The sequence below is a fragment of the Thermodesulfobacteriota bacterium genome (assembly GCA_035325995.1).
In the GTDB taxonomy this organism is placed as follows: domain Bacteria; phylum Desulfobacterota_D; class UBA1144; order Nemesobacterales; family UBA2774; genus JADLGH01.
This window is the reverse complement of record DAOKYU010000005.1, coordinates 115344-170906: the sequence shown is the minus strand read 5'-3', so window position 1 is coordinate 170906 and position 55563 is coordinate 115344. Positions and strand designations below refer to the sequence as shown.

Here is a 55563-nt window from a genome sequence, read left to right as displayed (position 1 = left end):
CGACAGTCGATGCCTCGGAGTTCGTGCCACCATCGGACTACAAAAAGCAGAACATGGCCATTCAGTAAAAACCGGCCGCACCACACATGTTGGAGAAATGAAATGTCAGGTTCGTCTTCAGGCGCTTTACGGGTTTCGGTTTTCCTCGTGCTGTTAGGGCTGGTCTATCTTTACGCAGGGGCCGCCATGTCCGACAATACTCCATGCAAGCTCATGGATAAGGAGTGCTTTACCGAAAGCGGTTATCCGGCGTGCACGGACAAAAGGGCGATCCAGAAGTACTACGAGTTCGTCGAGGGCGGAAGCGACGCCCTCGCGCGGAGCATCATCGAAGGGGAGGGCTGCATACAGCTCACGGGGAACGAGAAGGTATACATGATGGACAAGAGCGGGGACTACGTGAAGTTCGCGTTCAGGGGCAGGGAAGGGCAGTACTGGGCCAGGGGCGAGGCGATATATGCGAAGTGACGGGGCGGAAACGCCCGCCGCGTCTCTTGCCGACGCCGGCCCCGGAGATGTTCTTTGAAGCTAAGGCTCAACAAGTACCTTTCGATGTGCGGGGTCGCGTCCCGGCGGAAGGCGGACGAGCTCATAGCGTCGGGCGGGGTGAAGGTTAACGGCGTCGTCGAGAAGGAGCTCGGCCGGACGATAGACCCCGAGAGGGACAGGGTCGAGGTAGGCGGACTCACCGTAACCCCGGAAACGCACAGGTACCTAGTCCTCAACAAGCCGAGGCTATACGTTACCGCCATAGGCGAGGGGCAGGACGATAAAAAGACCATAGACGAGCTGATAAGCGACGTGCCCGAGAGGGTCTATCCCGTGGGCAGGCTCGATTACGACGTCGAGGGGCTTATAATCCTTACGAACGACGGCGAGCTCGCGAACAGGATCCTCCACCCGAGGTACGAGCTTCTGAAGGTCTACAGGGCTGTCGTCCGCGGGGACGCCCCTGAAAGTGTCGCCCGGTCCATGATGCACGGAGCCGAGCTCGAAGACGGGCCCGCGAAGCCCGATTCCGTGAAGATTATCGAGAGAAAAAAGGGCTTTACCACGTTCGAGATTGCCTTTCACGAGGGCAGGAACCACCTCGTGAAAAGATTCTTCGAGGCCTTCGGCCACAGAATCTGGCGCTTGAAGCGTATAGCGGTCGGCCCCGTCGAGCTGGGGGGGCTTCAGCTGGGGAAGTGGAGGAACATGCGCGAGCGCGAGTTAAGGGCGCTCATGGAAGCTGCCGGCAGGAAGAAATGAGCCTCTTTTATCTTTCATCTATATTATGGTACATTCTCTGAAAGTGCGGACGCGCCTGTATCCGCCGGAACCCGATATGCCCATAGTCTGACTTGTAAACGACTCATCCATCCGAGAGGAAATCGAGAACACATGCTTATAACATTCGAAGGTATAGAAGGGAGCGGCAAGAGCACGCAGGCGGAGATGCTGAGGGACGCGCTCAAGGAAAAGGGGTACAAGGCCTCACTGACCCGCGAGCCCGGATGGGGGCAGCTCGGCCACCTGATACGCACGATTATTCTAGAGGACAGGGACCTCGAGCTCGACCCGCTCGCCGAGCTCTTCCTCTTTTGCGCCGACCGCGCCCAGCACGTAAAGGATTACATCGAGCCCAGGCTCAGGAACGGCGAGATAGTCATATGCGACAGGTTTTACGACTCGACGATAGTCTATCAGGGCTACGGCCGAAAGCTCGACATGAGGTTCGTCACGAAGACCGCGAAGGCCTCGGCCGGGGACACGACGCCCGACATGACGTTCCTCCTCAATCTGCCCGTGAGGGAGGGGCTTTCGAGGCTGAGGGGAAGGGGAGACACGACGAAGATGGACGAAGAGCCGGTCGAGTTTCACGAGCTCATAAGGCAGGGATACCTCCTCCTTTCGCGCCGCGACCCGGACAGGATTATCAAGATAAACGCCGCCCGGGACGCAGCGTCCATACACGAGGAAATAAAGTCTGCCGTCCTTCTCCGCTTAATCTCCTGACCGCTTTATGATATTTTCTTTTATCCGGCAGATTTCCCGGAAGCATTCTATTCATGACGACTAACATAGCAGGGCACGAATTCCAGAGAGAGATACTGCGGCGCGCGGCCGCCGAGAACGTGGTCTCGCACGCCTATCTGTTCTCGGGGCCGGACGGCGTCGGGAAGAAGCTCGTCGCGATCGAATTCGCCGGGATAGTCAACTGCACGTCCGGCGGAGCCGGCTCGGCCGAATGCGGCTGCGGCTCGTGCAGGAAGGTCGAAAAGGGCATACACCCGGACGTCGCCATGGTCGAGTTCGCGGGCGTAAGGAATATCAAAGTCGACCAGGTGCGGGACGAGATCGAGGAGAAGCTGTACTTAAAACCCTTCGAAGGGAGGTTCAAGGTCGTCATAGTGGACGAGGCCGAAAAGCTCAACAACAGCGCGCAGAACGCCTTCCTCAAGACCCTCGAAGAGCCGCCGCCCGCGTCGATCATCATTCTCGTCACGTCGCGGCCGGGAGCTCTCCTGCCGACGATACGCTCCCGGTGCCAGCCGCTTAACTTCGGCGCCCTGCCCGAGCGCTATATAGCGGGCGCGCTCGCGGAGAAGGCAGGGCTGACGCCGGACGAGGCCGGGCTCTACGCCCGCGTTTCCTCGGGCAGCCTCGGCGCGGCGCTCAGGCTGGACGCCGAAACGATGGAATGGAGGAGGGAGCTTCTCTCCGCCCTCGGCGGCATGAGCGCGGGCTCGGCCACGGGCATCACCTCGCTCGCCGAAGAGCTGTCCGAAAGCGCATCGGAAGACCCGGCGAAGCTCGACCTCGCTTTCAGGTTCGTCTCCCTCTGGCTCCGGGATATCGCGCTTCTTAAGATAGGCTACGACGATGTGTGTAACATCGACATGAAGGACGAGCTCGCTGCCCTCGCCGAGGGCATGGACGTGCCCTCGCTCATGGAGAAGCAGAGACAAGTGGAAAAAACTTGGTATGATATAGTCCGTGCGAACGCCAATACGAGGCTCGCGCTCGAAAACCTGTTTATAAAACTTGCGCGAAGACAGGGTGGAGGTCCCGCTCCTTCGGGGAATCCGGACCGGCGCCACGCGAACATCGGAGACAGAGCCTAGATGGCCAAAACCTTTTACGTCACGACGCCTATATATTACGTGAACGACGTGCCCCACATCGGCCACGCCTATACGACGATCGCGGCCGACGCCATTGCCCGGTGGAAGAGGCTCAAGGGCGAGGACGTCTTTTTCCTCACGGGGACGGACGAGCACGGGCAGAAGATAGAGAGGACGGCCGAGTCGCGCGGCGAGACGCCTATACAGCTCGCCGACCGCGTCGTAAAGAGATTCGAGAACCTGACCCCCGCGCTCGACATAACGAATAACGATTTCATACGGACGACCGAAAAGAGGCACGAAAAGGCTGTAGTCGAGATATTCGAGAGGATAGAGGCGGCCGGGGACATTTACCTCGGCGAGTACGAGGGATGGTACGACGTCCGGAACGAGGCGTACATAACCGATCTCCAGTACGAGGAGATAATGAGCCTCCCCGAGGACAAGAGGCCGCACGTCGAAAAGGTGAAGGAGGAGAGCTACTTCTTCAGGCTCTCGAAGTACGGGGGCGCGCTCCTCGATTATTACAAAAAGCACCCGGAGTTCGTCCAGCCGTCCTACCGCATGAACGAGGTCGCGAGGTTCGTCGAGGGCGGCCTGAAAGACCTCAGCATCAGCCGTACTACCTTCAATTGGGGGATACCCGTCCCCGGAAACCCGAGGCATGTCATATACGTGTGGTTCGACGCACTTACGAACTATCTTACGGCGGCGGGGTTCCCGGACGACCCGGAGAGGTTCGCCCGCATATGGCCGGCGGACGTGCACCTCGTCGGAAAGGACATACTCCGCTTCCACGCCGTATACTGGCCGGCGTTCCTGATGTCGGCCGGGCTCCCTCTCCCGAGAACCGTGTTCGCCCACGGGTGGTGGACCGTCGAGGGCGAGAAGATGTCGAAGTCCGTCGGAAACGTCGTCGACCCGTACCAGGTCGCCGAGGAATTCGGCTCGGACGTGTTCAGGTACTTTCTCCTCCGTGAAATCCCCTTCGGCCAGGACGGCGACTTTTCGAAGAGCGCCATAATATCGAGGGTGAACGGCGAGCTCGCGAACGGCCTCGGGAACCTCGTAAGCAGGACCCTCGGCATGATAGAGAGGTACAGGGGCGGAAGCGTCCCCGCCCCGGGGGAGCCGTCCCCGGCCGACGACGATATAAAGAAAGGGGCTATCGAGCTTTCGGAGCAGGTCGAAAGGGCCATGGACGAGATAGCGTTCCACAAGGCCCTTTCGGCCGTATGGGATTACATAGCCCTCGTCAACAGATACGTCGACGACGAGGCTCCGTGGACATTAGCCAAGGAAGGGAAGGGCGAAAGGCTCGACACGGTTCTCTGGACCGTGGCCCAGTCTATTGCGGTCGTCTCCATATTCGTCCATCCGTTCATGCCGCGGACGTCGGGCGAGATACTGAAGCGCCTGGGACTCGGCGGGATGAAGCCGAGCCTCGAAGCCGCCCGCTCGTGGGGCATGGTCGAGCCGGGACTAAAGGTGGAAAAAGGGGCAGGCCTCTTCCCGAGGTACGAAGAAAAGTCCTGACCTTCGCTCGCTTTTCGGTACGTGTGAATCCCGCTTTCTTTGCCGGGCGGATAAGCCCTTATGCAAGAATTTGCGCAATTCGGGCAAATTTTGCGTTTCGGGGCGGCGATTTCTGTCTCTTTTTCGAAAAAAAATCTATAATTAGAATCGGTTGCGTATATGATAGTGGTGGCATCATAATTGCCTTATTATTCAAAAGGTAGAGCTATGTCCTTATTACGGAATCAGCGCGGCTTCACGTTCACCGAAATAATAATCGCCATATCCATAATGGCGCTCGGTTTTCTGGCCATGGCGCAGATGCAGTACCTTTCCCTCAGGCAAAAGCAGAGGGCCGAGCAGGGGACCGTCGCTACCAACGTTATACAGTTCATAGCCGACCGCGACATGGAAGAGGTCAAGAGGGCTCATATTCTTAACTCCATAGCGTTCGTCGAGGCGCAGGCGGGGCGTCTGAACGCCGGGAGCTCGTCCGAGCCCCATCTCCAGTACTGCATGTCGGGTAATCCCGACAGAATGTGCGATATGTGTCCGTGCGACCCGCTCGCGGAAGTGACCCCCAACCCGGCCGCGCCTACCATAACCTCCTGTGCCGTCGTCGATCCGTACAGCTTCGATCCCGGCGAAGTGAGCTTCTCGCGGGAGGCTCCGATCTGCACCGCCGCCGCGGACAGCGAATCCATGATAGTTGTGAAGAGGGTGGGCTCCGTTACGGACAACACACGGCAGCCGCCGATTACGACGCTCACGGTGACCTACGCCGTCAAGACCAAAAGCCAGTTCGCCGACACGGGCTTTCAAAGCCTCTCCATAAAAGATACGCTCGCGACGCAAAACCTCGTTTTCAGCGCCCACAGGGAGGATTGGAGCCAGTTCATACCGGCCTGGAGCAACGTGAACGTCCCGCACGTTCCATGAGGAAACAAATATGACGACACCTCGAAAAAAGAGCAGCGATAGAGGCTTTACGATGATCGAGCTCATGATCTCGGTCTCTATCCTCGCTTTGATAATAACTGGCATGACTGTCGCACTTAACCAGCAGCAAAAGCAGTTCAGAGCGACCAAGGAGGCCGTCGACGTGGACCAGACGGCGAGATCGGCTCTGGATTTTCTGGCGTCGGAAATCAGGAACGCCGGGGCGAGGCAGGGAAAGACCTTCGCCATAAGATTTTTTAACGGCGGGAGCGGTGTAGACGATCCCTGCACCGAAAACACGTCGGATGCGGGCTCGGCGGATTCGCCCCCTGACTGCGTCACTATATACACGTGGGACATTACGCGCGGTCAGGACGGCGGCAATCTGCCTTCGGTGCCGGGGTTGATACAGGTCATGCAGAACGAACCGCTCGTTCTTCTTCTGCCGAGCGAGTGGTTTCCCGGCGGCGGGAGCACCCTCATAGGCGAGACCGAAGAGGATGCCGAGGTTCTTCTCGGATTCCGCTCGCGGACAGCGCTTTGCAGCCCCGACGACACCGTAAACTGCAATCTCGATCCTTCGAGATGCACCGAGTGCTCCGTTATAATGAGGGCCGAGGTGGACGGGGCCGCGAAGACGGCGACGATAGACTCCGTCGACAACATAATAACCCACAATCTTCCGGTACAGACGTTCAGCGGCATGTCTGATTTCGTAAACGGCATTACTGTAAACGGCATAAACTACGGTTTCCTTCAAACCTTCGCCTCCATGCCCTCGGAGGTTACACTCGTCGGCGAAAAAACCCTGAGCGTAGATCTGGAAAACAAGGCTCTTCTCCTGGAACAGAACGGCGGCGAGGCCCGGCCGATTGCCGGAGGCCCGGACGCCCCGGGCATAGCGGATTTTCAGCTCGTCTTCAATCTTCAGGACGCAAACGGCGGCATGACGAAAGTAGGAATGCCCCGTTCCGAGCTCGACGGAACGTTCTCCGATTTTGAGGATTCGACGCTTCTCGGAAGGGAGCAGGATATACGCTCCGTCGAGATTTACCTCGTCGTTAAATCGAAGGCGAAGCCGCGCACGATGCAGGGCGGGGAAGTCGAGCAAGCAATCCCCGCTATAGGCGACGTTTTGGAAAGGACCGTCGAATCCCCTTCGGGGGTTACCAACGAGCCCGAAGAGGGGTTCACGTACCGCATCCTCTCGACGACCATATACATGAGGAACCACGCCAGAGAGGAATTCGGATAAGGGGAAATCGAATGAGCCAGACGATAAGACCGGGAAAAAGAATTTTTTCACAGCAGAATGATATGCCTTCCATAAAAAACGAAGGAGGGATAGCGCTCATACTCGCGCTGATTATGCTGCTCGTTATGTCCGTGATAGCGACTACGGTTTCCTTCAACTCCAATAACGATTACCAGGCCATGTCGAACTACAAGCGCGGGCAGGAGGCCTTTCTCGCGGCCGAAAGATGCATACAGCTCGGGAGAAACAGGTTCGAGGTCGTGGGCATAGAGGTGCTTTACTTCCTTCTTCAGAACAAGGATACGGTCAGCCTCGGTGACGGGAGCGCCACCGATCTTCTTTACCTGAACGAGGAGATCGGGGACTGCGGAACGGAGGAAAATCCGCTCTCGTGCGCGAGGTGCCGGTCCGGTCCGCGCGTGCTCGACGGGAGCCAGGACAACGGACTGCTGATAGAAATCCCGCCGATCACTAAGACGATTCAAAGGCCGCTCAAGAATACGAGCATGTCCACGAGCGCTTCGGGCGGGGCGGGGCTCGTCCCCGTGACGTTCCTCGTCACCGGCAAGGACAAAATGGACAAGGACCCTGACGATGAGAACCTTTCCGTTAATACGGGGACGGAAGTTGCGGTCGGATTCGAGACATTCATACCGGGAAACGCAAACCAGATGTATTCGCAATGACGGCCCGAGGCCGATATGATCGACAGCCGCAAGGAGCACTGCTGATTATGCTGAAATGGATACGCAATATAAAACCCGCACTCATGATGCACAGGGTAAAGGCGCTCAGCCTCGTTTTACTCCTGCTCCTGGTTACCGGGGCGCGGGGTGAGCCGGTAAAGAAGAACGAGATCGAGGACCTCAACATCGTCATATCCCAGATAGTCGGCGGCGAGCCTAACGTGCTCGTAATAACGGACTACTCGGGCTCGATGCTGAGGGGCTGGGCCGGCACGCAGGCCGGGAACTGGGACGAGGATACGGACGGCGGAGTCATTGACGACTGCGAGGATATTTATTCGACCGGGAGCACCGAAGGCAGGAGGCTGGCCGCGCACTGCATGGAAAACGTGGCCGGTGTGTCGGTATGCGGCTCGCGGAACGCGGGCGGGAGCGGCATAGTTTCGAACCGTAATGAAATGCTCGACTTCGTGAGCTGTATACAGAGCCCCCCCGGGGGCGGGCCGGCGGGACTGACGAATACGCAGATAAGCACGGTTTACGATCAGCTCTGCGGAAATAACAACGGAAACCTTACGGAAACGATAAACGACTGCAGCGGGAACGAGTACGCCGAGGCCGCCGCCGCGATGGACGCGTGGGCCGGATTTACGCAGTGCGCTTCCGTGTATTGCAATGCGAGCGGCAGCGGTAACACCAGGGCGTGCGATACCTCGACTGAATACAACAACCTCAAAAACTGTATGCGGGCGGCACAGGCCATCACCAAAAACCAAACGCAGAACTGCGCCAATTCCGGCGAGGAAGATTGCGCCGGGGCGCCGCAGTTCGGAAGCAGCCGCGTGGACATGCTCCACAGTGTGCTGTTCGATTTTCTGGACGCCGACGGTTCGCTCGCGGACAAGATGTGCGACGACCCCTCGATGCTCTTCAACGGCGTCAGCGGCTCGATTACCTGCCGCGACTACATGTATACGCCCTTCAGGAACGTGAGGAGGATAGCACGGGAGGAGAGCACGGGCTCGCCGCGCCTCTTGCCTATAACCGACGGCCCCGACACGAAGCTCATAGACGAGCTTACCATAGAGGACGCCGAGGAGCTGGGGGTAAGGCTCCGCGCGCTTCAGTACTCGGGAGTCGGCAGGTGGAGCTCCTGCACATCGTCCGGCACCTTCAGGCTCTTGGACAAGCCGTTCTCCGAGCCGGGAAAAAATATAAGGGAGACGTGGGACTTTTTCAGAAAGGAGCGCGCGAACGGCGGCACTCCGCTCGCATGGGTGCTCGGATTCGACGACAACCGCGGGTCGAACACGTCGGGCGGCAACACGATAGTCAACGACGCGATCTTCGCGTTTAAAAACGAGCTTGAAACCGATCCGGCCATAAGCTGCAGACCGCAGTTCGTTATAGTGATCACGGACGGCGAGGACACATGCGCGGGGCAGTCGAACGGCCCGTCCGGGAGCGGGCAGACGTCCGGCAGCCTCACCACCAACGCGAACAGGAGAAGCTCTATACAGGCCGTCAGCAATCTTAGAACACATTATGCCAGAGATCCCATACGCGGGGAGCCGAAAGAGGTGCTCGTTTTCGTTATCGGGATAGGCATAAAGAACCCAGAGGCCAGGAGAACCCTGAACGCCATGGCCCTCGCCGGAGGCACGCATACACAGGGAATCATTCAGCACACCGGGCCTGACGGCAAGGAGATAGTCAGCTCGGTCAATATCAACAACCCGGACATATTCCCGCAGGGGGAGGATTTTCAGATATATAGAGACCTTGCGCAGGCGAAGTATATCGATACGAGTCCCAATTTCGCCCAGCTCCAGGGATGTAAGAACACGTCCAGCGAAAGAAGGGAAAACGGTCAGTGCTCGTTTCAGAACGTAAGCATTTTCAACAACGCCTTCTTCGATACGGGAGCGCCGTTCGATGCGACCAACAGGCTCGAAAATTTCGCTTTCTTCGTCGATAGCGCCGAGGAGCTGAGTAAGGCCCTTAAGGACATCGCCGGCACTATAAACGTGTACAGCACGTCGGGCGTTTCGCCGACGGCCCCGCAGTCCTCGACGGCCGTCGCGCTCAGGGACAGGATATTCATGTCGATCCTGACGCCGATAACCACCGAAAGGTTCTGGCAGGGACGCCTTGCTTTATATGGCTTCGTGGACGTTCCCGGGAATCCGGGCAGTAAAGAAGTTATCAGAAAGCCCCCGGCAGGGTCCGACCTGGAGAGCGAATCGGTCGTCAACGGCCTTGCCGTATTCGACGAGGACGGCACGCTGAACAATAACGCGAAGCAGTTTTTCTGGGAGGCCGGTAAAAAGCTCACCGAACGGAATATCGTCGATTCGCCCCGAAATCTACTGACAGTGAGGTCCCCCGATCTCATTCCGGAAGACGGCGTCGCCGACCCGCCTTTCGGCGGAAGCGATTATCTCATCACGCAGAACTCGATCCTCTACAAGGGGCCGCTGGTGCCTTTCGACGATCCGGACGACCCTCTCGACCCCGGTCAATTCGGTATCGGCGACGAGGACGTTACTGACCCTATACCCGAATACTGCGTACCGACCGGCGGGAGCTCGACGCAGTGCCAGGGCTCTACGGCAATATTCAACTGCTCGGACGTTACGACCGACGATTGCAGGACCTGCGTCAAGGAGTGCATGAGGGACAGGATTGTAAGCTTCCTCGTCGGTAATACCGATATCAGGACGGTATCGGATCCCATGGGCGAGCCTTCACTCGGCCCGTCGCCCTCCCAAACGGACGGCGCCGACCCGTTCACGTCAATGGGGTATAACTGCCCCGATCCGGAGGACAGAAACAACGACGGCAATTTAGGCGATCTGACCACGTGCTCGGTCCGTCTCGGAGACATATTCCATTCGAACCCCGTGGTCGTGGGCTCGCCGTCGCCGCTTTTCTTCGACGCGGGTTACCAGGAGTTCGCCGTCAAGTTCAGGGACCGCTCCGCAGTGGTGTACGTGGGGGCGAACGACGGATTTGTCCACGCCTTCCACGCCGGTGAGTTCAAGGACCCTAACGCAGAGGGCGCGGGACCGGACGAGAAGACAAACCCCTTCACCCTGAAGGAAGAGATATTCCCCTTCTTTGACGAGGGAACGGGATACGAGCTCTTCGGCGTCACCGTGCCGACGTTCCTCGCGGACTCCCTCGCGGCCCCGGCGAGCCATGCGAGCTCGCCCGCGGAGATGGTGTTCGGCTCCCCCTCTCCGCCCGATTACAGGACCGGGGATTTCAAAACGTTCGTCCTCGATAACTTCACTCAGAGGTCCTTCGCTGACGGGTCGCCGGTCATCGGGGACGTCTTCATAGACGGCTCTCCGAACGGCATATCCCTGACGGAAGATTCTCCCGAGGAGTGTGAAGAATCCGTCTCGACGGCCGACGGGGAGATAGACGTCTGCGGGAGGGAGTGGCATACCGTGCTCATTGCCGGCTCTCAAAACGGCGGCGGAGCCTACATTGCGCTCGACGTTACGAACCCGGCCTGCGGCGAGGACTGCGGCGGCACGGATTCTCTCGACGAGCACGTAAAGAGCGGCGGAGAGACGCTGGAGTATCCGAAGCACATGTGGACGCTCTTCGACCGCGACTTCGGCAACACGTGGTCTACTCCGTCGATGGGCAGGATAAGGCTCAAGGTTACGGACGACGAGGATTCGACATTGGTAGACAGGTGGGTGATGTTCGTCGGGGGAGGGCTCGATCCCATGGATACGGACCCGAGCGACGGCGTCGAATTCGGTAACGCTTTCGTCGTGGTCGATATAAGCACCGGAAAGGAGATATTCAAGTTCCATCCCACGAATCCGATCCCCTCGGGCGGCTCGGCGCTTTCCAACCTGGACGATATGGTCTGTGATGTTCCGAGCAGGGTCGCGTCGGTGGATATAAACTCGGACGGCTATACGGACCTCGCCTATTTCGGTGATACGTGCGGACGCATGTGGAGGTTCGACGTTTCGATGCCCGTAGAGGTGAACGGAAGCATAGCCGAAAGCGGCCCTTCGGGAAATATGTCCATAGTCGCCGAAGACTGGTCGGGGCAGATAGCCTTCTGTGCGAATACCGATGCCGAGTGCTTCGACGGGGGGAACAGTCCCGCCGTTCCGAGCCAGAATCTCGAACCGATTTATTTCGCGCCGACGATAGTCCTAGACGACCTCGGCAGGCGTCACGTGATATTCGTCACGGGCGACAGGAGAGACCCGAGCAGCGTCTTCAAGTACGGGAAGCTCTACAACTTCATAGACGATTACATCCCCGCGTTCCTGGCGGGGGGAACCGCGACGGGGGGACAGACCATAAAAACGGCGTCTTACTTCATCTCGGCGGGACAGGTGATAGAGCTGGGCGAGCAGTCCGGCGTGGACGGTCAGTTCGTATCGTCCTCGGGCAACAGCTTCCAATCGGACCAGGGCGAGTTTCTTGTCATCTTCCCGAGTAACCTCGGGGACGAAGAGTTTGGGGAGAAGGGCTTCGGCGTGCCGGTGGTCATAAACAGGGTGCTCATATTCACGACCTATGCCCCCGAGATAGAATCGGAAGACCCCTGCAGCGGCGGAACGGGATTCGGAAGAATATTCGCACTCGATTTCATCACGGGATCCGCCGCGCTCGCACGCATACCCGGCGTTAAGGAAAGTGATATACTGAAAGGGTCGAGCGCCCAGCAGAGCGTCGCCGCCGGGGTTACCGTGGCCGAGGGAATGCCCACGCCGGCCCAGTTGACGTTCGGGGCGAGGGGCTCGGTGCTGATGTCGGTCGCCTTTACCGGCGGCCCCGTCGCGGGAGGCTCGCAGTTTATCGTATGGGAGCTCCCGCCGCTGCCCACGCGAACGCAGACGCTTTTCTGGGAAGAGATTCTCTAGACAGGATACGGCATGAAGATATACGAGAGAGAGAACGGTTTCAGCATGGTCGAGATTCTGGTGGTTATGTCCGTGATGGTCATAGTCCTGGCCCTTGGCTCGTCGTTCCTTTCGGGGATGTCGGTTCTCAGGCGCTCGGTCGACGAGACCACGAATAACATCTCCTCGCTCCTTCAGATAGGGAAGCTGAGGTCGGCGAGGGACGGGGTGGAGTACAGGGTTGTTTTCGCCCGCTGCGGCAACGTAGACGATTCCGACGCCGATTGCCATGTCTGCGCTTCGCCGGCGAGCTACGAGGGATATCAGGCGGGGGATGATATGCTGACGGTAATGTTCGAAAGGGGGGACAGCAACCGCGGCTCGACGACATGGTGCATACAATCCTCCCACACACGAAAGTTCAGGAGCGACCTCGTATTCGCCGCCTCTGAAAACATGGGAGATGAGGAGAACCCCGTTAGCTTCACCTTCCTTCCGACCGGGATGAGGAGAGACTTTCTCGAAGATACCGAAGACGAGGTCGTAACCATAAGCCCGACGAACGACTCGCGGATCGATAAATGCGGTGTTATCACCGTCTCTCCCTCCGGAAACATAAGCGCAAACGAAGGCAAGTGGGTGGATTCCGTCTGTAATCCCATTAGAGAGTCCTCGCCCGCGCCTTCGCCCGCCCCCACGGGGTAGGGCACAGGGCCCGCCGTTTCCTCGTTTGCCCGTTTCATGTCGAATTACCGTACGCCTACTTGCTGATGACGTAGTAATAGTTGATAGGGTCGTGGGGAAGCTCCATGACGTTCACGCTGCCGAACCCCGCCTCTTTAAGCATCTCGCACGCAAGCTCTTTACCCCACATGGCTCCGAGCCCCTCTCCGCCCTGGGCGAGGGAAACCGTCATGCAGTGCATGCAGGAGACGGTGTAGAGGAAAGTCGCGAGGGGATTCTCCGAATTACGCTCGACGTGGCTCGAACCCTTTATATCCTGCATCAGGTAGTAGCCGTCGTCCTTGAGCGCCCTGTGTATGTGAGACAGGACGCTCGCGGGGTCGGCCTGGTCGTGGACTGCGTCGAAAGTCGTTATGAGGTCGAACCTCTTCACGTCGTCGAATTTGGTGACGTCCCTGGCTTCGTACGAAATGTTGGTGAGGCCGTATTCCCCGGCCCTGGCCCTGCCCCTTTCGACGGCGCTCGGGAGGAGGTCGTAACCGGTGAACCTGCTGTTGGGATATGTCCTGGCCATTTCGGCAAGGGCGTAGCCGCTTCCGCAACCCACGTCGAGCACCTCGATGCCCTGATCGAGCCTGTCCTTTATGCCGGGGATGAGCGGCAGGATGTGGTCGAGGAGCGGGATGATGACCGTCTGCATGCTCTCTTCGGCCATGACCTCGTTGAAGCGGGTGAATTCCTCGTAGTGTACGCCGCCGCCGTGCCGGAAGCATTCGATTATCCTGTCTTCGACGGGCCCGAGCACCCCGACCCACTGAGAGGCTACGGCGAGATTGTTCGGCGCGGCCTTTCTCGTGAGCCATGCAGCGTGCTCGGGGGGAAGGTAGTATGTTTTCCTTTCCGGATCGTATTCCACGAAGCCTCCGGTAACCATTGCGCCGAGCCATTCCTTCACGTAGCGCTCGTTAAGGCCCGCGTGTTCGGCTATGGCTTCGTGCCCCGAAGGCTCGATGCCGCTCATGCTGTCGAAGAGCCCCGTCCTGTGCCCTATCGATATCATGGCGGTCAGCGCGCCGTGATTCAGAATCTCCAGCATCTTTTCACAAAACGCCTCTGATTTTGCCTCGTCTATTATTGGCTGAATACTCATTTTCTCATCCCTCCTTATGGGAATTGTGTGCAGACCGGTCTGTCCGCTATTTTTGAAACTATGTGACCAGTTTTTCCACGGCCTTGACCGCGCGGTCTATGGGCCATGCGTCGTGATAGTTCTTGCTCGCGGTGAGCGCACCCTCGACAAGAAGGTGGTAGGCGTCAACCGTTTCATCGACATTTATCTTTTTGTATTTCGGAGACGAATTTTTGAGGTCTCGTATAATCTCCTTCAAAATGGAGCGAAACCTGTCGTCGTGCTGCCTTATTTCCTTACGCATCGGATGGGAGGGCTCGGTTATCTCGACGGCCATGTTGCCGAAGGCGCATCCCCTGAAATCAGTCTCGATCATGTGGTTTTTAAGGCCTTTTACGAGAGACATGTATTTTTCGTAAGGGTCTTCGATGCCGTCGACCATGGCCTTTACCGCCTGGGTATCCTGACGGTCGCGCTCTCTTAAGTATTCGACGCCGAGCTCTTCCTTGGATTTGAAGTGGCTGTAAAACGTAGCCTTGGCTACCCCGGATTCGGCGATTATCCGGTTTATCCCCGTCTGGTGATAGCCCTGCCTGAAAAAGAGGTTGCTCGCCGTTTGAATTATTTTCTCTCTGCTCGACAGCTCTCTAGTTTTTTTCATAGGGGGGAATTATAGAGTAGACAGACCGGTCTGTCAATAGAATTATTTTTGCCTGAAAAAATTCTGGGCCGTGCGAAGACGGGAACCGAACGGATAAGGTGCCAGGTACGTAAAGACCATTCGGCGTTGCCGGGAAAAAGTTAAGCTTCGTTCGGCAGCCCGAGGCTGCCGTTTCGAATAGGCGGGATACCGCGGCGCGCCGGATGAAAAGGATTCCGTTCATACAGCACCCGGGGTGGGATTATCCGGATATCCATGTAACATATAATTTCATCGGCAATAATAAACGTATAAACAGGAGAGTTTAATGGCGCTTACCCCTTCGAGCATGATGCCGCTCGGTACTAAAGCACCCGATTTCAGGCTGCCGTCCCCCGTGAGCGGGGGCGAGCTCGGCCTCGACGAGCTAAAGTCGGACAAGGCGACGGTGGTGATGTTCATCTGCAATCACTGCCCTTACGTTAAGCACGTTCAGAAAGAGCTCGTCGCCCTCGCGAACGACTATATACCGAATGGGATTTCCTTCGTCGCCATAAACTCGAACGACGTAGAGAAGTATCCCGACGATTCCCCCGAGAATATGAAGGCGGTGGCCGAAAGGCTCGGGTATCCCTTCCCGTACCTCTACGACGAGACGCAGGAGACGGCAAGGGCGTACGGCGCCGAGTGCACTCCGGACTTCTTCGTTTTCGACGCGGGGCTCGGGTGCGTATACAGGGGCCAGTTCGACGATTCGAGGCCCGGGAACGGGAGGCCTGTGACCGGAGCGGATTTGAGAAAGGCCCTCGACAGCATCCTTCGGGACGAGCCCGTGCCCGGAGAGCAGACGCCGAGCATAGGCTGCAATATAAAGTGGAAATAACTCTTTTGACCCCGGCATACGGCGTTTGTTTCCGGGGCAATCTGTAAGGGCTCGACCGTGTGCATATCGATCCCGAGCACCGCTTCAAAATTCCTTAACACGGCTATGGTATATATTTAGACGGTTGGTTAAAATATGGGAAGTTTCTGACCGGCCGCTTCATGTCGGCCTCGGATTGCTTGAAAACCACTTTAACCAGGGATCTGAAATGAAGAATCTCGCCAGGCAAATACTCGCCTACACTCTGTGGCCTATACTGCTCGGGGTGCCGATTTTCCTCGTGTACAAAGGCATCGGCAATGACAGGCCGACGCTTTATTTTAACATAGCTTATCTCGGCCTCGCCGCCACGCTGTTCGTTCTCGAAAGGCTGATGCCTTACAGGGAAGAATGGGTGAAGTCCGACGGGCAGGAATTCCCCGACTTCGCGCATACCGTTCTTACCAAGGGGCTTATACAGCTGGCGCTCTTTTTACTCCTGATAAGCGGCATCATACATACTATGGGCGACAGGGGGCCGAGCTCGTTCTGGCCCTCGGGGCTTCCTCTCGCGGCACAGGTGATTCTGGCGATGGTTATAAGCGAGTTCGGGCTTTACTGGGCGCACAGGCTGGAGCATACGTGGTCTTTCCTCTGGCGCTTCCATTCCATTCATCACAGCGTCGAGAAGCTCTGGTTCTTCAACACAGGGAGGTTCCATTTCGTCGATACGTTCAACAGCCTCTTGTTCAGTATCCCGCTTCTCTTCCTGCTCGGCGTGCCCGGCGACGTATTCATATACTTCAGCTCCATAACGGCGTTCATAGGGCTTCTCACACACTGTAACATCGACATGCACTGCGGGGTTCTGAACTACATATTCAACACCCCGAACGTACACAGGTGGCACCACTCGAAAAAGGTGGAGGAGGGGAACAATAACTACGGTGAGAATCTTCTTCTCTTCGATATGATATTCGGGACCTTTTATTTTCCGAGGGACCGCCACGTGGGGCCCCTCGGGATAAAAGAACATATGCCGAAAGCCTTCATAGGCCAGCTCGTCGCGCCCTTCCGCTGGCACAAGACGCAGAACAAGCAGGGCCGGTGAGCGCTTATTTCTTTCTATTGTAGACGATTTCCATCATGCGGGCTTCCTTGCCGTCCGGTCCCGCGGCGAACATTTCGAACGTGAACTGGTCGGGGCCGTTGACGGTCGTCACCGTGCGGTAGGGCTTATCCTTCTCGTCTTCCATCGGACACGAGAACGTACCCTTGTCCTCGAAGGTCTTGGTTGCGGCATCGTAAGTGCCCGTACCGGTCATTAGCCCGGTGCCCATGTTGTCCACCCAAACGCTCACGTATTCTTCGTTGGCGTTGTCGTAGCCCATGAGCCCGAGGCCCTCGAACTCCTGTCCCATGGCCATGCCCTTGGTGGTCTGCTGAATGTACCTTCCGCCGAGTATCCATTCGATTTTGCTCGTGCCGGTAGATTCCGAAGGCTCGGATTCCGGGGTCTCCCAGAATTTTACAGTATAGTCCCAGTCGCCGACGAGCTGGTCGAGAGGCTTGTGGTTCTCGCCCGGGGTGGCGTATTCCTGCCACTTCGCCATCATCTCTTCCTTCTTCCTGGCGGCCTCCTGGTCAACGGCCTTCCCGGCGTCTTCCACGGTCTTCCCCGCATCGTCCGCCGCTTCCTTGGTGCCCTGTACTGCGTTGTCTACCGCGCTGTCCACGGCGTCTTTAGCGGAGTCCAGCGGGGAATCCTGCGATACGGCAGGCAGGACAAAAAGCCCGAACGACAGAACGAGCGCCAATACCGGGAACAAAAAAGATTTCCTTAAAGTCAAATCCTTCATGATATAACCCCCCTGTAAGTGGTTTGTTTTTAAATACTAACTTATTTTGCGGATTCGGAGCACTATTTTTTAATGTTTTTCATAACGTATGATGACGGCCGCGCGGTGAAGTTGCGCATCCGTATGAAAAAACGTACGGCGGTCTTGAATAAAACGGGCGCTCGACTATTATCTTCCCGGTAGCGAGATCCGGTTTGGGGCGGATGTTTATATGCCGAGCTTTCCAAAACAACTTTCGATAATTCCGGTTCCGGGAATACCCGAGATAAAGCCCGGGGACGATCTAGTACGAATCCTCGCCGCCGCGGTCGGCGAGGCGGGGATCTCAATAGAGGAGGGCGACATAGTGGTCTTCGCACAAAAGATAGTGTCCAAGGCCGAAGGGCGTATAGTAGACCTTGAAGAGGTCGAGCCCTCGCCCTTCGCCGAATCTGTCGCCAGGACCCTCGGCAAGGACCCGCGTCTCGTCGAGGTGATATTCTCGGAGACGACGAAGGTCATAAGGATGGACCAGAGAAAGCCCGACAAGGGAAGGCTCATAGTGGAGACGAGGGGCGGGATCATATCCGCCAACGCCGGCGTCGATGCGTCGAACGTCTCGGGCGGAGACCGCGTGACGCTCCTGCCTCTGGATTCCGACGAGTCGGCGAGAAAGCTGGCCGAGGATATAAAACGTGCGTTCGGCGTCGATGCGGCGGTCATAATCACCGACACGGTGGGCAGACCCTGGCGCGACGGGCTCGTTGACATAGCCATAGGCTGCCACGGCATGAAGGCGATGAGGGACCTCAGGGGAGGGCTCGATGCGAAGGGGATGCCTCTCATAGCCACCGTCATGGCCGACGCCGACGAGCTCGCCTCGGCGGCGGGGCTCGTGATGGAGAAAGCGTCGTCCATCCCCGTCGTCATAATAAGGGGATACGAGTACGAAAAGGGCGGTACAGGGGCGCGGGAGATGATAAGGCCCCCCGAGGACGACCTTTTCAGGTGAGGCACTTGTCTCGGACTCCCTGAAACGAACGTGCACCTCATATGGTTTCGCAATCCGCGTGTACCCGCTTTCACGCCGGTGATATAATTAGCTCACAGATGGAGCTTTTTTCGAGACTGGCGGGCAGCGCCCTCTTCTCAGCCGTATTCATATTCCTCGTTTCGTTCGCGCTCTATTCGCCTTCGCTCAAGCACGACTTCGTGTGGGACGACGTCGAGGTGATAGCGAAGAGTAACGTCTCGTTCGATCCCTCGAACATAGCGGGCGTCGTCGTGCCGGGCGTCGAGAAGAATAAAAAGGAGCGTTACTACAGGCCCGTCGTTTACGCCTCGATGGTGCTCGACAACGATCTTTGGGGCGTCTCGCCGTTCGGCTTTCACCTGAGTAATTTGCTTGCGAACGCCGTTGCCGCGGTGCTCTTTTATTTCGCGGCGCTCCTCGTGCTGAGGGAGCTTTGGGGAGGAGGCGGAGGGGCGGCATTTTTGTCGGCGCTCTTATTCGCGCTTTATCCGATGCACGTGGAGTCGGTGTCGTGGATAGCCGGAAGGACGGACGTCCTCTGCGCCGTCTTTTTCTTCCTCGCCTTTATCGCACACATTCTCTCTTACAGAAACCTTCTCTTTCTGATAGCAGCCGCGCTCTCGTTCTCGCTCGCCCTCATGTCGAAGGAGGTGGCCGCCGCGTTCCCGTTCCTCGCATTGGGATACGACCTCATTGCTCGCAGGCCCGGCCGGAAGTCGAATGTCCTCCGGTACGCCGTGTACGCCGGACTCCTTCTCCTTTACCTGTATCTCAGGGGAAGGGCCTTCTCGAACATCCCGGAAATATCCGCGAGCGTCGCGGGCGAAGCCACGGCAGCCGCCGGGGCTCTCGGCGTTTACCTGGAGCACATAAAGACAATACTCGGGGCGTACATGCTGTACATAAACAAGCTCGTATTCCCCTTCGATTTCAACGCCTTCATCGCGAGCATTCCGCACGGCGCCGTATACGTCGCCTCGGCCGTGGTCGTCACGGCGGCCCTCGCATTATTGAGCGCCGTCTCTGTAATCAAAAAGGAGAACGTGAGCGCGTTTTGTATTTTCTGGATACTCCTGACGCTCGGGCCCTCGGCGATAATCTCGATATTCGGAATAGCCTCGACGCCCGCCGCCGAGAGATATCTCTACATTCCCTCGGCGGGATTCTGTCTCATCCTCGGCTACTGGGTCTTCCGGGCGGCGGAGCACCGGCGCTACAGGCCCGCGGCTGTAGCAGCCGCTGTAATCCTCGTAGCCCTGTACGCCTTTTTCACGTACCAGAGGCAGGCCGTGTGGGCGGACGACCTTTTGCTCTGGGGGGATGCGGCGGTAAAATCCCCGGGCCATCCGCTGCCGCATTCCAATTACGGCCTCGCCCTTTCGGCGGCAGGGGACAGCGAGGGGGCTTTAAGGGAGTACATGATAGCCCTCTCCCCCGAAATGAACGACGGCGCGCGGGGAAAGGCAGTGACGGCGAACAACGTCGGCCTCGAGTATCTCCGGATGGAGCGTTATCCAGAGGCCGAGAAATGGTTCCGGAGGGCGCTCGAATTCGACATGGGCTACGGGAGGACGTATTACCATCTCGGTCTCATAAATTATATAAAGGCGGACGTTACGGGCTCGCCTGAAAGCCTTGCCGACGCGGAGATGTATCTCAAGAAGGTCTTCGAGCACTACTACACGTTCGGGCGCGCAAATCTCGTTTTGGCCAAGGTCTACCTCAAAAAAGGGGAGCGCGGAAAGGCGGTCGGCGAAGCCAAGACGGCGATAAAGAGCGGCCTCCCACCGGCTCTATTGAAAGAGGCCGAGGAGATTGTCGTGGTAAATGATAACGGCGGTGAGAACGAGCCATAATAGAACGCACAGAAGGAGCGGTGGATCGCGGAGGAGCGACTCGGTCGGGTCGCCGCTTATCGAATTCTGAACCAGGTGCAGGTATCTCAGTACCCCGTAGCATGCGAACCCTACCGTAAACAGGAAGATCCTGGAACCGGCATTGAGCGCGTATATAGCGTATGTCACAATGGCCGTAGCGGCGAATATAGTGATTGCCTGATCCAGAAAATTGAGGCTGTATCCCGAAAGCGATTCCCTGTGCGCCGCCGGGTCGGCGGAAGCTGCCGCGAGCTCGTAGCGCCGCTTGCCAAGCGCCAGGAGGAGCGAGAGCACGAAGGTTGTCAACAGAAGCCAGTTCGATACTACCGTCCCCGACGCCATGCCCCCCGCCTCGAGCCTGAGCACGAAACCCAGGGCTATGACGAAGCAGTCTACAAGCGCGAATCTCTGGAGGTAGAAGGAATAAAGAACGCTGAGTGCCGTGTAGGCGATAATAATCAGGAGGAACCCGGTGTCGAGGCTATAGGAAATTAGCGCCGCCCCGGAGAATGCGGCCAGGGCAATGATCAGGGCTTCCGCCGCGCCGACCTTGCCCGACGCGATCGGCCTCAGTTTTTTCTTCGGGTGAAGCCTGTCGGCTTCGAGGTCTACCATGTCGTTTATTATGTAGCCCGCCGAAGAGGCGAGCGAGAAGGCGAGGAACGCGAAAAACATAATGAAGGCCATGCCCCAGCCGGTGAAAAGGACGCCCCCGAAAAACGGCGGCGCGAGCACGAGCAGATTCTTGACCCACTGGTGAGGCCGGAGGAGAAGGAAGATATCCCGAAGAAGAGAGGACATTTAGCTAAGCATTCTACTATATTTTTATTCGATATAGAAAAGCTTTTCCAGGCGTAGGTATATTAGATTCATGGCCGAGAGGCACGCCAAAGGCGAATCGCCGACGTTCGTGAAAATCGCCCACCGCGGGGCGAGCGCGTACGAGCCGGAGAATACCATCCGCTCCTTCGAGAGGGCGATAGAGATGAAGGCGGATATGATAGAGTTCGATGTGCGGCAGTCGCTCGACGGCCGGCTCGTCGTTATTCACGATGCGAAGGTGGATAGAACCACCGGCGGGAAAGGGGCCGTCGCCGAAAAAACCCTCGCGGAGCTGAAGGCGCTCGACGCCGGGAAGGGCGAGAGGATACCCACGTTCGAAGAGGCGCTCGACGCGTGCTCGGGGAGGGCGAAGCTCGTCATAGAGCTGAAGGAAAACGGGATCGAGGAGAAGGTCGTCCGCGAGATAAACGCGCGCGGCCTCGGGGACGACGTGTTTATCGTCTCGTTCAATGCGTCCAGGCTCCGGCTCGTGAAGGTGCTCGACCCCGGGATGAGAACGGGGCTCATACTGTTCGCGTCGGGGAATCCGATTGCGCTCGCCGAGAGGTGCGGGGCGGACGCCGTCGCGCCCTTCAGGTGGTTTATAACGAGGGGCTTTGTCGAGAGGGCGACGAGCCGCGGCCTCTACACGTTCACATGGACGGTGGACGACGAGGGGAAGGCGAGGTCGCTCAGGGACATGGGCGTGACCGGTATAGTGACGAACAGGCCGGACATTCTCCCGACGGGTTGATTCTACCCTCGCATTCGATTGTTATACCGGGCCGCGTCTCGCGGCGCCCCGGAGTCTCTGACGGCGCACCTCACTTCGCAAGAAGCGCCGCCGAGCAGATCGCCAGGAGGATGCCGGCTATTTCCCTCGGGCTCAGTTTTTCTCCCAGGAATACGAGGGCCAGTATGACCGTGAGGGCCGGGTAGACGGCCGTGAGCGGCACTGTCACGGAGAGCTTTGCGTATTTGAGCGCGGCGATGAAGAGGACGGTGCCTATTCCCCACGTGAGCCCCATGAGAAGCGCGGGCGCGTTGAATGAAAAATTGTCGAATATGACGCCGCGATTGTAAAGCACGAACGTCGTAAACACGGTGAGCGTGCCCACGCCTTCGAAGAAGTAGACCCGGTGCGGGATGTCTTTTAGCGACGCGAGCTTTCCGAGGAAGCTGCCTACCGCGAAGCAGACTATCGCCAGAATTATCATCGTGTACCATCTGTCCATTTTCGTCTCCGTGTTCGAGTGGTTCCGCCGGTATAGCCGGCCGGCGGTATCTCCTATTATATCCATATGCGGGGTGAAAAATAATCCCCCAATTAACCTTGTCTTAACCTTTTCTGAATATCGCCTTAATGCCAGGGTGGTGTACTGATAATGCCACCTTTTATCCGGGCTTTACCCTCCCTAACACCTTGGGTCCTTCTTGGCTACCGGGGGCGATCAGCAGATCGCCCCCGGTCTTTTATAGCTCACAAAATCCGCGGCGGGCACAGAAAATATGCGCCGAAATCCTTGTGTGAGTATTCGGATGGAGAGCGGGACGGCTATGTCAGAGAAGCTGCCGCCGCTTTATGAACGGTACGTGTATCTGGTCTTTCTTGTAGTTACCGGTGAGGGCGTAGAGTATAACGTTTATCCCGAGCCTGAAGGCGAGCTCCCGCTGTGATTCCCCACCGGGCACGCATTCGAATTCCCACTTGCCGAATTCGTCTTCGGCCCACGCCCCACCGAGGTCGTTCCGGCAGTAGATGACCGCCGTCCGGTCCTCGTCGCTGAACGTGACGCCTTCGAGGTAGGGGCTTATTATCTTTCTTCCGCCGGCGGAGTAGAGGAGGTAGAACGATTTGAATACGACGCTCTCCCTCGAAAGACGCTGGAGCGGCGTCTCGGGGATGATGAGCGAAAGTTCCTCGCGTATCTGTGCGTCGAAGGGGGAGCTCTCGGAGCCGGTGGCGTCGTCCACGAGGAGCGTGCCGCCGAGCTTTAGAAACTTCCTGAGCCTTCTCCTGTCCTCGTCGGCGAAGGGAGTGAAAGCCTCGTCGCCCGCGAGGTAGAGCATGGGGTAGTTGAAAAGGCCGGGGTCCGAGAGCGAGACGACTTTTCTGTCGTAGGATGCTACGACGCTGGTCCTGAGCTCGAGCGCGCTCATGAGCCGCTTGTAGTCACGGGGGCGCGGGTCCCAGTTGCCGCCCGCGTACGAAACCTGGGCGAAGTGAAATTTGGAGCCTTCGTAGAATCCCAGGAGCGGGAGGGAGAGGATGCCGGCGCTTCCCGCAAGCAGGGTTTTAAAGAAATTCCTTCTCGTAATCACCTGAATTTAAGTATTGCGGGCAAGCGGAGTGCGTGTCAAGTATTTGAATCACGCAGTCGGCCGATTACGAGCTTTTAAAAGCGCGAAGATTTACTGTCCGGTAATGTAACTCGAAGAAAAATCCCCGAAATGAAGAGCCGCAAGCGGCCGGGAAAGTATCTACTAACCCGAAACCTTAACGACCTTTGTCGCCTGGGGGCCCTTCGGCCCTTCGGTAATATCGAACTCTACGGTTTCGCCTTCGGTCAGACTCTTGTATCCCTCACCTTCGATGACGCTGTAGTGAACGAATATGTCTTTTCCGACTTCGTCCGACTGAATGAATCCGTAACCCTTAGAGCTGTTAAACCACTTAACTTTTCCCTGCATAAAACTTTTATCCTCCTGGATAATGCTTCAAAACCTTACTATGGCACGTTTTTTTTTATTTGTCAATGGGGTATTGAAATCCCGGAATTTGCCAGTAAGGGAGCCCTGCGTTAGCTTTATCTCCCGATGACGAAATACAGCGATAACGACACCGGGCTTGAAAAATACAGGCGGGAATTCCCCGTCACCGACTCTTATATATATCTCGACAATGCGGGCGTCGCGCCCGTGTCTCTCAGGGTGGGGGCTGCGGTCGCCGAATTCCTGAAAGAGGCGTCTTCCTTGGGCTTTGCCGGGTACGCGAAGTGGATGGAGAGGGTCGAGAGGGTGAGGGGGCTTTCGGCCCGCCTCGTAGGGGCCGGAAGTGACGAGATAGCCTTCGTCAAGAATACCTCGCACGGCATATCCATCGTCGCGGGAGGGCTCGACTGGAAGGACGGGGACAACGTCGTCGTATTCGAGAAGGATTTTCCGACGAATATATACCCGTGGCTCGCCCTCGAAAGGAAGGGGGTTTCCGTGAGGTACATACCGCTCGGCGGGGACGGGAGGATCTCGATAAAGGACATCGAAAGGCTCACCGACTCGCGGACGAGGCTCATATCAATAAGTACCGTCCAGGCGCTGAACGGCTTTATGATGGACCCCGGGGAGCTGAAGGATTTCTGCAGCCGGAGGGGCGTGCTTTTATTCCTCGACGCCATCCAGAGCCTTGGCGCGGTGCCGATGGAGGTGGACAAATACGGGGCCGATTTCCTCTCGGCGGACGGGCACAAGTGGATGCTCGCGCCGGAGGGGACGGGGATTTTTTACTGCAGGAAGGAGCGGGCCGGGGAGATTTATCCGAGCCTCATCGGGTGGAAGAGCGTCGTTCACGAGGCCGAGTTCGAGAGGGTGGAGCTCACGCTCAAGGAAGACGCCCTCAGGTTCGAGGAAGGGTCTTATAACGTCATGGGGATAATCGCCCTCGGCGCTGCGCTCGATCTTCTCTTCGAAGCGGGCATAGAGCGCGTGCATTCGCGCATCCTGGACCTCGGGGATCTCGTAATCGCCGAGGCGGACAGGAGGGGATTCGAGGTGCGTTCCCCGCGAGAGAGGGATATGAGGGGCGGCATAGTTTCCTTTGCCGGGCCGTTCGACCCGAAGAAGGTGAAGGCCGGGCTCATGACCCGCCGCATCGTCGTGAACGAGAGGGGAGGGGCCCTCAGGATGGCTCCCCATTTCTACAACACGGAGGAGGAAATCCTCCGGGCCTTCGAAGGGATCGACGGTCTCGCCGGCCGCTCGTGATGGGGCTCCGCAGCAGCCGCGAGTCTCTGCCGCTTGCCCGAATGATCAGCCGAAGAACCTTATTCCCGTGAGCCCGACGACCGTACCGATAAGAAGGCCGTAGACGACGTGTCCCGCGAAGTGTGCGACCGCCACCTCCATCCCCGCTTTCCTGAACCTCTCCATGGGATGGTGCTCGGCCACGGCTATAACGAGGACGAACCCGAAGGCAACGCCGTGGGCGACCGATATAAGGCAGCCGAGCCCTATGGCCCCGGCGACGGACGAGTAGCCGATTACGCTTATGAGGGCGACGTAGGCGAAGGCTATGACGACGCCCACGATGTAGTGGGCGACAAGCCCTACGGTGAAGGTGCTCTTTTCCGATCTCGTGAATATGGTCCCTATGGCGCGAATCATGTCGGCGTCGGCGATTCCCGAGCGCGTAATGGCCCACATGAGTATGCTCATTCCGGAAGTCGCGACGATACCCGCAAGGACGGTGACAAGAAAAGTTGACATTGTGTTACCTCCTCATTCGAGATGCAGCCTGCAGATCCGATGTCGGTCTCAGCCAGAGATTGCCGCAATTCAAACCCCTTCTAATTTTCATGATAGCCTTCATGCCGCCGGTGTTTCAAGTAATTTTTCAGGCTAAGGAGCCCGGGAAATTGACATAAAATGCTAATACATAGATAATTATTCAATCGTGATGATAGCTTAGACAGGAGGTAATCCGTGAGTAAGAAATCCAATCCGGAAGGCGGCTCGAATAAGCTTCGGAAGTTCTCGTCGCTCGTAGTCGAGGGGGCCGACAGGGCGCCTAACCGGTCGATGCTGAGGGCTGTAGGATTCAAGGACAAGGACTTCAAAAAGCCGGTTATCGGCATAGCCTCGACGTGGAGCATGGTGACGCCGTGCAACATGCACATAGACAAGCTCGCTGTAGAGGCCGGAAAGGGGGCCGACGCCGCCGGGGCCAAGTCCATAATTTTCGGCACCATTACCGTGTCGGACGGCATATCCATGGGCACGCCGGGGATGAGGTATTCCCTCGTATCGAGGGAGGTTATCGCAGACTCCATAGAAACCGTGGCTGGCGCCGAGGGGTTTGACGGTGTGGTCGCGATAGGCGGCTGCGACAAGAACATGCCGGGCTGCCTCATTGCAATGGCGCGCCTCAACAGGCCGGCGGTCTTCGTTTACGGCGGCACTATCATGCCGGGGAATTACAATGGAAAACCTGTGGACATCGTGTCCGTTTTCGAGGCCGTCGGCGCCCACGCGAACAGGGACATCTCGGACGGCCAGCTAAAGAAAATAGAATCGACGGCGATACCGGGGCCGGGCTCGTGCGGCGGCATGTACACGGCCAACACGATGGCATCGGCTATAGAGGCTCTCGGTATGAGCCTTCCGAACAGCTCGGCGCAGGCCGCAATCTCTCCCGAGAAAAATAAAGACTGCCGCGACGCGGGGGCAGCCGTCTATAACCTCATAAAGAGCGGCATCCGCCCGTCGGACATCATGACGAAGAAGGCTTTCGAGAACGCGATAGTGACGGCGATCGCACTGGGCGGGTCTACGAACGCGGTGCTTCATCTCCTCGCGATCGCCAGGGCGATAAACGTAAAGCTGACGATAGACGATTTCACCAGGATAGGGAAGAAGGCTCCCGTCCTCGCAGACCTCAAGCCGAGCGGGAAGTTCATGATGGCGGACTTCTGCAGGATAGGTGGGCTCCAGCCTCTCATGAAGATGCTCCTCGACGCGGGGCTGCTGCACGGGGACTGCCTTACCGTTACCGGCAGGACGGTGGCGGAGAACCTGAAATCCGCCGGCGCTTATCCGAAGGGGCAGGAGATAGTCAGGCCCGTTTCCGACCCTCTCAAAAAGGACAGCCACATCGTAATCCTGAGGGGGAACATCGCCGAGGAAGGGGCCGTGGCGAAGATCTCGGGCCACGAAGGCCTTTCGTTTACGGGGAAGGCCATGGTCTTCGATTCCGAGGAGGAGAGCCTTAAGGCCATACTCGGCGGTAAGGTTAAAAAGGGCCACGTTATCGTCATAAGATACGAAGGCCCCCGGGGCGGCCCCGGGATGAGGGAGATGCTCGCGCCGACGTCGGCCGTCATGGGGAAGGGGCTCGGAAACGACGTCGCCCTCATCACCGACGGCAGGTTCTCGGGCGGGACGCACGGGTTCGTCGTCGGGCACATTACTCCCGAGGCTTACGACGGCGGCGCCATCGCCGTTATCAAAGACGGCGACACGATAACCATCGACGCGACGACGAGGGAGATAAACCTCGAAATCCCGAAGAGCGAGCTAAAGAAGAGGCTCTCGCAGTGGAAGCAGCCGAAACCCAAGGCCGAAAGGGGCGTCCTCGCCAAGTACGCGAAGCTCGTTTCCTCGGCCTCCGAGGGAGCGGTGACAGACTGACAAACACATCTCTATAACTAAATTTTATAGGCCCGGACGGCTGCAGCACGGCTGCCCGGGCCTCGTGCTTTCGGCCCGGTTAAACGGCGCGGGGCAGTGTTAAATGCCCCTCCTCGGATCTCCTGGATTAACCGTTTCTTAAAGCCCTCCTAAAACTGCCTTAAAATCCACCCAGCAGCATATAAAGTGATGCGAACCATATACAGGCGGAGTATGAACGGAAGGAGGTGTGTATGACTACTCTCATTGTTTCGGACGTGCATCTGGGCTCGGGTTATAACAGGGCGGGCGAGCTCGCGTCGCTTCTCGTGCGAAGGAGCTTCGGCCGGCTCATTATTCTGGGGGACCTGTACGACAGGCCGCGAACCATGATGCTGAACGAGGGTGAATGGGACCTCGTGGACGCGATAAGGGGCCTCTCGCCGAGAAAGGAGATTATCTGGGTCGAGGGAAACCACGACGAGGGGTTCGGCGACGTCATTTCGTCCACCCTCGGCATAAGGGCGGAGAAAGAGTACGAGTGGACGGAGCGGGGAAAAAGATTCCTCGCGCTCCACGGTCACCAGTTCGACTCGTATACCACGAGCGGGAGTTATGCCGCTTCGTGCGCGGGACTCGTCTACGGGGTGTTGAGGAGAATCGATAATCTCGCCCGCACGGACCTGTTCCACAGGCTTTGCTTCAAGAGCCGTTCGTGGAAGCACTCGTCGAGGATGGTGAAGGAATCGGCCCTCGTGTACGCGCGGGAAAGGGGCGCGGACGTCATGTTCTGCGGCCATACTCACAGGGCGGAGAGGGACATGCGAAACGGGGTCGAATACGTGAATACAGGGTGCTGGAGCGACCTCTACTGTCACTACGCGGTCGTCGACGAGCACGGCGCTCTCCTTAAGGAATTCGTCCCCGAGAGCGGCGTGCCGGGAAGCCGGCTGGGGCTCGCGATGGGCCGGGCCAACGCCGCCTGATTTATTTCCCGAGGTATTCCCTGAGCGCGGCCGCGCTGTTGTACGTCTCTTCCTTCGAGCCGTAGACGAATGTGACGTCCTTTCCCCTGACGACGTTCCGGAGCTCGTCGACGGCGGCCTTCTCTCCGTCGAGCTCTTCGAAGTACCGCCTTTTGAATTCCGTCCATTTCCCAGTGTCGTGCCCGTACCACTTCCTGAGCCCGTTTGACGGGGCGACGTCTTTCAGCCAGAGGTCGAGCTTTGCGTCCTTCTTCGATATTCCCCTCGGCCAGAGTCTCTCGACCAGTATGCGGAGACCGTCTTCCGGGCCGGGCTTTTCGTAGGCGCGTTTCAGTTTTATGGTCATGATATGAATAAATGTAGCATGTAGAACAGGCTTGCGGGTGAATTGAAAAAGGGGAAAGCGTCCGGCGGCAGCCGGGGCCTCAGTCTTCGATGAGAATATAGAGGTCGCCGCCGTCTACCTTCACCGGGTATGTTTCCACCGGGTCCGTCGCCGGGAGGCAGAGGGCCTCGCCTGTTTCGACGTCGAATTCCGCGCCGTGGTATATGCAGGTTATCTTTTTGCCTTCGAGTATGCCGTCGGACAGCGGATACGCCTGGTGCGTGCATTCGTCCCTGAAAGCGAAGAACTGCCCGCCGACGTTACAGACGGCTACCATTTCGCTCCCCACGGGAAAGGACCTTACCTCACCCGGCGGTATCTCGGAGGTCTTCGCTATTTTTTCGAACTCGGACACTTCCTTCAGGCTCCGTGTGTGAACGTGATCGGCGATTACGGCTCAGCCTTTTTCGGCGAGCTTTCTCTGTGTGAACCATTCGGCGAGGAGATTCTCGCAGTATTCCCTTATTTCCTTTACGTGCATGCTCTCTATCGTGCCGTTCGTGAACGCGCTCAGTATGACGTCGCGCGCGGCCTCGTGCGGTATGCCGCGGGAGCGGAGGTAGAAGATCGCGTTCTCGTCCATCTGCCCGATGGTTGCGCCGTGCGTGCATTTGACGTCGTCGGCGTAGATTTCGAGCTGGGGCTTCGTGTCGATCTGGGCGTTGTCCGAGAGGAGGAGGTTCCTGTTCGTCTGCTTGGCGTCCGTTTTCTGGGCGTCCTTGTGCACAATAATCCGGCCGTGGAATACGCCCCTCGACCTCCCGTCGAGAACGCCGTTATAGAACTGCCTGCTGTCGCAGTGCGGGCTCTTGTGCTCGACCTTCATGTAGTTGTCCATGTGCTGGCGTCCCGTGGACATGTAGAGGCCGTTTATGAGCGAGTCGCACCCCTCGCCGCCGAGGACGGGGTGGACGTTGTTCCTTACGAGCGCGCCGCCGAGGAGGACTGAATGTGACCTTATGTTGGAGCTCCTCTTCTGCTCGGCCCGGAGGGTCGAGACGTTAAAAGCCTTCCTGCTCTCCATTTCGATGAGGTAGTGTCCGACGGAGCTGTTCTCGCCGGCGACGAGCTCCGTTACGACGTTGGAAAAGTATACGCTCTCGTCGAGGGAGACGTACTGCTCGACGACCTCGGCGCCCCCGTTGTCTTCGACTATTATCAGGTTCCTGGGGTTTTCTATCGTCGCCTTGTCCCGCTTCGTGGTGACGAAGAGGAGGTGTACGGGCTTCTCCAGCCTGACGCCCCGGGGCACGTATACGAAGCCGCCGTCTTCCATGAAGGCGGCGTTGAGCGCCGTGAAAGCCTCGTCGGTAAAATCGGCGTAGGCCGAGAGGTGCTTCTTTACGAGATCCTCGTCCGTTTCGAGGGCGCGGGCGAGGTTCTCCACCCTTACCCCCCCGGGCAGTGTGCCTGTCTTCGACAGCTCCTCGGAATACGCCCCGTCAACGAAGACGAGGTCTATCGTTTCGAGCCCCGGGAACTCGTAGGGCTTTAGCGCGCGGGGCGAAAGCTTTTCGTGCCCGTTACGTATTATGCTGAACGGCGTCCTGGCTATGGGCGCTACGTTGGTGAAGCGCCAGTCTTCGTCCGCCGGCGTCGGGAAGCCGAGCTCGGAGAACCGGGCTATGCCCTCTTCGCGTATGGCTTCGAGCCACGCGAGGCCCTTACCCGTCGCGTCTTTTTTGAATTCCTCGTACCCTTCCCGGTAGCCGCCGTTTGTGTTTAAAGTGATGTCCATGAAAGTGCCTTCTCCCTAGTTGTTGACGGCCTGCCGGGCTTCTTCCTCGACCCAGCTATAGCCCCTGTCTTCGAGCTCGAGGGCGAGCTCCTTTCCGCCCGATTTGACGATGCGGCCGCCCACGAGGACGTGGACGAAGTCGGGCACGATATAGTTCAGGAGCCTCTGGTAGTGCGTTATGACGAGGAACGATCTTTCGGGGCTTCTTAGGGCGTTAACGCCGTCGGAGACGATCTTGAGGGCGTCGATGTCGAGCCCGGAATCCGTCTCGTCGAGTATAGCTAGTTTAGGTTCCAGAATCTGCATCTGGAATATTTCGTTCCGTTTCTTTTCGCCGCCGGAGAACCCTTCGTTCACCGAGCGCTTGAGGAGGCTGTCGGGCATGCCCATCTTCTCCATCTTTTCCCTGGCGAGCTTTCCGAATTCGACGTGCTTGAGCGGCTCCTCGCCCCTGTACTTGCGTACGGCGTTGAGCGCCTCGCGAAGAAGGTAGGTGTTGGCCACTCCCGGTATTTCGACCGGGTACTGGAACGCGAGGAATATTCCCTCTCCGGCCCTTTCCTCGGGGGCGAGCTCGAGGAGGTCCTTGCCCTCGAAGAGTATCTCTCCTTCGGTGACTTCGTATGACTCCCGTCCCGCCAATACCTGCGCGAGAGTGCTTTTCCCGGAGCCGTTCGGGCCCATGATGGAGTGCACTTCACCGGTGTTTATCGTGAGGTCGAGACCCTTGAGTATTTCCTGGTCTCCCACTTTCACATGCAGATTCTTTATTTCCAGCATGTCTTTCTCCTTAGCTGTTCTTTACGAAAGTATTTTAAAATAAGAGGAAGCGACCCCTACCCGACGCTGCCCTCGAGGCTTATGCTCAGGAGCTTTTCGGCCTCCACCGCGAACTCGAACGGGAGCTCGCGGAAGACCTCCTTACAGAAGCCGTTTACAATCAGCGAGACCGCGTCCTCGGCCGAGAGACCCCGCTGCTGGCAGTAGAAGATCTGGTCCTCGCCTATCTTGGACGTCGAGGCCTCGTGCTCCATCTGCGCCGTTGAATTCTTTACTTCTATATACGGGAACGTGTGCGCGCCGCACTTGTCACCTATGAGCATCGAGTCGCACTGCGTGTAATTACGTGCGCCCGAGGCGTCCTTGCCGATGTTGACGAGCCCCCTGTACGTGTTCTGCCCGTGGCCGGCCGATATTCCCTTGGATATTATCGTGCTCTTCGTATTTTTTCCTATGTGCACCATTTTGGTCCCGGTATCGGCCTGCTGGCGCTTGTTCGTAAGCGCGACGGAGTAGAACTCGCCGACGGAGTTGTCGCCCTCTAATATGCAGCTCGGGTACTTCCACGTTATCGCGGAGCCGGTTTCGACCTGGGTCCAGGAGATGTGAGACCCGCGGCCGACGCATCTTCCTCTCTTGGTGACGAAGTTATAAATCCCGCCTTCGCCCTGGGCGTTCCCGGGATACCAGTTCTGTATGGTTGAGTATTTTATGGTCGCGTCGTCGTGCGCTATCAGCTCGACTACGGCCGCGTGGAGCTGGTTCTCGTCCCTCTTGGGGGCCGTGCATCCTTCGAGATAGCTGACGTAGCTCCCGGCCTCGGCGATGATGAGCGTCCTTTCGAACTGCCCCGTGTTCTCGGCGTTGATCCTGAAGTACGTCGAAAGCTCCATCGGGCAGCGGACGCCCTTCGGTACGTAGACGAAAGAGCCGTCCGTGAATACGGCCGAGTTGAGCGCGGCGTAGAAGTTGTCGTTACGCGGAACGACGAAGCCGAGGTATTTCTTCACGAGCTCGGGGTGCTCCCTTACGGCCTCGGATATGGAGCAGAATATGACGCCCGCCTCGGCGAGCTTTTCCTTAAACGTCGTTATGACGGATACGCTGTCGAAAACGGCGTCCACAGCCACGCCTGCCAGCATCTTCTGCTCGTCGAGCGGGATGCCGAGCTTGTCGTAGGCGGCCTTGATCTCGGGGTCTATCTCGTCGAGGCTCTTGGGCCCCTCCTTTTTCTTGGGAGCCGCATAGTAGCTTATGTTCTGATAGTCGATGGGGGAAAATTTAACGTTGGCCCAGCGCGGCTCCTTCATGGTGAGCCAGTGCTTATAAGCCTCGAGCCTCCATTCGAGAAGCCATTCGGGCTCTTCCTTTTTGCTCGAAATCAGGCGGATTATATCTTCGTTGAGCCCCCTGGGCGCTATTTCCTGCTCGACGTTCGTGAAGAATCCGTACTTGTATTCCTGCTCCGCAAGCTTTTCGAGGTCAATGCTCATAAAATCACTCCCCTAGTTAATTTTTGCCGTCCCTTCGCCCTTGAGGATATCTTCCAGCGTGGTTTCCTCAAGCAGCTTTATCATGGATACCTGCACCCTGTCCCAGACCGGGAGCTGCGGGCACGATTCGTAGAGGCGGCATACAGAATCCTTTTCCATGCAGTCGACCATTCTTATTTCGCCCTCTATGGCCTCGTATATATCCCTGAGGCTGATTTCGCTCGGGGACTTCCGGAGGGTGTAGCCGCCGTCGGGGCCCACGCTCGATCTTACGAGCCCCTTCTTCACCAGCCTCCGCATGATCTTGGCGAGGTAGTTAAGAGGTATGTACTGCCTCTCCGAAATCTCCCGCATGCTATGCTTCGTCACCGGCGCGTGTCCCATGAAGGTCAAAGACCTGACTGCGTAATCGAGACTTTTCGTAACCTGCATTTTCCTGTCTTGTAATATGGATATCGTGTATCCGGGATATGCTGATTATTACATGGTAAAAATTACCAGATGACAGTTTATGTGTCAATTGCACCCCGGCCCGTGTACCCTTCGTTTAATATAACGGAACCTGCGTTTTATTAAAGGCGGGAGGGGCCCGGGCCGTAAAAAACGTTGACCCGGCCGTAATTTAAGGTAAGATAAATAAGTTTAAGATACACTCGGAATTAGAAATTTATGAGACCGAATTTTTCATTTGTTAAACTGACTCTTTCAAAGTGAAGCGCCTGAAATACCGGTTCTCCACTTGAAAACAAAAACCAATTTCCGGGAGGGAGAAACCATGCCGTTCGAAGTACCTAAACTTCCATATGCATACGATGCGCTCGAGCCTCACATAGACGCGAGGACAATGGATATCCATTATAACAAGCATCATCAGACCTACGTAAACAACCTTAACGCCGCGATCGAGAAGCATCCCGAGCTCGGCGGAAAGAGCGTCGAAGAGCTCGTCGCCAACCTCGACGCGGTGCCCGAGGACATAAGGACAGCCGTCAGGAACAACGGCGGCGGGCATTTGAACCACAGCCTTTTCTGGCCGCTTATGGCCCCGAACGCGGGCGGGAGCCCCTCGGGCGATCTCGCGGCGGCCATAGACAAGGCCTTTGGGAGCCTCGACGCCTTTAAGGCGGAGTTCGCCAAGGCCGCGGCCGGAAGATTCGGAAGCGGTTGGGCGTGGCTCGTCGTGGGCAAGGATGGGAATCTCGCCATCACCTCGACGCCTAACCAGGACAATCCGATCTCGGAGGGGCTTAAGCCTGTACTCGGGCTGGACGTGTGGGAGCACGCCTATTACCTCAACTATCAGAACAGGCGCCCCGATTATATCTCCGCATGGTGGAACGTAGTAAACTGGGAGCAGGCGGCTTCGAACTACGCTTCGTCAAAATAGGTTGAATTAATTTTTGGAATTTGATAGAATTGGCGGTAACCGGAAGGCCGTACAATTTTTGTCAGCCGGGACAAATGTTGGAGAATCTGCGGGCTGACTGAATTTAATAAGTTATATCAAGCTGTTAGCGGAAGAGGATTGTATAACCATAACGCTCTGCTCGACTTGTTCTGTTTTTCAGGGGGTAGTGTAGTTCTCCCTCTCCGAGAGTCCCGCAGGATTACCGGATACCTGCGACGATGAGTAATCGGCGCTCGTATCCCGGGGCCGCATAAACCTCTTGCCAAGGAAGAAATAATGGAGACAAAGTATAACGAGTTCGATGAAAGTGTGTCTGTGGGTGAATATGGTGAATTCGGCCGTGAAGACGACGAAATAACATCCCTCAAATTCAAGGAAGGGTACGAAAACGGGGACGGCCACGAGAATGGCTACGCGGCCGGACGCAGGCGGCAGAAGGAGTCGGACGAGACCCCCGACGAGCAGCTTAGACTTCTATACGTATATTTCAAGGATATGTCGGTTGAGCCTCTTTTCACGGCCCAGGAAGAGGTCGAAATATCCGCCAAGATTAAAAAATGCGAGGCGCGAAGCCGCGAGCTCGAACAGCTCGTCGAGAGGCTCAGCCTCGGGAATCTCAAGGTGCGCATGCCGAAGGGACGGCTTGGCGTCAGGAGCGCGGCCAAGGCGGCGGACATAGAAAAGAGGATAAAGAGCCTTAGCGCGTTCGTGAGGGTTTATTCCGAAAACGCGAAAAGGTACAAACAGAGGTTCGTGAAGGCGAATTTGAGGCTCGTAATCACTATATCCAGGAAATACATGGGAAGGGGTCTCCCGTTATCCGACCTCATCCAGGAAGGAAACATGGGCCTCATGAGGGCCGTCGAAAGGTTCGACCACAGGAAGGGATTTAAATTCTCGACGTATGCGTCGTGGTGGATTCACCAGGCCATTTTACGCGCCCTCCAGGGGCAGACGAGGACGATCAAAGTGCCCGTGTATTTACTGGAGCAGGCCAACCGTGTGTACAAGGTGAATTCACTTCTGGCCAAGAAGCTCGGAAGGAAGCCCACGCCGAAGGAGATAGCGCGTAAATCGGGCATAACGGTCGAGGTGGTGAAACGGATTTTAAGGTCCACGAAGGACGCGATAAGCCTCGACACCCCCATACTCGACGGCGAAAAAACCACCCTCCTCGATTCCATAGCGGACAACGACACCGTAATTCCGGATTCACTCGTAGCCAAATCGGACCTCACCGACAAGCTGAGGCAGGCTCTTACCATGCTCAATCCGAGAGAGGAAGAGATACTCAGGCTCCGGTTCGGGATAGACCAGCACAGCACCTACACACTCGACGAGATAGGACGGAAGTTCAACCTTACCCGCGAGAGGATAAGGCAGATAGAAAAGGCTGCCCTCGGCAAGCTCGCGAGCTCCGAAATAAAAGACCACCTCGAAAGCTTTCTCAGATAAGGGGCCTTCGTGCCGGGCGGGCGCCCGGCCGCATCGCTGCCGGTCTCGGGATTCGTGATCCTGTTGCCGGTGATTTCCGACCGGTCCGGTTAAAACAATTCCCGACGGAGAAGCCGGCCGGCTCCCGGATTTTCACTTCACTCCGATACTAATAAGCGGCGGTCGAAAATACTTTCCGCCGAAGGTTTCTGCCTTCCAGTGGGAAGCCTCGATGCGCCAGTCTAGTTCAGTATTCCGCCTATGAACGCGCCTATGAGAAGGGGGATGACGTTCACCGCGACGAGGACGAACGCGCCCGCGCCCGCTACCATGCCGATGAGCGGCGCGCCTGTGAGGACCGAGGCGAAGAAGAAGAGAAATACGCCCAGGAGTATGGCCGGGAGGAGCGCTGCAATGAGAGCGTTACCGACGCCGCCCGATTTCTTCCCGCCGACTATGCCCGCGATGAGGGGCCCCACGGTCGGCACCCAGAAGAGGAGAATCGAGATAATTACCATCCAGAAGAGTCCCGCCAGTATGCTTCCCTTTTGTTCGCTCGCCATGCTCTGTCCGAACCTCGTTTAAGAAGGATTTAATATTAAAATAGCCAATAAAAATAAAAAGCCCAACCTCCTTCGGAGGACGGGCTTTTCTGTTCATGGTTTATTGTTTCCGGGCCGCCGGTTTAGTCGCATTTGGAGAACCCGCAGGTCCTGCACGTCATGCACCCCGCCTCGAAGGCGAGGGCGCGGTCGCCGCAGTCGGGGCAGCGCTCGAGGTTGAGGTCGGTGACTTTCCTCAGGCCCGCGGTTTCGGCGTAGCCGCCGCTTGAGGGAGCGGGCGCGGAGACGAAGTGCTTCTTCAGCACCGTGGCTATGGCGTCCGGAATGGACATGACGAGCTTGCCCTCGGAGAATACGGGCGAGGAGCCTCCTATCCCTTCGAGCTGCTCGACGACATCCTTTACGCTTATGCCGGAGCGGAGCGCGAGAGAGACGAGTCTGCCCGTCGCCTCGGCGTCGGCCATAGTGGAGTAGCCGGATTTGCCTATCTGAACGAATACCTCGAACGGCCTCCCGTCGTATGTGTTTATCGTGACGTACAGATTCCCGTAGCCCGTTTTAATGACCTCGGTAAAGCCTTCGAGGTATGGGGGCCTCTTTATGGGCTTTATCTCAGGCATTTGGGTTGGACGAGGGGATGAGATGGGGTTGGGGTGATGGGTTTTTTTCATCCCCTCGTCCTGGGTCTGGGTCGGAAGCTTTTTTTCGTCTTTGGATTTCTGCTGGGCGTTGGCCTGGTCTTCGGTGACCAGAATGCCCTCTCTCGAGCCTTCCCTGTAGACGGTGATGCCCTTGCAGCCGAGCTTCCACGCGAGGAAGTAGACCTTCTCCACCTCGTCGAGCGTGATGTTCTCGGGAAGGTTCACAGTGCTGGAAATGCACGAGTCTATGTGCTTCTGTATAGCGGCCTGCATCCGGACCCTCATCTCGGGCTTGATCTGATGCGAGGTCACGAACGTGTCGGGCAGCTCTTTTTCATCCACGATGCCGAATTTCTCGAGGTATTCGCCGACGAGCGGATGATATACCTTGAATTCGCCCTTGGATAGGGATTTCGAGCGCCTGAAATAGGAGAGGGCGAACATCGGCTCGACGCCGCTCGTCGTGCCCGCGAGGACGGAGCCGCTCCCCACGGGGGGGACGGTCAGTATGCAGGCGTTCCTGAGGCCCTGTTTTTTTATCTTGGCCTGGACCCTCTCGTCTACGGACTTTACGAAGGGCAGGTTAATGTGCGTGTCGCGGTCGTAAGCCGGGAAGGTGCCCTTTTCCGTAGCGAGGTCGGAGCTGGCCTCGTACACGGTGTTCTTGATGTGCTCGAACATCTTGTCGGCGAATTCGACCCCCTCGGGCGTGTCGTACTTGATGTTGAGCTTTGCCAGCATGTCGCCGAACCCGGTGAAGCCGACGCCTATACGCCTCGAAAGCGTGGAGGCCTTGGTCTGGAATCCAAGCGGGTGCTTGTGCATGTTATAGTCGAGCACGTTGTCGAGGAATCGGACGGAGTACTTGAATGCCTTTTCGAGCTTCTCCCAGTCTATGGCTGCGTCCTCGGTGAACGCATCCTTTACGAACGGGGAGAGGTTAATGTTGCCGAGGCAGCAGTTGCCGTAGTCCTCGAGGGCCTGCTCGCTGCAGGGGTTTACGCCGTTTACCTCCATGCCGCCGTATTCGGTGGGGGAGTATCTTTTGACGGCGTCCCAGAAGATAACGCCCGGCTCGGCCGACGCCCAGGCGGACTTCACGAGCTTTTCCCAGATGTCGCGTGCGCGTACGGTTTTTACGTATTTTACCTTTTCGTTCTCGAAGGTGAGGTCGAAGTCGGTGTCCTGCTCGACGGCCTCCATGAAGGCGTCTGAAATCTTGATGGAGATGTTGGCGAATTTGACCTTGGACCTTTCGTCGTCGTTCTTTACGTCTATGAATTCGAGTATGTCGGGATGGTCGACGTTAATCGTGATCATGAGCGCGCCGCGCCTTCCCGCCTGGCCTATGGTGCCCGTGGTCGTGGAAAGGAGGTCCATGAACGAAACCGCGCCGGTGGAATAAATAGCCGAATTGTTTACGGGAGAGCCCTTGGGCCGGAGGATGGAGATGTCCGTCCCGACGCCGCCGCCGAAGGAGTACGTACGCGCCGCTTCCTTACACCATTCGAAGATGCCCTCGATGGAATCCTCTTTTATGGGCATGTAGTAGCAGTTAAGAAGCGTCGCGCGCCTGTTCTGCCCGGCACCGAAGAGAATCCTCCCGCCGGGGATGAATTTGAAGCTGGAAAGGAGCCAGAAGAAGTTGTCTTCCCATTCCTTTTTGAGCTCTTTGGATTTTTCGGGGGCAGCTATTTCCCTCGCGACCCTTCGCCACATGTCTTCGGGGGTGTGCTCTACTATTTTGCCGTTTTTGTCGCGGAGGGCGTATTTTTCGTAAAAAACCCTTGCGCGGAGCTCGTCGCCGCCGAAGGCGTCCACTGTTTTTTCGGGTAAGTCCATGATTCCTTCTTTAAACGGGACCTGCTCTTCGGCTTCGTCAGCCTTTTGAGTGAGGATGTCTTCTTCCTGTATGCCCTGTTCGAGGGGAGTTGAGCTGTGGCCGTTTCCGTTGGTCTCTGTGGGGCTGAATTTATCAGAAGCCATTAATAACATCCTCCTTTTAATTTTACTGCTGCTGATCCCGTGCTGATCCCGCGTTTGTATTATATCTTGTACTATGATTCGATTACACCACAATATCTTGTGGGTGTCAAGGCTGTATTTCCGATAGAGTATACACGAAAGCGTCAAAATCGAATAAATACGAAAGGTTAACCTGAGGCAAAAAATTTTTTCGCACAAAAATTTATGGCGGCCAAGGGGTTCTGCCGCAATTTTAAAGCGCGTTTTCAAGCCTTTGGAGGCCGCTTTCGGGGTGATTCCGGGCTGTTTTTCAGAGAAACCGCAGGCTGGAAATAAAGCGTGGATTTCATATTAACATTTCCGGGTTTCGTTTACAAGAACCGGCCCGAAAATCCTGAAAAAGCGGAGGAACCGATCGGCCCGGATCAGTAAAACCGTGAGAATTCGATATACTATGCGGCATGGATAAAACGAAAAATGCGGATGCAGCAAGGCAAAATGCGGTGCTCGAATACTGGTTCGGGGATTTGAAGGATGGTGAAGCGCCGACGGACGAAGTTATCGCGAGGTGGTGGGGGAAAGACCGGGAAACGGACGATTACATCAGGGGAAATTTCGGGCGCGACCTCGAAGAAGCGTCCGCGGGCGGGCTTGCCCGCTGGGAGGAAACCCCGCGCGGGACGCTCGCCCTTATCATCGTCCTCGACCAGTTCTCGCGGAACGTGCACAGGGACGACCCGCGCGCCTTCGCACAGGACGCGCTCGCGCTGGAAACGGCGGTCAGGGGCATCTCGAAAGGGTTCGACAGGGGGCTTCATCCGGTGATGAGGGTCTTCTTCTACATGCCGTTCATGCATTCGGAGGACATGGCGATGCAGGAGAGGTCTCTCGAACTGTTCCGCGGGCTCGAAGACGAATTCGCCCATGTTCCGGACATCGCCGAGATGCTTTCAAGTAACAGGGACTACGCAGAAAGGCATTACGAGATCGTGAAGAGGTTCGGCAGGTACCCCCACAGGAACGGGGTCCTCGGGAGGGCATCCACGCCCGGAGAAATTGAATTCCTGAAGGAGCCGGGGTCTTCTTTCTGAGATTTATCGGCGGCGCGCCGCCTCGTCTTAATCCGAATAGTCGTAGTTGGCTATGACCTTCTCGACCTTGTCTTTGCCGTCGAGTATCATCAGCTCCGCACCCGGGTGCCCGTTCGCCCTCGTGTAGTGGAGAACGATGCTGTTTACGCCGGTGAAGATCCCTATCAGCTCGAACCTGAGGTCGGGAAATGCCGCGAGGCCCTTCTCGAAATAGGCCCTCAGCGCATCCTTGCCGGTTACTACTCCCGATTCGTCTCCGAGCAGTTTTACGACGTTGGGAGACGTGAGCTCGACGACGTCCGAGTAGTGGGACATTATGGAATCGATGTCGTGGCTGTTCCATGCCTCGATCCATTCGAGGGCTATTTCGCGGGCTTTTTCCTGGGAGATCATTCGGGGATATTACCCGGGTTTTCCGACTCGCGCACGCAGAGCAGCGAGCGGGGGCGGAATGTTCGAGGAGGCGCCCTCGACGGGCGCCCCCCTGTTGTCGTTTAGAGCCTGGCTTCTATCTTGCTCAGGATGTAGCGCGATAGCGTTTCGTCGCCGAAGGTCCCCACCCTGATCGTGATTTCGGTCAGGTTGTTACTGACCCTCTTGAGGCTTATCTTGACCGTCTTGTTGTCGGCCGTTTTGGCTTCGAGCTCGCCCGAGACGGCGTCGTGTATCTTGTTTATGACGAGGAACTGAAGCTCGTCGATGGCGCCCTCGGTGGCCCTCCACGCCTTCTCCACGGAAGCTTCTTCGGTGGCCTTGAGCTCGCCTTTAATGTAGGCGACCGTTCCCGCCCCGGCCACCGCCGCGCCTCCCACGGCCGCGGCCGCGAGGCACCCCGTGAGTATGAGCGGCGAGGCCGCGATGAGCAGTAAAAGAATCAGCTTTTGTCTCTTCATGAATTCTTGCCTCCATGGACCAGAAGTATTGTTATGGAACAGCGCGAAATTTATCGGATATTCAATTATATCCGGGGATAGACGATAAAGGCAACTGCAATCGCAGCGGCGATAAAAACGTGCGCGTTAACGGCGCAGGGCGCGTGGAGGAGAATGTCTCGTAAACATCCCGCAGCCACGGTCGAGCCGCGCGGAATAGCGTTTTCCGCCGGTTCGGATCAGCGCCCGCCGAGATTCTTTTTAGTACCCGGGTTTTCAAAAAATGCTTTTTGCAGTAAAAATAAGACAGCGTTCGTTTATGTCCGCCGTCTGAGACATCTCTTAATCCGCCGGATCCCGGCGAGGGATCCTTTTTCCGAAGGGGGTTATTCATGAAGAGGCTCTTTAAAGAGAACCATCTGCTCGCGGGAATTATCGCCGGGGTCATTTTGGGCGGGATCGTCGGCTCGTTTCTTCCCGAGGTCGGGGTCAGCCTGGGCTTTTTGGGGACGATGTTCCTGAACGCGCTCAAGATGATAGTTATACCGCTTATCATCGTATCCATAACCCTCAGCATAATGAGCATCGGGAATCTCGGGAGGCTGGGGCTGAAGACGCTCGCGTATTTCGCGGCTACTACCGGCATCGCGGTGATCATAGGAATATTACTGGTGAATGTGGTTCATCCGGGCTCCGGAACGGCAGTCATGTCCGGGGAGGTGCCGGAGATCGTGAAGTCGAAGGAAGGGATGGGGATCGTCGATATAATTATCGAGGAATTCATCTCGCCCAATCTCTTCAGCTCGGCGGCCGACTTCGATATTCTGCCGCTGATTATAGCATCCGTGCTTTTCGGCGCGGCGTTCTCGAGCCTCGGGAAGGACAAGAAGCTCCTCGTCGATATATTCACGCTCCTCGACAGGGCAATAATGAAGATCGTCCACTGGATCATGATTTTCACTCCCATAGGCATATTCAGCCTGATCGCCGAGCGGATAGGGCGGGCCGGCGGCGGGGACCAGGTCTATCACCTTGCGATGGAGCTCGGGAAGTACGTTTTCTGCGTCGTGTTCGGGCTGTTCCTGCACGGGGTGGTCGTGCTGCCGCTTATATACTATCTCTTCACGAAGAAGAATCCTTTCGAGTTCGCGTCGAAAATGAGCAAGGCCCTTCTCACGGCGTTTTCGACTGCGTCCTCTTCGGCGACTCTCCCGCTCACTATGGAGGCCGTCGTCGAGGAGGCAAAGGTAAGTCCCAGGGTGGGGCGGTTCGTCGTTCCCATGGGGGCGACGATAAACATGGACGGCACCGCACTTTACGAGGCCGTGGCGGCCATATTCATCGCGCAGAGCTTCGGCATAGAGCTGGGAATGTACGAGATGGTGGTAATATTCTTCACCTCCACGCTGGCCGCTACGGGGGCGGCCGGGATACCCGAGGCGGGGCTCGTGACGATGGTGCTCGTGCTCAAGGCCGTAGGGCTGCCGCTCGAAGGCGTCGGCCTCCTTCTCGCGGTGGACTGGCTCCTCGACAGGTTCAGGACGACGGTTAACGTCTGGGGGGACTGCGTCGGGGCAGGGGTCATAGACGTTTCGGAAGGGCACAGGACCGACCCGGACCATGACGAAGCCTGAAAGGGCCGCGGCGGCCGGGGCCCGCGCTAGAGCGACCTGGCTTCGAACGTGTTACAGGCCTCGATGTCTCCCGTGTCGAGCCCCTTCTTGAACCACCTTACGCGCTGTGCGGAGCTGCCGTGCGTGAACGAGTCCGGGGTGACGTGGCCCTGGGACTGCTTCTGGAGCCTGTCGTCGCCTATGCTGCTCGCGGCGTTGAGGCCCTCTTCGATATCACCCTCTTCTAATATCTGTCGCGTCTTGTGGGCGTTGTGCGCCCATACGCCGGCGAAGCAGTCGGCCTGGAGCTCCTGCATGACGGAGAGCCTGTTCGCTTCGGTTTGGCTGGACCTTTGCTGCGCCTTGTAGACCTGGTCCGAAATGCCGAGGAGGTTCTGCACGTGGTGGCCGACCTCGTGTGCTATGACGTAGGCCTGTGCGAAGTCGCCGGGCGCGTCGTACCTGTTCTTGAGGTCCCTGTAGAAAGTGAGGTCGATGTAGACCTTCTGGTCCCCCGGGCAGTAGAAGGGGCCGACGGCCGACTGCGCATAGCCGCAGGCCGATTCCACGGCGCCTGAAAAAAGGACCAGAGTCGGCTCGCGGTATGTACCGTTATACTGTGTGAAGATCTCCGTCCAGGTGTCCTCAGTGTCGGCCAGGACTACCGACACGAAGTCGGCGAGCTCCTGGTCCTGCTCGGACACGGGCTGCTGCTCGTAGTAAGAAGACTGGTCCACCCCCGTCGACGATATGTCACTCAGGAGCTTTACCGGGTCGGCGCCCAGAAGGACGGCGATAACGAGGATAACGATCAATCCGAGCCCCCCGCCGGCGGCTTTCCGGCCCCCGAGCCTGACGCCCCTCCTGTCCTCGACGTTGGTGCTCCTGCGGCCCATTCTCCATCTCATGGCTTATACCCCCCGAAGTCGGCTTAGAGTTCAAAAATTAACATATTTTGAGGGCCCGGGCCACAGGATATTCTGATATAATCATGACGGGCCGGACACATGAAAACCAAGGCGCTTTTATCGTGGAGCGGGGGCAAGGACTGCGCAGCCGCGCTCGCCGGGGTGCTCGCCGAAGGAAGGCTCGACGTGGCCGCGCTCGTGACGACCGTTACTGCCGGGTACGGGAGGATCAGCATGCACGGGGTGAGGACCGTGCTCCTCCAGGGGCAGGCGCGGGCGCTCGGGATTCCGCTGGAAGAGATAGTTATACCCCGGGCGGCGTCTAACGAGGCGTACGAGGCCGCGCTCGAAGGCGTTCTCCTCCGGTACAGGGGCGCTATACCGACGGTCGTTTACGGCGATATCTTCCTCCGGGACGTGAGGGAATACCGGGAGCGGCATTTGCGGAGGCTCGAATTCGAATGTGAATTTCCGCTGTGGGGAATGGATACGGGAAAGCTCGCGCGGGAATTTATCGAATCGGGATGGAGAGCCGTCGTCGTGTGCGTGGACGGCGAGGCGCTCGGCGGGGAGTTTGCCGGAAGGGAGTATGACCGTGACTTTCTCACCGACCTCCCGGACGACGTCGATCCCTGTGGGGAGAACGGCGAATTCCACACGTTCGTCTACGACGGGCCGATATTCGGCCGGAGTGTGGAGTTCGAAAGGGGCGAGGTCGTAAAGAGGGACGGCAGGTTTTATTTCTGCGACCTTCTGCCGGCCCCGGCGAAATGAAATATTCCCCCTCAGACCTCGATTATTATCTTGTGCGAGTGGGGTTTCAGCTTCTTTAAGAACTTGTCCGTGAGCATGGAATCGGGGACGTTCCGGAGGACGACCGTAGAGCTGAACATCCTCGCCGTCTCTATTATCTCGTCCATGCCGCCTTCGTATTCCGACGCGTCTATGGAGACGCCGAAGCCTATATGCATGAGCTCGACCGCTTTCGATTGTTTTTCTTCTTTCATATGCACCGCCTCGTTTTTAGGACTTAATAATGTATCGGGATTTAAAAAAAGAAAAGCCCGGTTAGATTATTTTCGGCGGGGTGTGACATGAGGGGTGTGACATGAAGAGAAGGCCGGAGCCGGAGCTCATGACCGGAGCGGAGCAGGTGGCCGCATACGGGAACGCGGATTTCGAGGAGCCGCATTCGCATTTCGTGAATCTCCTCCTCGAATGCATGCCGGAGGGTAAGGATGTCGTGAGGGTGCTCGACCTCGGATGCGGGGCGGGCGACATCACGTTCAGAATAGCCGCCGCCTTTCCGGATGCGCCGGTCGATGCCGTGGACGGCTCGGCCGAGATGCTGAAATTCGCCTCGGGGCTTCTCGAACGAAAGCCCGGGCTTTCGGGCAGAGTGAGATTCATCCGGAGCATGATAGGGGATTTCGAGCCCGGGGGTGAATACGGGCTCGTAGTAAGCAACAGCCTCCTTCACCACCTCCCCGACCCCGCCGTTTTCTGGGACGCGGCGAAGCGATTCTCCTCGCCGGGGACTTTCCTCTTCGTCATGGACCTCCACCGCCCGGAAAGCGAGCGAGAGGCGAGGAGGCTCACGGAGCTTTATGCTTCGACCGAGCCCGAAGTCCTCCAGAGGGATTTTTATAACTCGCTCCTGGCCGCGTTCGACGCGGGGGAGGTGAGGGCGCAGCTCGAATCGTCGGGTCTCTCGCACCTGCAAACGGAGCTCGTGAGCGACAGGCATTTTATCGTGTACGGCATCCCCCTATGATAGAGGGCGGAGGCCCGTTCCGGTCATTCCCCGGCCTGAACGCGCCTTCCCGTGAACGTGTCGGAAACGACGTTTTCGGGCACGGAATCGGGATCGAGCGGGTCTACGCCGGGGGCGTAGAAGCTGACCGTGAACGCGCCTCCTATGTCGGCGCAGCCCCTCCCGGAGAATGTGACGTCGATGTTTACCCTGGCTATATTCGCCAGGCTGCCGTCGGCGTTGAACGAAAAGTCGAGCGTCGTCGCGATTGCCTCGCGCCTGCCCGTCTTCTTCCATGCGCCCTGCTCGTCCGTAAAGTCGAGCGCTTTCTGGGCCGAGCTGGTTATGAACATCACTCCACCGGGGCCGAACGTCCAGAGGCTCTGTGTCCCGTTACCCTCCTCGACGAGGAACGTGCCGATGAAGCACTCGGGGAAGTCGCGCGTGCTCGCGTGCTCGGCCGCGAGCGTTGTAAATGATAAAAGGAAAAGAGCTGCCGCCGTAAACCCCGACAGTAATATAGCCTTCCTGAAAGAATAGAGATTCATTATCCTCCTCCTCGTATGTCTGTCTGTCGGATTAAATGTACACCCGTTCCGGTGCGAAGTATTAATATACGGCCAACCGGGGAGGTTGAAAATCCCTCTCCGTGGTCTAGTATATCCCGAAGCCGGCGGGCGTCCCGCCCGCGGGCCAAAGGAGGCTTCCATGCAGGGACAGATCGAAAAAGAGGCCGTCGAGGTATCGAACTCGGAGCTCGTCTTCCCCACTCATACTAACCACTACGGGACCATATTCGGGGGCAGGGTGCTCGAGCTCATGGACATGACGGCGGCGATGGCGGCGATGAGGTTCGCCGGCGAGGATACCGTGACGGCGTCGATCGAAGCCGTCGATTTCAAGCAGCCCATTAAAGTCGGCGACATTATGGAAATAACGGCCCGGGTGATCCATACCGCGAGCACGTCGATGGTAGTGAAGGTGGACGTTTACAAGATAAGCAAGGCGAACCCGGAAAAGGAGTTTACGTGCAGGGGGCACGTCGTCTTCGTCGCCGTGGACGCCGAGGGGAAGCCGATACCGGTCCCGAAGCTCAAGGTCGTCACGGAAGAAGACGAGCGGAACTGGAAGACAGGCGAGAAGATAAAGGAGATCAGCAAGGAGAGGAGGAATCTCCACTCGGACGTCCTCTGAATCCACTCTGCATAAAACGGCACACAAGCGGGGCGGTTACGGTTCCGTTATTCAGGCATCTGGGATTCCATCTCGGAGCAGGAGACCTGGCCGCTATCGCCCGAGAGCCTGTTGCACTCGTACGTGTACCCGTTACAGAGAGCGGTCCACTCTGCGCTCCCGTCCTGGTTGATCTTGTGCTCTATGATCTCTATCTGGTCCGAGCCGCACGGTATCTGTCCCGCCGACTGGTCCTGAAGCGCTCCTATCACGTAGGGACTCCCGCAGGAAGCCGCGAGCGCAAAAAGCGCCGATAATGCGAATATTTTTTTCATCCCGTCACCGCCTTTATGGTTTAATCTGTAATTATAACGCCTAAACACCGAATGTCCGGCGTTCGCTCTTTTTCGGAGGAAATTATGAGAGCCGTCGTACTGAGAAAGACCGGAGGGCCGGAGGTGCTTTCCGTTACGGAGCTAAACGAGCCCCGGCCCGGAAGGGGGGAAGTACTCGTCTCCGTTTCGTTCGCCGGCGTAAACTACGCCGAGATACTGTCGCGGAAGGGGCTTTACGGCTGGGCCCCGAAACGCCCTTACATACTCGGAATGGAATGCTCGGGCGTCGTAGAGGCGGTGGGGGAAGGGGCACCGGCTTCGCGCATCGGGGAGAGGGTTATGGCGGGCGCGAAGCACGGCTGCTACGCCGGGAAAATCGCCGTGCCCGGGGCGAGCGCAGTACCCGTACCGGCGGGGTATTCGATGGAAGAAGGCGCGGCCTTTTTAGTGAATTACATGACGGCGTGGATGTGCCTCTTCAGGATGGCGAGGCTGTCTCCCGGCGAGAAACTCCTCGTCACGGCCGCCGCCGGCGGGGTGGGGACGGCGGCGGTGAAGCTCGCGTCCTCGGCCGGGGCGGAGGTTTACGGCATGGCGGGGAGCGCGGAGAAGTGCGCGCTCGTCGAATCCCTCGGCGCTGTAAAGTGCTTTAACTACCGGAAGGAGGACTCTTTCAAGGAGCTCCTCGCCGTGACGGGCGGCGTGGACGCCGTGCTCGAAGTCGTGGGCGGGAAGGTGTACAGGCGGAGCCTCGACGTATTGGCCCCGTTCGGGAGGGTGGTCGTCGCGGGATTCGCGGGCCTCGACCTCGACAGGAAGAACCCGCTTTCGTGGTTAAGGACGTGGAGGGATATACCGCGCGCCGACGTGGGGATGATGGCCGAGAGGTCCATAGCAGTGATGTCGTCTCATCTCGGCTACCTCCTCGACAGGGAGCCGGGGATCATGACGGAGGTCTACGCAGCGCTCGAAAAATTCGTCCTGGAGAAAGATATAAGGCCGGTAGTCGGGAAGGTGTTCCCGCTCGAAAACGCCCCGGAAGCCCACGCGTACGTGGAATCGAGGAAGAGTACAGGGAAGGTGCTTCTTAAAGTCGGCGGATGACCCGTGAGGACGGCCCTGAGGCGGAGGAGCCGTCACGCCATCTCGTCTTCTTCGGAGACGAGCCTGTTGAGTATCTCTTTCTGGATGCTTTCTATCTCTTCCTTCGCCTGCGTGATTTCGTCTGTGGGCTTTCCGCGCTCGCGGTATTCCTCGACGAGCTCGCCCAGCCGTGAGCCTATGTGCTTGAGCTTGGTCTGGGCCTCGATGTTGGCCTTTATGAGCATCTCCTCGTTTTCCCACTCGCGCCTGGAATAGGCCTCGAGCTCCTTTGCCTGAATGAGGAGCTCCCTCAGCCTGTCCTTGTATCCGTGGAGGGTCTGGTGGATGACGGATTGTATCTCGGCCCTTTCGCCGGGCTCTCTCCAGAGGACGTTTTCGAAGAGCCTGAGGTCGTCCTCGGATACCGCATTCCTCCCTTCGAGAAAGGCCCTCGCCTTGAGGAGCGAGACGGAGTGCTTGTATCTCCTGTCGGAAGGGACCATGCCCTTTTTCGCGAGCTCTTTACGTATGCGGGATATGAGCTTGAGGATGTTGGGCGGGACCGGGACCTCGCGCGCCCCGGCGGCGGCGGATTCGAGCTCGGACGACGTAATCGTAAGGCCGCCCGTTTCTCCGTCCCCGGAGTTCAGCATCTTGAGGAACCTGAAATCCTCTTTTATGTAATCGACGACGTAGCGGAGCAAAAACCTGTCGTAAAGGGCTTCGAGCTCGTCCTCTTCGGACGGGAGCTCGTTGCTCGCGCCGAAGAGCGTTATGAGCGGAATGGTCGTTTTCTCCGTCCCGTTATAGAAGACGCGCTCGTTCATTACGGTCAGCAGCGTGTTCAGGATAGAGGAGCTGGCCTTGAATATCTCGTCGAGAAACGCGATGTGCGCCTCGGGGAGCTTGCCGGCCGTTACCCTCCTGTACTCGTCGTTCTCGAGGCCCTTCAGGCTGACGGCGCCGAAGAGCTCCTCGGGCGTCGTGAACTTTGTGAGGAGCCACTGGAAATAGCGCGCCCCATCGATCCTCCGGCAGACGTCGTTCGCCAGCTGCGACTTGGCCGTGCCGGGAGGGCCCACGAGGAGAAGGTGGCTCCCGGTGAGAAGGGCGCAGAACGCGCCGTCTATGACCTCGTCCCTTTCGAGGTAGCGGGCCTTTAACTCGGCCCTTATCTTGCGAAGTTTTTCTAAAGCTCTTTCCATGTGACTATGTCTACCACGAATTCCCGTCCCTGTCGTTTTTTCTTTATGACGGCCTCGATGATTCTCCTCGTCGGACTCGCCTCTCCTAGTATACCCTCGGACCTCACGGTGAAAACCTCGCTCTCCCCCGTTCCCTGCCCGAGGCCAACGAGCCCGGCGATTATCTGTGACGTCGGGTCCACGTCGCGGACTATCTCTCTTACCTTCTTGCTGTCTACTATCGGGTCGTTTTTCCGCGCCTCGATTATTTCGTCTATTATCTGCTCCGCGGTGCTGTCGTCGATAGGGTCCTGCTGCGATCCCTGGCCCGGGATGGCGGGCACGGTGGCGGCCTTGAGCGCGGCTATCATTACGACCCGGGGCGCGGTGCTGAAGTTAATCTTCTTGTCGAGCGGGTAGACGGTGACGTAATCCTTTATGGCGTTATAAAACTCGTCGTCCATACCGTCCACCATCCGGATTTCCTCGACGGTGTCGAGAGGGCCGTCCTTTATCCTGTATGCGGGCTGGAGCCCGGCGTAGAATTCCGCGTTCGCCCCGGCGGAGTCCTGGTCGTTTACGGTCCCTTCCCTTGGCACGTCGAGCCAGTTAACGAGGCTCGAAAGGAACCTTTCGGACTTGCCGGTATCCACTCCGAGAAGCCTGAAGAGCTCCCTGAGCTCGGCAAGCACCTGCTGGTCCACTATGTTGGAGTCGGAGCTTACGAGGGAGTTCAGGTTAATCTTCGAGCGCTCGTCCGTTATCGTGATGGAGACGCTCCCCTGGCCCACGGGAAAGTAGGGTACGCTGAGGGCCCAGAACCCGTCGTCGTTTCCGGCGCTGCCCCCCACCGAGCCCATCATCGCGGAGAGCTCTTCGAGGGCCCTTGCGCTGAAAGCCCCGGCGGCGACCTGGACGCCGGACTTGGCGATGTAGCGCGCCTTGACCTCGTCCCTCGTGTTCATGGAGATTTCGGAGTCTATCTGCGTGAAGTAGATGAGGTCCGTGACAAGTATCATGAGTATGGCGATCACTATTATGACTATAACGAGGACTATGCCTTTTTCAGGGTCCCTTCCGGGCGGAATAGCCCCGCTCTTTCCGCGGTTTATATCGACGTCGTTTTTCAAAGCCGTTCTTTCCTTTCGCATGTTCCCGTCAATCGACTATCGGTAAGGTTATCATGGAGCTGAATTCCACGTTCTCGCCCCTGGGGTCTCTCATCACTACCTCGACGTTCACCGCCCTCGGCAGCGACAGCATTTCGTTGGAGTTCCATTCGAGCGTCGGCTCGGGAATCTCCCCGAGCTCGTTCGGGCCGGCAAAGTAAGTCAAACGGAAACCGACCACGCGCTCGGACAGGGGGAACTGCGTTCCTCCCTCCTCGTTTTCTATAGTCGGATTGTCGCGCCTCATGAGCGCGAATAGATCCGAGTCCGGCACCGGGAGGAGATAGTAGCTTATCTCGGTCTGGTCGGATTCCCTCGTGCCGTAAGCGGGGCTTCTCGAAAGGGCAGTGAAGATAAGCCTGCTGAAATTCCCGTCCTGGACGCCGTAAAAATATGGCAGCGTTATATTCGTACTTTCGGAGTTCACGAGCCCCCGCGGATAGGCCATGGCCAGGTCCTTCGTTACCTTGGCCATTACCACTCTCGCTTCGTGGTAGAGGTCGAGCTCCTCTTCTATCCTCTCCTTCGCCTTTATTATCTGGAAGAAAGAGGCGTAGAGCGCCGTAAGCACTATCGACCCTATGAATATGGCCAGGAGGACTTCCATAAGGGTAAAACCCTTATTTGTAGTCCGACATTGCCGTTCCAACCGTAAACTCCTTGTTCCCTTCGTCCCAGGTTATGGTGAGTATCACTATTCTTATGTCGGCCCCGAGCTGCTCGATGTTGTAGGGCTGTACGGACAGGTACCAGCTGAAATCCGGCGCCTCTTCGAAGACCCCTTGCTGGTTGCCTATGTCGGGAAGCCCTATGAGCTCTATTTCGCCGAGCTTTTTCTGTGCGAGAAACGAGGCTATCGTGATGTTCTTCGACTGGGAAGCCATCAGGAGGTTCTTGTTTACCGCACCGAGAAGTATGGCGAGCGACGAGCCTATTATCGCCACGGCTATAATGACTTCGAGAAGCGTGAAGCCGCGGCTCCCACGCCCGCCGCGCGCGACTGTTTTACCTGTAGGACGGGACATACTGCCCTCCGTCGAGGACGTTCACGTATTCGTCGTACACCCTTGTGCCGCCTGTGTAGGGCTTTGTCTGGATTGTGAAATTGTCCCCGTTTTCCGATTCGAGATGTATGGCCGCGGGCTCTACGTAGCCCGTGGGCAGGAAGAGTATGTAATCCGGCTCCTGCCCGAGCGTCGAGCTCCTGGCCGCGTTCCTTTCGGTAAGCACGCCTTGAAAATGCACCCCGCTCGGAAGCCGCCGTCTCTGGTGGAGGTAGTCCACCGATACGACGTATTCGTTATCTACCAGGACTTCGACCCAGTATTCGTCCCGGTCCACGTCGAAAACGAGCCTGTATATGTTCTTCTTGAACGCAGCCTCGTTGTAGAGATATTTTATCGTGCCGGTGAGGCTCCTGGAGGCGCTCTTGATGTTGAAGTCCGTGCTGCTCCTGAGCCTCGGCACTGCTATGTAAACGAGCGCGCTCACCAGTATCGTAACCACCAGGAGCTCAATCATGGTAAAGCCCTTTTGGGAGCTCATCTTATCCCGCGGCTGGATATGTCGTCCTCTGTTTGCTGAACCGCGTCCTCGCCGAGAGAAATGATTTCGTAGGTCCCGTCGCCCGTCTGGTCGGGGCCAATGTATATGAATTCGCTCTTCCAGCCGTCGAGAGGCACCTTGTCGCCTTCGAGGTAGCCGCTCCTGGAGTAGCAGCAAGGCTCCCTGCCCGTGGTGGGCCGCTGTATGAGGGCCATGAGCCCCTGCTGGGTCTCCGGATAAAAGCCGTTGTCGAGCTTAAACAGCTTGAGCGCGGACTCGATGTTCTTTATCTGGATCTTGGTCTCTTCGATCTTCGCCTCGCCGAAACGCCCTATGACGTTCGTGCCCACGATGTAGGCAAGGCCGGCGATGATCAGAAGGACCACCATGATTTCTATGAGCGTGAAACCACCCTGTGCTCTCATTCTTCTTTACCTCCTGTTTATCCTATTGTCGATGTAAGGCTGAATATCGGCAGGAGCACGGCGAACACGATGAACCCCATGATCGCGCCGATGATGACTATCATAACCGGTTCGAGAAGAGAGGTAAGCGTGGAGACCATGGTTTCCACCTGCTGGTCGTATATGTCCGCGACCTTCGTGAGCATCCCTTCCATTTCGCCGGTCTGCTCGCCGACGGCGACCATTCGCGTGACGAGCGGCGGGAACACGCCGCTGTCCCTGAGCGGCTTTGCGAGGCTGGCGCCCTCGCGCACGTTGTCCCTGACCTCTTCGAGGGCGTCGCTGTAGACCTTGTTCCCCATGACCGCCTCGCCGATCGTAAGCGCGTCCAGGAGCGGAATACCGCTCGCGAGCAGCGTCCCCAATGTCCTCGTGAACCTGGATATCATGACCATGGACGATATCTTTCCGAATATGGGCATCTTCAGCGACAGCCTGTCGAAAAGCGTTTTCCCCCGCTCCGTCTTGTAAAACCTGTAAGCACCGAAAAAGAGTATCGGAAGCACTATAAGGAGAAGGAGTATGTGGTTGCTGAAAAAGCCGCTTATGCTGATAAGTATAACCGTCATCGTCGGGAGAGCCTTGTCGCTGTCCTCGAATATCTTGGAAATGCGGGGTATTACGTAGGTCATCGTGAAGAAGAGCACGCCGCCGCCGATTACGAACATGAATATGGGATATATGAGCGCGCTCCTGACCCGGGACGTCAGCGCCGCCTGTTTTTCGAGAAAGTCGGCGAGCCTGTAAAGCACTATGTCGAGCGTGCCGCTGGCCTCGCCCGCGCGGACGATGTTGATGTAGAGCTCCGAGAATACGTTCTTATGCTCGCCGAGTGCGCTCGCGAGCGAGCTGCCTTCGCTGACCCTGTCCCTGACCTGGGTGAGTATCTGGCCGAGGCGCGCGTCTTCCGTCTGCTCGGAGAGGGCGACGAGCGACGCCTCGAGCGGGAGCCCCGCGGAGATGAGCGTCGAGAACTGCCTCGTCGTTACGGCGAGTTCGGAGATGTTTATCCCCTTGAAGGGAATAAAGCTCCTCGACTTTCCTTCCCTTACTTCGTTCAGCGAGGAGAGGAATACGCCCTGGCGCTTGAGCTTGTCCGTGGCGCCCTTGGGCGAATCGGCGTCGATTACGCCCTGGACGGCCTTTCCGGTCTCGTCGATGGCTTTGTATTTATATACCGGCATGTTCTATTGAGTGTTCGGCGGTTATAGAAGTGACCCTGTCCGGCCCTTAGCCTACTATGTTTTCGTCTTCGGTTACCCTCATGACCTCGTCAACCGAAGTCAGACCCCTTATAATCTTGTCGGCCCCGTCCATTCGGAGCGTAGTCATTCCATGCTCGAGGCCCTTTCTCTTTATCTGGGAGGAATCGACCTTGCTCAGCGTCAGGTTCCTTATGTCGTCGTTTATTACCAGCATTTCGAAGATGGCCATTCGTCCGCTGTATCCCATGTTGAAGCATTTCTCGCATCCCGTGGCCCTGTAAAGCGTGCCGTTTTTGAGGCTGCTCCGCTTGATGCCTATGCGCCTGAGCTCGTCGTCGTAGGGCTCGTAGGGCTCCTTGCAATTCGAGCAGAGGAACCTGAGGAGCCTCTGCGCTATAACGGCCATGAGCGAGGAGGCGACGAGGAAGGGCTCGATCTCCATGTCGATGAGCCTCGTTATCGCGCTCGCGGAATCGTTCGTGTGAAGTGTCGAGAAGACGAGGTGTCCCGTGAGCGACGCGTGAATCGATATGTCGGCCGTTTCCCTGTCCCTGATTTCACCGACGAGTATGACGTCGGGGTCCTGCCTCAGTATCGAGCGGAGCCCGTTGGCGAACGTGAGGTTAACCTTCGTGTTCACCTGTATCTGGTTTATCCCCTGTATCTGGTATTCGACCGGGTCCTCGACCGTGATGATCTTTTTGTCAGGGGAGTTTATCCTTTCGAGCCCGGCGTAAAGCGTGGTCGTTTTACCACTGCCCGTAGGCCCAGTGACGAGTATGATGCCGTGCGGCCTGTGTATGAGTCCTTCGAACGTGTGGAGCTTTTCGCCTTCGAGCCCGAGGTCTTCCAGGCTTAAAATGACGGACGACCTGTCGAGAAGCCTCATGACGACGCTCTCTCCCCATGTGGTGGGCACCGTGGAGATACGGACGTCCACGTCCCTCCCCGCGACCTTGACCCTGATTCTTCCGTCCTGGGGCTTTCTCTTCTCGGCAATGTCGAGCTCGGCCATGATCTTGACCCTGGAAATTATCGAGGCCTGGAGCTTCTTCGGGACGGAGGTTATTTCGTGGAGCATGCCGTCTTTCCTGAACCTGACGGAGAGCTCCTTCTCGAAGCATTCGAGGTGAATATCGCTCGCCTTTTCCTTGATCGCCTGGAACAGGAGCGAGTTTACGAACCTGATAATCGGGGCTTCGTCGTCGGCGTCGAGGAGGTCCTTGGGCTCGTGTATGTCGTACTCGGAAATGCCCGTGGAGTCGTCTTCTATGCCCTCGGTCATTTCCTTGCCGCGCTCGTAGACGCGGTTGATGCTGTCGAGGAGGACCTGGTTAAGGGCGATGACGGGCTCTATCTCGCATCCGAAGAGCGACTTGAGCTCGTCGAGGACGTAGAGGTCGAGCGGCGGGGCGAAGATTATGACGACGCTGTCCTCCCTCCTCTGGAACGGGAGGAGCCTGAATTTCTTGGCGAAGCTTATCGGCAGGATCTTTATGAGCTCGGGGTCTATATCGCGCTCGGATATCCTGAGCGTGTAGGGGAATTCGTAGAATTCCGAGAGTACTTCGAGTATTTCCTCGTCTTCGAGGACGTTCGATTTTATAAGTGTTTCTTCAAAGCTGTCCTCGTTCTTCGCGAGTAGCTCGTCTATCTTGACGAGAGCGTCAGGGTTTCTTTCGCTTACTATTTCCTGGATGCTTTTCATGTTAATTCCGCTTTCCCGGCGACGGTTAGTTGTCCTCCCTGTTAAAGCCCCTCTCCTGTAAAAGCATATTCCGTCTCTGCCTTTCTTCAAGTATGCGCTGCATGTCGAGCTCGTTCTCGACGATCCTCGGAGTGAGGAGGATCATGAGGTTTATCTTCTGGCTCTGGCGCTGCTTGTACTTAAACAGGTTGCCGAGGAAGGGTATGTTGCCGAGGACCGGGACCCTGTTCTGAAGAACGCTCTCCCTGTCCTGGACGAGGCCGCCGATGACGATCGTCTGCCCGTTCTTGACGACGACGGAGGAGTCGGCCGTCCTGGTCGTGGTCGCGATACCGAACTGTGCGGTATTGAGGCCCTGGACCGGCGTGTCCCTTATGGCCGATACTTCGGTCAGTATGTTGAGGTTAAGGAAATCG

General features: G+C 57.5%; 58 protein-coding genes (2 of these 58 running past the window's edge). 27 read left to right on the top strand and 31 right to left on the bottom strand.

All coding sequences use genetic code 11. The annotated features are described in order from the left end of the window. The 11 genes from PKC29_08660 to PKC29_08610 all read left to right on the top strand — a co-directional run. Positions 1–68, top strand: partial view of a hypothetical protein gene (locus tag PKC29_08660; GenBank protein ID HML95483.1) — the end only. It extends 739 nt beyond the left edge of the window; the window shows 68 of its 807 coding nt (coding positions 740–807); its start codon lies beyond the left edge, outside the window; the stop codon is at positions 66–68. A gap of 34 nt (positions 69–102) precedes the next feature. Continuing rightward, positions 103–468 (top strand): hypothetical protein, encoded by a 366-nt coding sequence (locus tag PKC29_08655; protein ID HML95482.1) that lies wholly within the window; start codon positions 103–105, stop codon positions 466–468. 54 nt (positions 469–522) lie between these two features. Then, positions 523–1251 (top strand): pseudouridine synthase, encoded by a 729-nt coding sequence (locus PKC29_08650; protein HML95481.1) that lies wholly within the window; start codon positions 523–525, stop codon positions 1249–1251. Positions 1252–1383: 132 nt separating this feature from the next. Further along, entirely contained in the window at positions 1384–1998 is a 615-nt protein-coding gene (tmk, locus tag PKC29_08645; GenBank protein HML95480.1) for a dTMP kinase, read from the top strand. Positions 1999–2051: 53 nt separating this feature from the next. Continuing rightward, complete coding sequence (locus PKC29_08640; GenBank protein HML95479.1) at positions 2052–3107, top strand: DNA polymerase III subunit; 1056 nt, start codon at positions 2052–2054, stop codon at positions 3105–3107. Then, a complete protein-coding gene (gene metG, locus PKC29_08635; protein ID HML95478.1) occupies positions 3108–4643 on the top strand; it encodes a methionine--tRNA ligase in 1536 nt (511 codons plus the stop codon). A 207-nt stretch (positions 4644–4850) separates the two neighbouring features. Then, positions 4851–5561 (top strand): prepilin-type N-terminal cleavage/methylation domain-containing protein, encoded by a 711-nt coding sequence (locus tag PKC29_08630; GenBank protein ID HML95477.1) that lies wholly within the window; start codon positions 4851–4853, stop codon positions 5559–5561. A 10-nt stretch (positions 5562–5571) separates the two neighbouring features. Further along, the gene (locus PKC29_08625) at positions 5572–6816 is read left to right on the top strand and encodes a prepilin-type N-terminal cleavage/methylation domain-containing protein (protein ID HML95476.1); all 1245 of its coding nucleotides are present in this window, start codon (positions 5572–5574) and stop codon (positions 6814–6816) included. A gap of 62 nt (positions 6817–6878) precedes the next feature. Then, a complete protein-coding gene (locus PKC29_08620) occupies positions 6879–7502 on the top strand; it encodes a hypothetical protein (protein HML95475.1) in 624 nt (207 codons plus the stop codon). A gap of 47 nt (positions 7503–7549) precedes the next feature. After that, positions 7550–12406 (top strand): PilC/PilY family type IV pilus protein, encoded by a 4857-nt coding sequence (locus PKC29_08615; protein HML95474.1) that lies wholly within the window; start codon positions 7550–7552, stop codon positions 12404–12406. 12 nt (positions 12407–12418) lie between these two features. Next, positions 12419–13090, top strand: coding sequence for a type II secretion system protein (locus PKC29_08610; GenBank protein HML95473.1), 672 nt, complete (start codon positions 12419–12421; stop codon positions 13088–13090). 55 nt (positions 13091–13145) lie between these two features. Here the strand turns inward: PKC29_08610 and PKC29_08605 are convergent, their stop codons facing one another. Then, complete coding sequence (locus PKC29_08605) at positions 13146–14219, bottom strand: class I SAM-dependent methyltransferase (protein ID HML95472.1); 1074 nt, start codon at positions 14217–14219, stop codon at positions 13146–13148. Positions 14220–14277: 58 nt separating this feature from the next. Beyond that, entirely contained in the window at positions 14278–14859 is a 582-nt protein-coding gene (locus PKC29_08600; protein ID HML95471.1) for a TetR/AcrR family transcriptional regulator, read from the bottom strand. Positions 14860–15166: 307 nt separating this feature from the next. Between PKC29_08600 and PKC29_08595 the strand changes: the two genes are divergently transcribed. Next, positions 15167–15721 (top strand): thioredoxin family protein, encoded by a 555-nt coding sequence (locus PKC29_08595; GenBank protein ID HML95470.1) that lies wholly within the window; start codon positions 15167–15169, stop codon positions 15719–15721. 208 nt (positions 15722–15929) lie between these two features. Next, the gene (locus PKC29_08590) at positions 15930–16811 is read left to right on the top strand and encodes a sterol desaturase family protein (GenBank protein HML95469.1); all 882 of its coding nucleotides are present in this window, start codon (positions 15930–15932) and stop codon (positions 16809–16811) included. Between the two features lie 4 nt (positions 16812–16815). On the opposite strand, the gene PKC29_08585 is transcribed toward PKC29_08590, so the two are convergent. Then, on the bottom strand, positions 16816–17559 hold the full coding sequence (locus tag PKC29_08585; protein ID HML95468.1) for a DUF1579 domain-containing protein: 744 nt from the start codon (positions 17557–17559) through the stop codon (positions 16816–16818). A gap of 211 nt (positions 17560–17770) precedes the next feature. Between PKC29_08585 and cofE the strand changes: the two genes are divergently transcribed. Together cofE and PKC29_08575 are read left to right on the top strand one after the other, a co-directional pair. Next, complete coding sequence (gene cofE, locus PKC29_08580) at positions 17771–18550, top strand: coenzyme F420-0:L-glutamate ligase (protein HML95467.1); 780 nt, start codon at positions 17771–17773, stop codon at positions 18548–18550. Between the two features lie 98 nt (positions 18551–18648). Further along, positions 18649–20427 carry a hypothetical protein gene (locus PKC29_08575; GenBank protein ID HML95466.1) on the top strand — a complete coding sequence of 593 codons (1779 nt, stop codon included), beginning with the start codon at positions 18649–18651 and terminating at the stop codon, positions 20425–20427. Here the strand turns inward: PKC29_08575 and PKC29_08570 are convergent. After that, a complete protein-coding gene (locus PKC29_08570) occupies positions 20365–21249 on the bottom strand; it encodes a decaprenyl-phosphate phosphoribosyltransferase (GenBank protein ID HML95465.1) in 885 nt (294 codons plus the stop codon). The genes PKC29_08575 and PKC29_08570 overlap by 63 nt on opposite strands. A gap of 70 nt (positions 21250–21319) precedes the next feature. Between PKC29_08570 and PKC29_08565 the strand changes: the two genes are divergently transcribed. Continuing rightward, positions 21320–22024, top strand: coding sequence for a glycerophosphodiester phosphodiesterase family protein (locus tag PKC29_08565; protein HML95464.1), 705 nt, complete (start codon positions 21320–21322; stop codon positions 22022–22024). Positions 22025–22094: 70 nt separating this feature from the next. On the opposite strand, the gene PKC29_08560 is transcribed toward PKC29_08565, so the two are convergent. From PKC29_08560 to PKC29_08550, 3 genes are all read right to left on the bottom strand, one after another. Beyond that, on the bottom strand, positions 22095–22505 hold the full coding sequence (locus PKC29_08560; GenBank protein HML95463.1) for an EamA family transporter: 411 nt from the start codon (positions 22503–22505) through the stop codon (positions 22095–22097). A 325-nt stretch (positions 22506–22830) separates the two neighbouring features. Then, complete coding sequence (locus PKC29_08555) at positions 22831–23592, bottom strand: DUF4159 domain-containing protein (GenBank protein ID HML95462.1); 762 nt, start codon at positions 23590–23592, stop codon at positions 22831–22833. Positions 23593–23754: 162 nt separating this feature from the next. Beyond that, positions 23755–23961 (bottom strand): cold shock domain-containing protein, encoded by a 207-nt coding sequence (locus PKC29_08550; protein HML95461.1) that lies wholly within the window; start codon positions 23959–23961, stop codon positions 23755–23757. Between the two features lie 126 nt (positions 23962–24087). On the opposite strand from PKC29_08550, the gene PKC29_08545 reads away from it, so the two are divergent. Further along, positions 24088–25251 (top strand): aminotransferase class V-fold PLP-dependent enzyme, encoded by a 1164-nt coding sequence (locus PKC29_08545; protein HML95460.1) that lies wholly within the window; start codon positions 24088–24090, stop codon positions 25249–25251. A gap of 45 nt (positions 25252–25296) precedes the next feature. Here the strand turns inward: PKC29_08545 and PKC29_08540 are convergent, their stop codons facing one another. After that, positions 25297–25752 (bottom strand): hypothetical protein, encoded by a 456-nt coding sequence (locus PKC29_08540; GenBank protein HML95459.1) that lies wholly within the window; start codon positions 25750–25752, stop codon positions 25297–25299. Between the two features lie 216 nt (positions 25753–25968). Here PKC29_08540 and ilvD point away from each other — a divergent pair, with 216 nt between their 5' ends. Both ilvD and PKC29_08530 read left to right on the top strand, forming a co-directional pair. Beyond that, positions 25969–27672: a dihydroxy-acid dehydratase gene (gene ilvD / locus PKC29_08535; GenBank protein ID HML95458.1), complete on the top strand. Its 1704-nt coding sequence runs from the start codon at positions 25969–25971 to the stop codon at positions 27670–27672. A gap of 233 nt (positions 27673–27905) precedes the next feature. After that, positions 27906–28637: a UDP-2,3-diacylglucosamine diphosphatase gene (locus PKC29_08530; GenBank protein HML95457.1), complete on the top strand. Its 732-nt coding sequence runs from the start codon at positions 27906–27908 to the stop codon at positions 28635–28637. Position 28638: 1 nt separating this feature from the next. Here PKC29_08530 and PKC29_08525 read toward each other — a convergent pair whose 3' ends face one another. The 6 genes from PKC29_08525 to PKC29_08500 all read right to left on the bottom strand — a co-directional run bounded on the left by PKC29_08525 (position 28639) and on the right by PKC29_08500 (position 33465). Continuing rightward, on the bottom strand, positions 28639–28983 hold the full coding sequence (locus tag PKC29_08525) for a DUF488 family protein (protein ID HML95456.1): 345 nt from the start codon (positions 28981–28983) through the stop codon (positions 28639–28641). A gap of 79 nt (positions 28984–29062) precedes the next feature. Further along, positions 29063–29377: a non-heme iron oxygenase ferredoxin subunit gene (locus PKC29_08520; GenBank protein HML95455.1), complete on the bottom strand. Its 315-nt coding sequence runs from the start codon at positions 29375–29377 to the stop codon at positions 29063–29065. A gap of 42 nt (positions 29378–29419) precedes the next feature. Next, positions 29420–30760 carry a Fe-S cluster assembly protein SufD gene (sufD, locus tag PKC29_08515; GenBank protein ID HML95454.1) on the bottom strand — a complete coding sequence of 447 codons (1341 nt, stop codon included), beginning with the start codon at positions 30758–30760 and terminating at the stop codon, positions 29420–29422. A gap of 15 nt (positions 30761–30775) precedes the next feature. After that, positions 30776–31540 (bottom strand): Fe-S cluster assembly ATPase SufC, encoded by a 765-nt coding sequence (gene sufC / locus PKC29_08510; protein ID HML95453.1) that lies wholly within the window; start codon positions 31538–31540, stop codon positions 30776–30778. A gap of 56 nt (positions 31541–31596) precedes the next feature. Next, positions 31597–33033 carry a Fe-S cluster assembly protein SufB gene (gene sufB / locus PKC29_08505; protein HML95452.1) on the bottom strand — a complete coding sequence of 479 codons (1437 nt, stop codon included), beginning with the start codon at positions 33031–33033 and terminating at the stop codon, positions 31597–31599. 12 nt (positions 33034–33045) lie between these two features. After that, complete coding sequence (locus PKC29_08500; GenBank protein ID HML95451.1) at positions 33046–33465, bottom strand: Rrf2 family transcriptional regulator; 420 nt, start codon at positions 33463–33465, stop codon at positions 33046–33048. A 343-nt stretch (positions 33466–33808) separates the two neighbouring features. On the opposite strand from PKC29_08500, the gene PKC29_08495 reads away from it, so the two are divergent. Next, positions 33809–34420, top strand: a complete 612-nt coding sequence (locus tag PKC29_08495; protein ID HML95450.1) for a superoxide dismutase — start codon at positions 33809–33811, stop codon at positions 34418–34420. Positions 34421–34717: 297 nt separating this feature from the next. Beyond that, on the top strand, positions 34718–35896 hold the full coding sequence (locus PKC29_08490) for an RNA polymerase sigma factor RpoD/SigA (protein HML95449.1): 1179 nt from the start codon (positions 34718–34720) through the stop codon (positions 35894–35896). A gap of 221 nt (positions 35897–36117) precedes the next feature. Here the strand turns inward: PKC29_08490 and PKC29_08485 are convergent, their stop codons facing one another. Continuing rightward, positions 36118–36438 carry a hypothetical protein gene (locus tag PKC29_08485; GenBank protein ID HML95448.1) on the bottom strand — a complete coding sequence of 107 codons (321 nt, stop codon included), beginning with the start codon at positions 36436–36438 and terminating at the stop codon, positions 36118–36120. A gap of 122 nt (positions 36439–36560) precedes the next feature. Further along, the gene (locus PKC29_08480; protein HML95447.1) at positions 36561–39065 is read right to left on the bottom strand and encodes an adenosylcobalamin-dependent ribonucleoside-diphosphate reductase; all 2505 of its coding nucleotides are present in this window, start codon (positions 39063–39065) and stop codon (positions 36561–36563) included. Positions 39066–39505: 440 nt separating this feature from the next. Here PKC29_08480 and PKC29_08475 point away from each other — a divergent pair, with 440 nt between their 5' ends. Then, positions 39506–40135 (top strand): DUF924 family protein, encoded by a 630-nt coding sequence (locus PKC29_08475; protein ID HML95446.1) that lies wholly within the window; start codon positions 39506–39508, stop codon positions 40133–40135. A gap of 27 nt (positions 40136–40162) precedes the next feature. Here the strand turns inward: PKC29_08475 and PKC29_08470 are convergent, their stop codons facing one another. Together PKC29_08470 and PKC29_08465 are read right to left on the bottom strand one after the other, a co-directional pair. After that, the gene (locus PKC29_08470; protein HML95445.1) at positions 40163–40528 is read right to left on the bottom strand and encodes a nuclear transport factor 2 family protein; all 366 of its coding nucleotides are present in this window, start codon (positions 40526–40528) and stop codon (positions 40163–40165) included. A 101-nt stretch (positions 40529–40629) separates the two neighbouring features. Continuing rightward, on the bottom strand, positions 40630–41028 hold the full coding sequence (locus PKC29_08465) for a DUF3568 family protein (GenBank protein HML95444.1): 399 nt from the start codon (positions 41026–41028) through the stop codon (positions 40630–40632). 371 nt (positions 41029–41399) lie between these two features. Between PKC29_08465 and PKC29_08460 the strand changes: the two genes are divergently transcribed. Continuing rightward, a complete protein-coding gene (locus PKC29_08460) occupies positions 41400–42641 on the top strand; it encodes a dicarboxylate/amino acid:cation symporter (protein HML95443.1) in 1242 nt (413 codons plus the stop codon). A 26-nt stretch (positions 42642–42667) separates the two neighbouring features. Here the strand turns inward: PKC29_08460 and PKC29_08455 are convergent, their stop codons facing one another. Next, positions 42668–43528, bottom strand: coding sequence for a neutral zinc metallopeptidase (locus PKC29_08455; protein HML95442.1), 861 nt, complete (start codon positions 43526–43528; stop codon positions 42668–42670). 99 nt (positions 43529–43627) lie between these two features. Between PKC29_08455 and PKC29_08450 the strand changes: the two genes are divergently transcribed. Continuing rightward, entirely contained in the window at positions 43628–44302 is a 675-nt protein-coding gene (locus PKC29_08450) for an adenine nucleotide alpha hydrolase (protein ID HML95441.1), read from the top strand. Positions 44303–44313: 11 nt separating this feature from the next. Here PKC29_08450 and PKC29_08445 read toward each other — a convergent pair whose 3' ends face one another. Beyond that, positions 44314–44535 carry a hypothetical protein gene (locus PKC29_08445; GenBank protein HML95440.1) on the bottom strand — a complete coding sequence of 74 codons (222 nt, stop codon included), beginning with the start codon at positions 44533–44535 and terminating at the stop codon, positions 44314–44316. Between the two features lie 101 nt (positions 44536–44636). Between PKC29_08445 and PKC29_08440 the strand changes: the two genes are divergently transcribed. After that, positions 44637–45302, top strand: a complete 666-nt coding sequence (locus tag PKC29_08440) for a class I SAM-dependent methyltransferase (GenBank protein HML95439.1) — start codon at positions 44637–44639, stop codon at positions 45300–45302. A 23-nt stretch (positions 45303–45325) separates the two neighbouring features. Here PKC29_08440 and PKC29_08435 read toward each other — a convergent pair whose 3' ends face one another. Next, entirely contained in the window at positions 45326–45829 is a 504-nt protein-coding gene (locus PKC29_08435) for a hypothetical protein (GenBank protein ID HML95438.1), read from the bottom strand. Between the two features lie 160 nt (positions 45830–45989). On the opposite strand from PKC29_08435, the gene PKC29_08430 reads away from it, so the two are divergent. Then, entirely contained in the window at positions 45990–46475 is a 486-nt protein-coding gene (locus PKC29_08430; protein ID HML95437.1) for an acyl-CoA thioesterase, read from the top strand. Positions 46476–46522: 47 nt separating this feature from the next. Here PKC29_08430 and PKC29_08425 read toward each other — a convergent pair whose 3' ends face one another. Continuing rightward, entirely contained in the window at positions 46523–46789 is a 267-nt protein-coding gene (locus PKC29_08425) for a hypothetical protein (protein HML95436.1), read from the bottom strand. Positions 46790–46873: 84 nt separating this feature from the next. Between PKC29_08425 and PKC29_08420 the strand changes: the two genes are divergently transcribed. Beyond that, positions 46874–47893 (top strand): NADPH:quinone oxidoreductase family protein, encoded by a 1020-nt coding sequence (locus tag PKC29_08420; protein ID HML95435.1) that lies wholly within the window; start codon positions 46874–46876, stop codon positions 47891–47893. 32 nt (positions 47894–47925) lie between these two features. Here PKC29_08420 and PKC29_08415 read toward each other — a convergent pair whose 3' ends face one another. The 9 genes in view from PKC29_08415 to gspD are tightly spaced (at most 46 nt apart) and all read right to left on the bottom strand, a layout consistent with a single transcriptional unit that may run on beyond the window. After that, the gene (locus PKC29_08415) at positions 47926–49077 is read right to left on the bottom strand and encodes an AAA family ATPase (GenBank protein HML95434.1); all 1152 of its coding nucleotides are present in this window, start codon (positions 49075–49077) and stop codon (positions 47926–47928) included. Continuing rightward, positions 49062–50207, bottom strand: coding sequence for a general secretion pathway protein GspK (locus PKC29_08410; protein HML95433.1), 1146 nt, complete (start codon positions 50205–50207; stop codon positions 49062–49064). Before PKC29_08410 ends, PKC29_08415 begins: the two co-directional genes overlap by 16 nt. Positions 50208–50214: 7 nt before the next feature. Continuing rightward, positions 50215–50874: a prepilin-type N-terminal cleavage/methylation domain-containing protein gene (locus PKC29_08405; protein ID HML95432.1), complete on the bottom strand. Its 660-nt coding sequence runs from the start codon at positions 50872–50874 to the stop codon at positions 50215–50217. After that, positions 50846–51250 carry a prepilin-type N-terminal cleavage/methylation domain-containing protein gene (locus PKC29_08400; GenBank protein HML95431.1) on the bottom strand — a complete coding sequence of 135 codons (405 nt, stop codon included), beginning with the start codon at positions 51248–51250 and terminating at the stop codon, positions 50846–50848. Before PKC29_08400 ends, PKC29_08405 begins: the two co-directional genes overlap by 29 nt. Continuing rightward, entirely contained in the window at positions 51231–51770 is a 540-nt protein-coding gene (locus PKC29_08395) for a type II secretion system protein (protein HML95430.1), read from the bottom strand. Before PKC29_08395 ends, PKC29_08400 begins: the two co-directional genes overlap by 20 nt. Beyond that, positions 51767–52195: a type II secretion system major pseudopilin GspG gene (gene gspG / locus PKC29_08390; protein HML95429.1), complete on the bottom strand. Its 429-nt coding sequence runs from the start codon at positions 52193–52195 to the stop codon at positions 51767–51769. The genes PKC29_08395 and gspG overlap by 4 nt, the downstream gene beginning before the upstream one ends. Before the next feature lie 17 nt (positions 52196–52212). Continuing rightward, positions 52213–53418 carry a type II secretion system inner membrane protein GspF gene (gspF, locus tag PKC29_08385; GenBank protein HML95428.1) on the bottom strand — a complete coding sequence of 402 codons (1206 nt, stop codon included), beginning with the start codon at positions 53416–53418 and terminating at the stop codon, positions 52213–52215. Between the two features lie 46 nt (positions 53419–53464). Next, positions 53465–55147, bottom strand: coding sequence for a type II secretion system ATPase GspE (gene gspE / locus PKC29_08380; protein HML95427.1), 1683 nt, complete (start codon positions 55145–55147; stop codon positions 53465–53467). A gap of 25 nt (positions 55148–55172) precedes the next feature. Next, positions 55173–55563 carry the 3' portion of a type II secretion system secretin GspD gene (gene gspD / locus PKC29_08375; protein ID HML95426.1) on the bottom strand. Its footprint extends 2342 nt past the window's final position, so the window shows 391 of its 2733 coding nt (coding positions 2343–2733); the start codon falls outside the window, past its right edge; the stop codon is at positions 55173–55175.

What these genes read in the sequence shown, in the direction of transcription:
- PKC29_08655 (HML95482.1), top strand. Translation starts at nt 103, where the DNA reads ATGTCAGGTTCGTCTTCAGGCGCTTTACGGGTTTCGGTTTTCCTCGTG.
- tmk (HML95480.1), top strand. Translation starts at nt 1,384, where the DNA reads ATGCTTATAACATTCGAAGGTATAGAAGGGAGCGGCAAGAGCACGCAG.
- PKC29_08640 (HML95479.1), top strand. Translation starts at nt 2,052, where the DNA reads ATGACGACTAACATAGCAGGGCACGAATTCCAGAGAGAGATACTGCGG.
- metG (HML95478.1), top strand. Translation starts at nt 3,108, where the DNA reads ATGGCCAAAACCTTTTACGTCACGACGCCTATATATTACGTGAACGAC.
- PKC29_08630 (HML95477.1), top strand. Translation starts at nt 4,851, where the DNA reads ATGTCCTTATTACGGAATCAGCGCGGCTTCACGTTCACCGAAATAATA.
- PKC29_08625 (HML95476.1), top strand. Translation starts at nt 5,572, where the DNA reads ATGACGACACCTCGAAAAAAGAGCAGCGATAGAGGCTTTACGATGATC.
- PKC29_08620 (HML95475.1), top strand. Translation starts at nt 6,879, where the DNA reads ATGCCTTCCATAAAAAACGAAGGAGGGATAGCGCTCATACTCGCGCTG.
- PKC29_08615 (HML95474.1), top strand. Translation starts at nt 7,550, where the DNA reads ATGCTGAAATGGATACGCAATATAAAACCCGCACTCATGATGCACAGG.
- PKC29_08610 (HML95473.1), top strand. Translation starts at nt 12,419, where the DNA reads ATGAAGATATACGAGAGAGAGAACGGTTTCAGCATGGTCGAGATTCTG.
- PKC29_08605 (HML95472.1), bottom strand. Translation starts at nt 14,219, where the DNA reads ATGAGTATTCAGCCAATAATAGACGAGGCAAAATCAGAGGCGTTTTGT.
- PKC29_08600 (HML95471.1), bottom strand. Translation starts at nt 14,859, where the DNA reads ATGAAAAAAACTAGAGAGCTGTCGAGCAGAGAGAAAATAATTCAAACG.
- PKC29_08595 (HML95470.1), top strand. Translation starts at nt 15,167, where the DNA reads ATGGCGCTTACCCCTTCGAGCATGATGCCGCTCGGTACTAAAGCACCC.
- PKC29_08590 (HML95469.1), top strand. Translation starts at nt 15,930, where the DNA reads ATGAAGAATCTCGCCAGGCAAATACTCGCCTACACTCTGTGGCCTATA.
- PKC29_08585 (HML95468.1), bottom strand. Translation starts at nt 17,559, where the DNA reads ATGAAGGATTTGACTTTAAGGAAATCTTTTTTGTTCCCGGTATTGGCG.
- cofE (HML95467.1), top strand. Translation starts at nt 17,771, where the DNA reads ATGCCGAGCTTTCCAAAACAACTTTCGATAATTCCGGTTCCGGGAATA.
- PKC29_08575 (HML95466.1), top strand. Translation starts at nt 18,649, where the DNA reads ATGGAGCTTTTTTCGAGACTGGCGGGCAGCGCCCTCTTCTCAGCCGTA.
- PKC29_08570 (HML95465.1), bottom strand. Translation starts at nt 21,249, where the DNA reads ATGTCCTCTCTTCTTCGGGATATCTTCCTTCTCCTCCGGCCTCACCAG.
- PKC29_08565 (HML95464.1), top strand. Translation starts at nt 21,320, where the DNA reads ATGGCCGAGAGGCACGCCAAAGGCGAATCGCCGACGTTCGTGAAAATC.
- PKC29_08560 (HML95463.1), bottom strand. Translation starts at nt 22,505, where the DNA reads ATGGACAGATGGTACACGATGATAATTCTGGCGATAGTCTGCTTCGCG.
- PKC29_08550 (HML95461.1), bottom strand. Translation starts at nt 23,961, where the DNA reads ATGCAGGGAAAAGTTAAGTGGTTTAACAGCTCTAAGGGTTACGGATTC.
- PKC29_08545 (HML95460.1), top strand. Translation starts at nt 24,088, where the DNA reads ATGACGAAATACAGCGATAACGACACCGGGCTTGAAAAATACAGGCGG.
- PKC29_08540 (HML95459.1), bottom strand. Translation starts at nt 25,752, where the DNA reads ATGTCAACTTTTCTTGTCACCGTCCTTGCGGGTATCGTCGCGACTTCC.
- PKC29_08530 (HML95457.1), top strand. Translation starts at nt 27,906, where the DNA reads ATGACTACTCTCATTGTTTCGGACGTGCATCTGGGCTCGGGTTATAAC.
- PKC29_08525 (HML95456.1), bottom strand. Translation starts at nt 28,983, where the DNA reads ATGACCATAAAACTGAAACGCGCCTACGAAAAGCCCGGCCCGGAAGAC.
- sufD (HML95454.1), bottom strand. Translation starts at nt 30,760, where the DNA reads ATGGACATCACTTTAAACACAAACGGCGGCTACCGGGAAGGGTACGAG.
- sufC (HML95453.1), bottom strand. Translation starts at nt 31,540, where the DNA reads ATGCTGGAAATAAAGAATCTGCATGTGAAAGTGGGAGACCAGGAAATA.
- sufB (HML95452.1), bottom strand. Translation starts at nt 33,033, where the DNA reads ATGAGCATTGACCTCGAAAAGCTTGCGGAGCAGGAATACAAGTACGGA.
- PKC29_08500 (HML95451.1), bottom strand. Translation starts at nt 33,465, where the DNA reads ATGCAGGTTACGAAAAGTCTCGATTACGCAGTCAGGTCTTTGACCTTC.
- PKC29_08495 (HML95450.1), top strand. Translation starts at nt 33,809, where the DNA reads ATGCCGTTCGAAGTACCTAAACTTCCATATGCATACGATGCGCTCGAG.
- PKC29_08490 (HML95449.1), top strand. Translation starts at nt 34,718, where the DNA reads ATGGAGACAAAGTATAACGAGTTCGATGAAAGTGTGTCTGTGGGTGAA.
- PKC29_08485 (HML95448.1), bottom strand. Translation starts at nt 36,438, where the DNA reads ATGGCGAGCGAACAAAAGGGAAGCATACTGGCGGGACTCTTCTGGATG.
- PKC29_08480 (HML95447.1), bottom strand. Translation starts at nt 39,065, where the DNA reads ATGGCTTCTGATAAATTCAGCCCCACAGAGACCAACGGAAACGGCCAC.
- PKC29_08475 (HML95446.1), top strand. Translation starts at nt 39,506, where the DNA reads ATGGATAAAACGAAAAATGCGGATGCAGCAAGGCAAAATGCGGTGCTC.
- PKC29_08470 (HML95445.1), bottom strand. Translation starts at nt 40,528, where the DNA reads ATGATCTCCCAGGAAAAAGCCCGCGAAATAGCCCTCGAATGGATCGAG.
- PKC29_08465 (HML95444.1), bottom strand. Translation starts at nt 41,028, where the DNA reads ATGAAGAGACAAAAGCTGATTCTTTTACTGCTCATCGCGGCCTCGCCG.
- PKC29_08460 (HML95443.1), top strand. Translation starts at nt 41,400, where the DNA reads ATGAAGAGGCTCTTTAAAGAGAACCATCTGCTCGCGGGAATTATCGCC.
- PKC29_08455 (HML95442.1), bottom strand. Translation starts at nt 43,528, where the DNA reads ATGAGATGGAGAATGGGCCGCAGGAGCACCAACGTCGAGGACAGGAGG.
- PKC29_08450 (HML95441.1), top strand. Translation starts at nt 43,628, where the DNA reads ATGAAAACCAAGGCGCTTTTATCGTGGAGCGGGGGCAAGGACTGCGCA.
- PKC29_08445 (HML95440.1), bottom strand. Translation starts at nt 44,535, where the DNA reads ATGAAAGAAGAAAAACAATCGAAAGCGGTCGAGCTCATGCATATAGGC.
- PKC29_08440 (HML95439.1), top strand. Translation starts at nt 44,637, where the DNA reads ATGAAGAGAAGGCCGGAGCCGGAGCTCATGACCGGAGCGGAGCAGGTG.
- PKC29_08435 (HML95438.1), bottom strand. Translation starts at nt 45,829, where the DNA reads ATGAATCTCTATTCTTTCAGGAAGGCTATATTACTGTCGGGGTTTACG.
- PKC29_08430 (HML95437.1), top strand. Translation starts at nt 45,990, where the DNA reads ATGCAGGGACAGATCGAAAAAGAGGCCGTCGAGGTATCGAACTCGGAG.
- PKC29_08425 (HML95436.1), bottom strand. Translation starts at nt 46,789, where the DNA reads ATGAAAAAAATATTCGCATTATCGGCGCTTTTTGCGCTCGCGGCTTCC.
- PKC29_08420 (HML95435.1), top strand. Translation starts at nt 46,874, where the DNA reads ATGAGAGCCGTCGTACTGAGAAAGACCGGAGGGCCGGAGGTGCTTTCC.
- PKC29_08415 (HML95434.1), bottom strand. Translation starts at nt 49,077, where the DNA reads ATGGAAAGAGCTTTAGAAAAACTTCGCAAGATAAGGGCCGAGTTAAAG.
- PKC29_08410 (HML95433.1), bottom strand. Translation starts at nt 50,207, where the DNA reads ATGCGAAAGGAAAGAACGGCTTTGAAAAACGACGTCGATATAAACCGC.
- PKC29_08400 (HML95431.1), bottom strand. Translation starts at nt 51,250, where the DNA reads ATGTCCCGTCCTACAGGTAAAACAGTCGCGCGCGGCGGGCGTGGGAGC.
- PKC29_08395 (HML95430.1), bottom strand. Translation starts at nt 51,770, where the DNA reads ATGAGCTCCCAAAAGGGCTTTACCATGATTGAGCTCCTGGTGGTTACG.
- gspG (HML95429.1), bottom strand. Translation starts at nt 52,195, where the DNA reads ATGAGAGCACAGGGTGGTTTCACGCTCATAGAAATCATGGTGGTCCTT.
- gspF (HML95428.1), bottom strand. Translation starts at nt 53,418, where the DNA reads ATGCCGGTATATAAATACAAAGCCATCGACGAGACCGGAAAGGCCGTC.
- gspE (HML95427.1), bottom strand. Translation starts at nt 55,147, where the DNA reads ATGAAAAGCATCCAGGAAATAGTAAGCGAAAGAAACCCTGACGCTCTC.